Annotated in this window: 40 protein-coding genes and 1 tRNA gene (2 of these 41 running past the window's edge); 31 read left to right on the top strand and 10 right to left on the bottom strand. The window is 58.1% G+C overall.

Translation table 11 applies throughout. The features are described from left to right. From MDHKLMBL_RS15860 to MDHKLMBL_RS15820, 8 genes are all read left to right on the top strand, one after another. On the top strand, positions 1 to 2,692 hold the 3' end of the coding sequence (locus tag MDHKLMBL_RS15860) for a DUF6603 domain-containing protein (RefSeq protein ID WP_104271413.1). Its footprint begins 7,136 nt before the window's first position; the window shows 2,692 of its 9,828 coding nt (coding positions 7,137-9,828); its start codon lies off the left edge, out of view; its stop codon occupies positions 2,690 to 2,692. Between the two features lie 57 nt (positions 2,693 to 2,749). Beyond that, the gene (locus MDHKLMBL_RS15855; RefSeq protein WP_104271411.1) at positions 2,750 to 4,786 is read left to right on the top strand and encodes a hypothetical protein; all 2,037 of its coding nucleotides are present in this window, start codon (positions 2,750 to 2,752) and stop codon (positions 4,784 to 4,786) included. After that, a complete protein-coding gene (locus MDHKLMBL_RS15850; protein ID WP_039881919.1) occupies positions 4,783 to 5,745 on the top strand; it encodes a hypothetical protein in 963 nt (320 codons plus the stop codon). Before MDHKLMBL_RS15855 ends, MDHKLMBL_RS15850 begins: the two co-directional genes overlap by 4 nt. Before the next feature lie 9 nt (positions 5,746 to 5,754). Beyond that, entirely contained in the window at positions 5,755 to 9,549 is a 3,795-nt protein-coding gene (locus MDHKLMBL_RS15845; RefSeq protein ID WP_008172098.1) for a hypothetical protein, read from the top strand. After that, positions 9,546 to 13,391, top strand: coding sequence for a hypothetical protein (locus MDHKLMBL_RS15840; protein WP_146083423.1), 3,846 nt, complete (start codon positions 9,546 to 9,548; stop codon positions 13,389 to 13,391). Before MDHKLMBL_RS15845 ends, MDHKLMBL_RS15840 begins: the two co-directional genes overlap by 4 nt. A 14-nt stretch (positions 13,392 to 13,405) precedes the next feature. After that, positions 13,406 to 14,122: a sulfite exporter TauE/SafE family protein gene (locus MDHKLMBL_RS15835; protein WP_092031852.1), complete on the top strand. Its 717-nt coding sequence runs from the start codon at positions 13,406 to 13,408 to the stop codon at positions 14,120 to 14,122. A 311-nt stretch (positions 14,123 to 14,433) separates the two neighbouring features. After that, entirely contained in the window at positions 14,434 to 15,663 is a 1,230-nt protein-coding gene (locus MDHKLMBL_RS15825) for a hypothetical protein (protein ID WP_008172094.1), read from the top strand. Positions 15,664 to 15,846: 183 nt separating this feature from the next. Next, positions 15,847 to 16,119: a hypothetical protein gene (locus tag MDHKLMBL_RS15820; protein ID WP_199185522.1), complete on the top strand. Its 273-nt coding sequence runs from the start codon at positions 15,847 to 15,849 to the stop codon at positions 16,117 to 16,119. A gap of 80 nt (positions 16,120 to 16,199) precedes the next feature. Here MDHKLMBL_RS15820 and MDHKLMBL_RS15815 read toward each other — a convergent pair whose 3' ends face one another. After that, positions 16,200 to 17,240, bottom strand: coding sequence for a M14 family metallopeptidase (locus MDHKLMBL_RS15815; protein WP_241956259.1), 1,041 nt, complete (start codon positions 17,238 to 17,240; stop codon positions 16,200 to 16,202). Beyond that, positions 17,237 to 18,721 carry a glutamate-cysteine ligase family protein gene (locus MDHKLMBL_RS15810; RefSeq protein ID WP_008172091.1) on the bottom strand — a complete coding sequence of 495 codons (1,485 nt, stop codon included), beginning with the start codon at positions 18,719 to 18,721 and terminating at the stop codon, positions 17,237 to 17,239. The genes MDHKLMBL_RS15815 and MDHKLMBL_RS15810 overlap by 4 nt, the downstream gene beginning before the upstream one ends. Before the next feature lie 256 nt (positions 18,722 to 18,977). Between MDHKLMBL_RS15810 and cysP the strand changes: the two genes are divergently transcribed. From cysP to MDHKLMBL_RS15775, 7 genes are all read left to right on the top strand, one after another. Then, positions 18,978 to 20,012 (top strand): thiosulfate ABC transporter substrate-binding protein CysP, encoded by a 1,035-nt coding sequence (gene cysP / locus MDHKLMBL_RS15805; RefSeq protein WP_008172090.1) that lies wholly within the window; start codon positions 18,978 to 18,980, stop codon positions 20,010 to 20,012. A gap of 18 nt (positions 20,013 to 20,030) precedes the next feature. After that, entirely contained in the window at positions 20,031 to 20,903 is an 873-nt protein-coding gene (gene cysT, locus MDHKLMBL_RS15800) for a sulfate/thiosulfate ABC transporter permease CysT (RefSeq protein WP_008172088.1), read from the top strand. Positions 20,904 to 20,906: 3 nt separating this feature from the next. After that, positions 20,907 to 21,737 carry a sulfate ABC transporter permease subunit CysW gene (cysW, locus tag MDHKLMBL_RS15795; protein ID WP_008172086.1) on the top strand — a complete coding sequence of 277 codons (831 nt, stop codon included), beginning with the start codon at positions 20,907 to 20,909 and terminating at the stop codon, positions 21,735 to 21,737. Between the two features lie 9 nt (positions 21,738 to 21,746). Then, the gene (locus tag MDHKLMBL_RS15790) at positions 21,747 to 22,838 is read left to right on the top strand and encodes a sulfate/molybdate ABC transporter ATP-binding protein (RefSeq protein WP_008172084.1); all 1,092 of its coding nucleotides are present in this window, start codon (positions 21,747 to 21,749) and stop codon (positions 22,836 to 22,838) included. A gap of 132 nt (positions 22,839 to 22,970) precedes the next feature. After that, entirely contained in the window at positions 22,971 to 25,370 is a 2,400-nt protein-coding gene (locus tag MDHKLMBL_RS15785) for a Lon protease family protein (RefSeq protein ID WP_053114948.1), read from the top strand. Then, on the top strand, positions 25,363 to 26,229 hold the full coding sequence (locus MDHKLMBL_RS15780; protein ID WP_053114949.1) for a universal stress protein: 867 nt from the start codon (positions 25,363 to 25,365) through the stop codon (positions 26,227 to 26,229). Before MDHKLMBL_RS15785 ends, MDHKLMBL_RS15780 begins: the two co-directional genes overlap by 8 nt. Positions 26,230 to 26,264: 35 nt before the next feature. Further along, positions 26,265 to 26,984, top strand: coding sequence for a ZIP family metal transporter (locus MDHKLMBL_RS15775; RefSeq protein WP_062784806.1), 720 nt, complete (start codon positions 26,265 to 26,267; stop codon positions 26,982 to 26,984). A 15-nt stretch (positions 26,985 to 26,999) separates the two neighbouring features. On the opposite strand, the gene ftsH is transcribed toward MDHKLMBL_RS15775, so the two are convergent. From ftsH to ggt, 3 genes are read right to left on the bottom strand one after another with little or no spacing between them, the layout of a single operon-like run. After that, entirely contained in the window at positions 27,000 to 28,913 is a 1,914-nt protein-coding gene (gene ftsH, locus MDHKLMBL_RS15770; RefSeq protein WP_104271406.1) for an ATP-dependent zinc metalloprotease FtsH, read from the bottom strand. After that, positions 28,910 to 29,158, bottom strand: a complete 249-nt coding sequence (locus MDHKLMBL_RS15765) for a thiamine-binding protein (RefSeq protein WP_014576785.1) — start codon at positions 29,156 to 29,158, stop codon at positions 28,910 to 28,912. The genes ftsH and MDHKLMBL_RS15765 overlap by 4 nt, the downstream gene beginning before the upstream one ends. A gap of 40 nt (positions 29,159 to 29,198) precedes the next feature. Further along, a complete protein-coding gene (gene ggt / locus MDHKLMBL_RS15760; RefSeq protein WP_092031829.1) occupies positions 29,199 to 30,962 on the bottom strand; it encodes a gamma-glutamyltransferase in 1,764 nt (587 codons plus the stop codon). 143 nt (positions 30,963 to 31,105) lie between these two features. On the opposite strand from ggt, the gene purU reads away from it, so the two are divergent. The 12 genes from purU (at position 31,106) to pyrF (ending at position 45,561) form a co-directional block, all read left to right on the top strand. Continuing rightward, positions 31,106 to 31,960 (top strand): formyltetrahydrofolate deformylase, encoded by an 855-nt coding sequence (purU, locus tag MDHKLMBL_RS15755; protein ID WP_008172070.1) that lies wholly within the window; start codon positions 31,106 to 31,108, stop codon positions 31,958 to 31,960. A gap of 126 nt (positions 31,961 to 32,086) precedes the next feature. Further along, a complete protein-coding gene (gyrA, locus tag MDHKLMBL_RS15750) occupies positions 32,087 to 34,717 on the top strand; it encodes a DNA gyrase subunit A (RefSeq protein ID WP_104271404.1) in 2,631 nt (876 codons plus the stop codon). Between the two features lie 51 nt (positions 34,718 to 34,768). Further along, positions 34,769 to 35,851 carry a 3-phosphoserine/phosphohydroxythreonine transaminase gene (gene serC, locus MDHKLMBL_RS15745; RefSeq protein WP_104271402.1) on the top strand — a complete coding sequence of 361 codons (1,083 nt, stop codon included), beginning with the start codon at positions 34,769 to 34,771 and terminating at the stop codon, positions 35,849 to 35,851. 2 nt (positions 35,852 to 35,853) lie between these two features. Further along, the gene (gene pheA / locus MDHKLMBL_RS15740) at positions 35,854 to 36,951 is read left to right on the top strand and encodes a prephenate dehydratase (RefSeq protein ID WP_008172067.1); all 1,098 of its coding nucleotides are present in this window, start codon (positions 35,854 to 35,856) and stop codon (positions 36,949 to 36,951) included. 45 nt (positions 36,952 to 36,996) lie between these two features. After that, complete coding sequence (gene hisC, locus MDHKLMBL_RS15735; protein WP_104271400.1) at positions 36,997 to 38,121, top strand: histidinol-phosphate transaminase; 1,125 nt, start codon at positions 36,997 to 36,999, stop codon at positions 38,119 to 38,121. Position 38,122: 1 nt separating this feature from the next. Then, positions 38,123 to 40,351: a bifunctional prephenate dehydrogenase/3-phosphoshikimate 1-carboxyvinyltransferase gene (locus MDHKLMBL_RS15730; protein WP_104271398.1), complete on the top strand. Its 2,229-nt coding sequence runs from the start codon at positions 38,123 to 38,125 to the stop codon at positions 40,349 to 40,351. Then, entirely contained in the window at positions 40,351 to 41,031 is a 681-nt protein-coding gene (cmk, locus tag MDHKLMBL_RS15725) for a (d)CMP kinase (RefSeq protein WP_014576793.1), read from the top strand. The genes MDHKLMBL_RS15730 and cmk overlap by 1 nt, the downstream gene beginning before the upstream one ends. Positions 41,032 to 41,161: 130 nt before the next feature. Further along, complete coding sequence (rpsA, locus tag MDHKLMBL_RS15720) at positions 41,162 to 42,856, top strand: 30S ribosomal protein S1 (protein WP_014576794.1); 1,695 nt, start codon at positions 41,162 to 41,164, stop codon at positions 42,854 to 42,856. Positions 42,857 to 42,990: 134 nt separating this feature from the next. Further along, positions 42,991 to 43,287, top strand: coding sequence for an integration host factor subunit beta (locus MDHKLMBL_RS15715; protein WP_008172061.1), 297 nt, complete (start codon positions 42,991 to 42,993; stop codon positions 43,285 to 43,287). Between the two features lie 59 nt (positions 43,288 to 43,346). Beyond that, positions 43,347 to 43,649, top strand: coding sequence for a LapA family protein (locus tag MDHKLMBL_RS15710; protein ID WP_008172060.1), 303 nt, complete (start codon positions 43,347 to 43,349; stop codon positions 43,647 to 43,649). After that, positions 43,649 to 44,818, top strand: a complete 1,170-nt coding sequence (gene lapB, locus MDHKLMBL_RS15705) for a lipopolysaccharide assembly protein LapB (protein ID WP_008172059.1) — start codon at positions 43,649 to 43,651, stop codon at positions 44,816 to 44,818. Before MDHKLMBL_RS15710 ends, lapB begins: the two co-directional genes overlap by 1 nt. Positions 44,819 to 44,850: 32 nt before the next feature. Continuing rightward, complete coding sequence (pyrF, locus tag MDHKLMBL_RS15700) at positions 44,851 to 45,561, top strand: orotidine-5'-phosphate decarboxylase (RefSeq protein ID WP_053114953.1); 711 nt, start codon at positions 44,851 to 44,853, stop codon at positions 45,559 to 45,561. A gap of 498 nt (positions 45,562 to 46,059) precedes the next feature. On the opposite strand, the gene MDHKLMBL_RS15695 is transcribed toward pyrF, so the two are convergent. Further along, positions 46,060 to 46,135: transfer RNA gene (locus tag MDHKLMBL_RS15695), tRNA-Asn, on the bottom strand. Between the two features lie 70 nt (positions 46,136 to 46,205). Beyond that, positions 46,206 to 47,390, bottom strand: coding sequence for a pyridoxal phosphate-dependent aminotransferase (locus MDHKLMBL_RS15690; RefSeq protein WP_008172055.1), 1,185 nt, complete (start codon positions 47,388 to 47,390; stop codon positions 46,206 to 46,208). Positions 47,391 to 47,573: 183 nt separating this feature from the next. Here MDHKLMBL_RS15690 and uvrB point away from each other — a divergent pair, with 183 nt between their 5' ends. Further along, positions 47,574 to 49,634 carry an excinuclease ABC subunit UvrB gene (gene uvrB, locus MDHKLMBL_RS15685; protein WP_053114954.1) on the top strand — a complete coding sequence of 687 codons (2,061 nt, stop codon included), beginning with the start codon at positions 47,574 to 47,576 and terminating at the stop codon, positions 49,632 to 49,634. Here the strand turns inward: uvrB and rimI are convergent, their stop codons facing one another. Continuing rightward, positions 49,635 to 50,753 (bottom strand): ribosomal protein S18-alanine N-acetyltransferase, encoded by a 1,119-nt coding sequence (gene rimI / locus MDHKLMBL_RS15680; protein ID WP_053114955.1) that lies wholly within the window; start codon positions 50,751 to 50,753, stop codon positions 49,635 to 49,637. 201 nt (positions 50,754 to 50,954) lie between these two features. On the opposite strand from rimI, the gene MDHKLMBL_RS15675 reads away from it, so the two are divergent. After that, positions 50,955 to 52,454: a RimK family ATP-grasp domain-containing protein gene (locus MDHKLMBL_RS15675; protein ID WP_053114956.1), complete on the top strand. Its 1,500-nt coding sequence runs from the start codon at positions 50,955 to 50,957 to the stop codon at positions 52,452 to 52,454. Positions 52,455 to 52,473: 19 nt separating this feature from the next. Here the strand turns inward: MDHKLMBL_RS15675 and MDHKLMBL_RS15670 are convergent, their stop codons facing one another. Then, positions 52,474 to 53,634, bottom strand: a complete 1,161-nt coding sequence (locus MDHKLMBL_RS15670) for a cation diffusion facilitator family transporter (protein WP_008172046.1) — start codon at positions 53,632 to 53,634, stop codon at positions 52,474 to 52,476. A gap of 409 nt (positions 53,635 to 54,043) precedes the next feature. Here MDHKLMBL_RS15670 and MDHKLMBL_RS15665 point away from each other — a divergent pair, with 409 nt between their 5' ends. Beyond that, complete coding sequence (locus MDHKLMBL_RS15665; protein WP_104271396.1) at positions 54,044 to 55,063, top strand: quinone-dependent dihydroorotate dehydrogenase; 1,020 nt, start codon at positions 54,044 to 54,046, stop codon at positions 55,061 to 55,063. Positions 55,064 to 55,235: 172 nt separating this feature from the next. On the opposite strand, the gene rmf is transcribed toward MDHKLMBL_RS15665, so the two are convergent. Next, on the bottom strand, positions 55,236 to 55,448 hold the full coding sequence (gene rmf, locus MDHKLMBL_RS15660) for a ribosome modulation factor (RefSeq protein ID WP_008172042.1): 213 nt from the start codon (positions 55,446 to 55,448) through the stop codon (positions 55,236 to 55,238). Between the two features lie 319 nt (positions 55,449 to 55,767). Between rmf and rlmKL the strand changes: the two genes are divergently transcribed. Then, on the top strand, positions 55,768 to 57,671 hold the 5' portion of the coding sequence (rlmKL, locus tag MDHKLMBL_RS15655) for a bifunctional 23S rRNA (guanine(2069)-N(7))-methyltransferase RlmK/23S rRNA (guanine(2445)-N(2))-methyltransferase RlmL (protein WP_104271393.1). Its footprint extends 271 nt past the window's final position; the window shows 1,904 of its 2,175 coding nt (coding positions 1-1,904); it begins with the start codon at positions 55,768 to 55,770; its stop codon lies off the right edge, out of view.

Genomic DNA, 57,671 nt, shown 5'->3' with positions numbered 1-57,671 from the left:
TCGAATGGCTTTGCCCAGGCCCCAGGCCGCACTGGTATCCATTGAGCTGGGGTTGCTAGCCCGGTTCTCGTCCTCGGAGGGGCTGTTCCTGATTCAGGCGCAGCTTACCGACAATAGCTGGCTGTTGTACCCCGAAGTCCGACTGACGGGGGGCTTTGCTTTTGCTACCTGGTGGCTCGGCCCCAATGCGGGCCAGTTTGTTCTGACCTTGGGTGGCTATCATCCCAGCTTTCAGCGTGACGGGTATCCGATTGTTGCCAGGTTGGGCCTGCAATGGCGGGTGTCCAACGCCATTGTGATCAAGGGTGTCTCTTACTTTGCCCTCACATCAGAAGCCTTGATGGCAGGGGTGGAAGTGGAGGTCAGTGCCGACTTTGGCTTCGCCTGGGCCCGCATAGCCTTTGGTGCGAATGCCATTGTCTATTTCGATCCGTTCTACTTCATGGCGGACGCCTACGCCCGCATTTCCGCCGGTGTGAAGATAAAAACCTTCCTGGGTACCATTCGAATCAGCATCAGTCTTGGTGCTCGCATTGAGGTCGAGGGGCCTGATTTCCTGGGCAAGGCGACCATCGAAGTAGGTCCTTGCGACATCAAGGTGAAGTTCGGCAGTTCCCGCGAGATTCGCGGCATATTCGTGGGTTGGGATGAGTTCGTACCCAAGTATCTGGAAGAAACCTCGCCGGGCCGGGCGCGGACGCTCTCGGGGGCAGCGGGTAAGGGGGCATTGCCCGCGTCCACGGAGGGTGAAACCTCGGCACCCTCCAGTGACGGTAGTTATGAGCGGCCCTTCGAAGTCTTCGCAGAGTTCGAAGTGTCGGTTGTCGCAACCGGCCCGGTCACCCGGTTTGACTTCAACAACCCGGCCATCGACAAGGACATTACGCCCAAATTGCCGAGTGGCGCCGCGGTAGCGATGGGGCTGAGCCCAATGAACGCCGCCGGGTTGAAGGGTGAGTTGGAAATTCGCCTTGAGCGCAGGGTTGGAAACACATGGACGGATCGCACCTCGGACCTGCGCCCCTTGGTGGAGGGCATGAAGGACGAAAAGACTGCCGAGGAAGGTCCTACCTATGGCCTGGAAGCCTTCCCGATCGGTGTTTGGGGGCCGCCAGAAGATCCCGAGCAACCCTCCAGTCCCATTCCGAAAGGCGACGTTATTTTCGCTGGCAGCCGGTTAAAGATGGTTGCCGAGGCGGACATGAGTTCGCAAACCGGCCCGGAAATCGATTACTACCGGGTTGAAGCAGGCCGGCGCCCACTTCCGTTGTCTGCCGCCGGTACGTTGCGGGCCGACAACCTGAACCGGGCCACCGCTTTGGGAGTTGTTGCCGAGAGCGCGAGCATTGATGAAGCCTTTATTGAAGCCCGGAAGTATCTGTTTGCGGACGGCACCGGCGCGTTACCCGAGGGGCTTCTGGCCACAGGGCAGCGCAGTGCCAAAGCGCAGGCTATCTACGAGAGCTCCCGCACCGCGCCACCCATGTTTGGCACACTGATGGATGGCCTGGAGGCGTCGAATGCCAGCAACGGATCGACCGCCTTCATGTCTCTGGATGAGAGCCCCCGGGTCATCAAACCAACGAAGCCGTTCGTGACCGGATTCATGAGCAACGGGGCGGGCGTAGCCTTGCGGGATGCGACCACAACCGTTGCGGATAAACGCATCAAGCGCCGTCCGGCACCGTCCACCGAATCCGTTCGCGGCCGACTGGGCCGCAGTCTGCCGATCAAACTAAACACAACCCATGCTCCGTCCAGCTTCAACGATCTGACGGTCGTTGTTCGTGGCTCTGTACCTCGCACCAGCGTTACCAGCGCCAGCCAGACGTATCTCGGCGGCCGGGTTGGCTCGGGTGCGGGGGCCGCCTATGTGAAGGGCCTCGGAACAGGAGCTGGACCGGTCCCCCAGGCGCCCGGTAGCAAACTGCGCCCGGGAGATATAGTCACCATGCGATCTCCGGATGCCGCAATTGATGGGGAAGATACCCGGCCTGAACTCAAGATCACCGGCGCGGCACGAGTGGTCATGTTATTGGGCAATGGTGCTGTGGTTGCCGATGAGCAGGTTCAGGATCGTCAGATCGCCGTTCCGAAACACACTGCGACAATTGCCGTGCAGGCCAGTGGTGGAGGCGATGGTCGCGCCACTGGTCTGAGAATTGTGGGCTGGCACGATCAATCCAGACTGGTTCGCCTGACCGGTCGATCAGCGCTGGGGGCCGGATGCGTTCTGTCGCTGAACGGCACAGCCGGAAGAGCCTCCGTGGGGTGGCATCTGGCCCAGAATGTGGTGCGTGGTGCGGCTGCCGTGTCTACCCGGTTTGATCACACGGTTACCTGTGTTGGTGTGATTCTGAAAGCCGGTGAGGGTCGGTCTGCCAGTGATGTGGAAATAGAGCTGCACGGTGCACGGCACCTCAGGCAGCCGGTTCAGCCGGTGGTTGTTCAGGCAGGGGCGCGCTCGGTGCTGCTGTTTGAAATCAATTCCCTTGCCGGTTATTCCGGTGTTTCCGTTCGGGCCCTGCAGGGCGGCGCCCGTGAAATTGCGGGAATGATTGGGGCGGTCGCCTCGGCTGAGGCGATGGCCGAATTGATTGCGGAAAAGGGATTGCCCGCAACGGTTTCAAGGCTGCGCGCCGTTGGCGGCAGCAACTGTGAGATCGAATGGGTGCCGGCACAGGACGATTAACGCCGGGCAGATCCACGCAGAGACCGGCGAAAGAGGATAGCAAGAAGGAAGCAAGCGATGCCTGTTGGTGAAGGAAAATTCAAGCTCTACGCCAAACTGAATCCGCCTCTTGAGGCGGGACTGTGGCGTATAAGGGCCAACCAGAAATTCTCAGCGCAAACGCCGGAGGCCAGTCTGGATGCCAGTGCGCTGAAGGTGGACGAGGAGAATATCCACCTCAGGATTCGGTCGCCGCGCTACATTCTGCCGCCTGATCAGATTCTGTCGACCTATCCACCGGCCAATTCTTTTGGTAGCTATGGCAGCCGCCTGCCACAGGTGGTCATCAAAAGGCGGACTCTGCCATGGGAGCGCCGCCTTGACGGTGCACCCGCCAATACACCCTGGTTGGCACTTGTGCTCATCGCCGAAGGGGAAGCCAGGCTGGAAACCGGCGTTGATGTCGCGAATTGCGTAACCGAGGGCGTTGAACTCGACGGATTAAAAGAAGTCGCCAAGGGCAACTGTCTGGCCATCAGAAAATCAATCATCGATAAGGTTTTTCCCACCAAAAACGACGTGGACCTGCTGGCTCATGCCCGGGAAGTAGACATCCACGATACCGAACTGATGATGGGTGATGATGACGGGTTTCTTGCCGTTGTCATCAGCAACCGACTGCCTGTGCCGGGTAAGGACGAAGACGGCAATGATGCCCCGGTGAAGTATCTGGCCTGCCTGGTGAATCTTGAGGGCCAATACGATGTGCTGTTGGATCGGTCCCCGGATCCGGTGCCGTCGTTCGTTACACCTTTCATGGTCAAGAGTACCGTTCACCAGAGTATGGCCAGTTACGACGACCATCAGGTGATGGGCACGGCTCTGGCTCCACGGGCCGCGGGAATCAATGCCGGTGACCTTCAGAATCTGACTCAGCCGGTGCCTCTGGCGCCGGGCGTCAAAGGCTCCCGATCGACACAATTCAAGTCCGGTGCTGCGGCAACTGCCGGCGCGGTCCCATATTCCGGCTCCGGTACCTGGGCCATCAAAAAGTCCAAAGGCTCCACTTCGGCAGACATTGCTCTCAATATGGCCGAGCCCTTTCGGGTGATTCAAACCTTCGAGGTCCTGCCTTTGGACCCCGAATATCGGTTCCCGGTTTTACTGCACTGGAGTTTCACCACGACCGGCGACACCACCTTCCGATCATTGATGGAAAACCTGGACTCCCGTCTGCTTGGCGATGTTGGGCCAGGTCAGAAATCCGTGAGTGGCCGCCTGCCTCTGGAGGTTGCCGAAAGTGGGCATGTCGGTCTGGGCCACCAAACCCGTGAGGGTGACAAGGTACGGTCCTGGTACAGAGGACCGCTGGTGCCGCATCCCACCCGAAATTCCAGTGCTGATCGACTGAAGCTGGCACACAGTTCAGACCAGCTACGAGTGGTTATACCGGATGGCCGGGAAGATCTGTCACTGGCCACTGCCTTTGAAACGGGCCGTCTTCTCACACTGTCTCAACCGTCCATCATCGCTTCGTTGATGCGGTGGCGACAAAACGACTATCACGCTGCCCGACTGAAGTCCCTGCTCATAAAAAACAGAACTCTCTGGGAGGAGGTGCTCGGGGCAAGCATTGATCAAATCGACATCCGCCATCTGGGCCGGCTTTCAGGGCGTTTCTTTGCCGATGCTGTTGTGAGAACCCCTGAAAAGTTTCTGGGAAATCCAATGCCCCAAGTCGGACCGGGACGGCCTCTGGAATTCAATGGTCAGCCCACCACCGTGCTTGCTCGGGGGTTGGGGCTGCCGCCGGCCTTATTCGTCGGCGACCTGAACAAAGTTTTCGAGGGTTTGCGGGGTGTCCAAGTGCCCAAAGAAGACCTGCTTACACGTGAACTGGGCAAAGTCGATTTGCGGGACACCCTGGAGGCGGATCTGGACCGGCAGCGTGTCGATCTGGTGTCCAGCACGCTGTCGAATGAACTGATCAACGAACACCTGACCGGCCCTGCATTTCCGGTCACAGATCGCCTGATCAGAGAGGGCTTGAATGACAATCTGGATGTGATCCTGCGGGACCGCCCCAGAGATTTCACGGATGAGGACGAGTCATGATCAACAAAAACCAGGACATCCTCGAAAACCTCGGCCAGGAGCTGGAAAAAACCGCACGGGCTCCGCTCAGCGAATTCAGGATTGACCAAAACACCGCGATGCCCGCGGAGCTGAGGAACTGGTTAGTCAGCTTGCGGCTGCTCAACGGGGTTCCATTTGCCAATCTGGTGGCGGACTCCGAACTACTCCCGCAAGAATCGATTCGCTGGTTTTACATGGATCGGCGTTGGACGGATGCGTTGGTCCAGGGCGCGCTCAGCGTTGGCACGGTGAATAGTGACGACCGCATCCAACTGGATGCCCAATACAACGCCATCCGCGCCGAACTGGATACCGAAGAGCGCAACGTACGTCGTCGCACGCTCGCCCCACGTCTGACTGGGCAAACGGGTCCCATTACCGGATTTCTGCTTCGCTCCGCCGCCGTATCCGGGTGGCCGGGCATGCATGTTCGGGCTTTTGATGTAGACCCGGAGGAGGGCGACGAAGCCCGGTTCGAAGAGGACGATCCCCGACGAATCCGGCTGCTGCGTCTGGAAAGGTTGGCCCCCGCCGTTTTGCTCTGCCTGTTTGATGGTGTTCCCAAAGTTGTTCACCTGGAGGAACCGCGCCAGGGCGTCCAGTTTGGCTTCAAACACGAGGATAACGGTAACCAACGCTCAGCAACGCTGACTCCCCGCAGGAAGAGCGACTTCAGCTACCTCGACGTGGAGGACATAGATGTGCCGTTTCGCGTGGGGTCATCCGGTGTTGTTGATATTCGGCGGCTATCCGCGGCTCTGGCTGAGCATGATGAAACCGGCGCGGGCGATGGTCTGGATAGCGCGGAGTACGCCTTGCAGTTAATTCGATTCCCATGGCGGCAGGTGTTTGGGGAGGTTCAGGTTCCACCGATATCTGCCATGTTCCGGGCGACCGTGGCTTATGAGCCCATGGTTAACGCCACATTCAAGCTGTGAGGGGGCGCTATGTTCAAACACCTGTTGAAGAAAAAGACCCTCACGAAAGCGGTCTATGACGAACGATGGGCCTGGCTGGTTCGAGCGGATACTGACCTGGCCGCCGTCAATACCTGGGACCCGGATTTGCGGCGGAACAAACGCATCCTGGTTCCCATCGATGTTCAGGCCTATGTTGCAAAAGAATCCAACCCGGAGCCGTTGGTGTCCGTGACCGGTGGGCCTGGCGACCCTGCGCCTTTTGCTGAAGGGCAGGTGCCGGAAAATGGTGTTCACCTGCACTGGGCACTTCCCGATGCGCTCCTGAGGGGGGGCGAATCAGCTGCAGGCGGCGAGCTGGAAATGACAGAGCTTCCCAACCACTGGGTTGTGGTGCGAGCGCTTTTCCCCGTCGGGATTAAACGGCCCATGATAAGAGGCTGGGTGATCGATGCAAAAACCGCGAGCATTCGGCCTCTGGGCTCCTTTAACGGATCGAATTTCGGTACCTCGGAACAGCCTACCTATGAACCTCTGGACGGGACCGTAGGCGGATCGCCCCTCTGGACCGCGTCTTATCATGCCAGTGCCAATCGTTTCGCTTTCCATGATGCCCTGGAAGATCTGCCAGAACTTCGAAAGACCGCGAAAGACGGTTTTGAGAAAGATGCCGGTACCTACACCGTTGCGGGCTGGTATACGGACATGGACAAAGATCCGCTGGCGGTGGTTAGCAAAAAAGACTTGCTGGATGTGATGGCCGACCTTGGATGGTATCTGGATCCGGAAGCCGAGCCGCCCAGCAACGAACCGGATCTGGCCGTGTTGGAACGTCTGTTATCGAAAGGGGAGATGAAGCAGCCAGCTGAGGCAACTCCAACCAGTTTTGTGGCAAAAGGTCGCGTTGAATCTTTCACATACGCCGACATGACTCCGGAAATGGGCCTGCCGGTTGATAAAGCCTCCAAGTTGTTTATTGCCCAGAAATCTCCCACCTTCATGTCGCTTTTTCACGGCATGATTTCAGGCGTCCCCATCGGAGAGAACATGCCTGTCATTGACGAGCGCCCATCCTCAGAGGCGCTGTCGGTCGCGGCCGGGTTTGATACGGATGATCTGGTTACCGCGCTCGGCGCAGATGCCATTGGCGATAGCGTTTCCCAGAGGCGTGCCGCTGAAATGCTGGCCGCTGCCTTCACCAGCGATTTGATGGACCGTATGGGCACTCAGGACGGCCTGCGGGATATTGCCGAGCGAGAGCACGACGACATGTTCAGCTCTCGTCCGGGCAAACCCTTGCCTGCAGCCAAACTCGATCATCTGCGCGTTGAGGACTCCGCGTCGGTTAACGCAACTTCGGTCGGGCGAAAAGGGCGAGCCAGGATGAGCAAGGAGAGCACCGCCGAACGGGTGTCGCCGCTGCCTCGTTGGCGTGACAAAGTTGTCTTCAGCGAGGAAATGCAAGCGCCCAAAGCTCCACCAATCGAGCTCAAATCCGATGCGATTCGGGGTGCGCTCAAAGACCGGCGCACCGTTGAACGACCCGCACCCCGTCTTTTCATGCCCCAGCCCCCGTCGCTGGCCATAAAAGGTGCCAAGCCAAGCCTGCGCCATCATTATGACGGGCTCCACGATGATAATGGCCGTTTACGGTGCCGTTACCCCAATGAGGCGGTGAAAGGCATCAAAGGCGTGGTCAAGGCGAAAGACCTGGTGCCCACGCTGGGATCGGGCGCAATCCCGCCCGAAGTGTTGACCATCGTACGTGAAGCTCTGGTTCTGAATCCCTACTGCAGCCGCTGGCTGGCCAACGCTGCCACCGACAAGGACGAGGTTCGCCCGAAGTATCAGAGCCGCATTGAAGGAGAGATGCTCCGGCTCTACTCCGCAGATGGTCGCTACGACGGCAGCGGGGCGTACACCTTGTCTGGCAGCCTTGCGGATCCGCAAGCGCCGGGAAAGGAAACCTGGCAGCAATTCTCTTTCCGGGAGACGTCCCTGAAAAAGCAAATCACGGCTGAGCTGGCTGTTGCCTCTTACCTTGAGGGGCTGAGCCCGAGCCCACTGGGGGTTACCGCCTGGCGACAGCCCTGGGTGCCGCTTTGGCTGGAATGGCGGATTGAATTGGAGGGCTCGACTTCTTTGACTGATTGGCAGCTCGATGAACTGGACATGGTTCGAAAAACCGACGCCAATGATGTCCAGATGATTGAGATTGTTGGCCGTAGCCCGCTGCATCGGGGCCTGGGGACGGCTCTTCAGGCAGGTATCAGCCGCTGGATTGCGGCGGAGCAGGAGAGGGAGGCCACAGGCGATACGCTGACGGCATCCCAGGAAAACACATTGAATACCCTGGCGGATTTCATCAAACCCCAGGATCTGGCGTCGGCCTCTCTGGATGGGGTCAGGGAACAACTCCTGGGCCTGAACTATCTGGGCGGATTCTTCTCCACGCCTGGCGCCGATGACCGGCCAGAGGTTATTGCCGATCCTTTGACCTTGTTCGGGGGAACCATCTCCTTTAAGGCGCTTCGTTTGGTGGATGCATTTGGCCGTGTCCTTGACGTGCCTACCACGGACATTCAAACCACCACACCCCTGGAAATACCGGATGATACCTCTGCCATGAAGATGCCACTGCGCATCCAGGGGGGCGGGCGCTGGCTTTTTCGGTTGGTCGATCCGGCCTACCAGGGCGACCCGGCACTGGCTCCTGAAGCCTTTGTGAATCAATTGGAGCCAACCCTGGCGGTTAACCCTGTTGCCGGCTTTCTGTTACCTGACCACATTGATGAATCTCTCGAAGCTTTCGATAAGAGGGGTAATCCATTGGGCCAGATCAGTCATCATGAGCTGACCGGAGCGGTCCGCTGGGAGCCAGCTCCGGGGAGGCCCTTGCCCCCGGGCGCTGGGCCTATGGCCGATCTGCCGCCCGATGCAACGCCCGTGGGCAATCTTGTTTCCGGGGTGATCAGAACGGATGTGCAGCATCGGAAGGGGGAGCTACCGACTACCGAAAGCTCGCTGACAGGTTTGCTGAGGGCAATCGACACCACACTCTGGACAGTGGATACCTTCAGTACCTTGGGGTCATCATCGATTGCCGGCCTGGTGGGGCGTCCCATCGCTGTGGTCAAGGCGACACTGAGGTTGGATGTACCCGACGATCTTGACGATGTGCGAGTGGATTCAATTGAAACGGCGAATACCCGCAAGGCCGCGTTCGAGGCGCTCCGGGATCAGGCGTTTCCGGTACGGCTGGGCGATCTCCAGCGCAGCGACGATTCACTGCTCGGATATTTTATTGATGACAACTACGACCAGTTCCATCTCGTCGACAAGTCCATCGGTGCGCTGGCTAGGGAGAGCGGTCGTCGCCGAGGGCAGTTGGGTTTGCTGGGCAAGGTTCATGTTCCGGATGTCCAGCCACTGGACCATCCTTATCTGGTTGACGAGGATCTTTTCTACGTCCGGCCCGGTACCTGCCATACGCTGACGCTGTTGATGCTGCCTGCTGGCAAGGTTCACCTTACCTCCGGCGTTCTGCCGAGAAAGTCACTGGCTCTCAATGACGCCTGGATCAATGATGGCCTAAAGCGGGTTATCCCTTCTGTTCGGGTAGGTCCGGTGCTTGTTGATCCTGAGGAGATTCGGTTACCCAAGGTCAATCTTCTGGGCGAGAAGCAACAGTTCACCCGTCGGACCGGCCCCTTGACCTGGCGAGACGACCCCATCGTTGCCGCGACGCAGTCAGCACTTCTGCCAAGAACGCCTCACGAATTCCAGGAGGGCTGGATTCGGATCATTGAGGAGGATCAGTCATGAGTGATGTACCGGTTGATCCTACTCTCGCTCAGGAACGAGCGCTTGCACGGCGCCGCAAGAGGAAAGCCGAGAAGCGAAAAAACGCGGTCGCGAGGGATAGCTTCTTAACATCAATTTCGGGTTCACCCGACAAACAGGCGTTGGCGGCCTCCATGAAGGCGTTAATGGAGCGCGAGGGTATTGGTCCATTCGGCGAACCTCCGGCCCGAACGTCTGCCCGTTCTTCGGCTGGCCTGGGGCCCGCCCCCATGGCGTTTCCCGCCAACAATACCAATCGGTGGGTGCCGATCGGGCCCTCGGTGGTTCGTCAGGGGCAGGCTGAGGGTAGGCCGCGAGTGTCTGGCCGGGTTCGTGATCTGGCCGTAAGCCCTGATGGCCAACGCGCCTACGCAGGCACGGCCAAAGGTGGCGTCTGGTATACCGGCGACGGTGGCGCTACCTGGGAACCCCTGGGGGGCTGGGCCAACGAGCCCAGGCGGTTCGGTGGCAACACCAGCGCATTCGCCTGTGGGTGTTTACTGGTGAACTTCGGTGCCAACGCCGGTGCTGATTTTGTGATGGTGGGTACCGGTGAATTCGACGCGATGCAGGGTGTTGATGGCGCTGATGCAATTCGCGGGGTTGGCATTCTCGCCGCATCAGGACCCGCCGCCGGTGCGGTCAGTTCGGACCCCTGGGAAACTGCGACGGGCATTGCCGCTCTGGAGGGCGTGTCGATAACACGCATGGTACGCGTTCCCGGCTCCGCACCCGGAGCTGCCGGAGATCGTGTGATCGCAGCCACTTCAGGTGGTCGGGATCTTGGCTGGAACATCCAGGGCGGCGGACTTTATCTGGGCACTCGATCCATGGTTGGCGGTAACCTCTCGTTTACCTGGTCAGCCCTGCCGTTGCCTGCCCCCGCGCCATCGCCGCCCGCAAACGGGGCCGCCATGGCCCCGGTCAATCGTGCGCCGACCGATTTGTGTTATGTCGGAAATCGTCTGTTTGTGTGTTTTCGAAGCTCAGGCATTGCGTTCTCAGACGATCACGGCAACACCTTCAACTGGATTACGCAGAACTTTCTTCCGGCACCGACTGTCCCGGCCACGGGAAGGTTGGATGGAAGAATGAGCATGGCGGTGAATGATGACAACACCGCTTTGTATATTCTCGGTGAGGTGACCACTAATCCCGCCGGTGGGAATCCTGTGCCCCATATCTGGCAAATAGCAAATCCGGGTGATGCTGCGCCCATTGCCAACCCATTGAATAACATTCCATCCGCCGCCAATCTCTGGCCCGGGCAGCGTGACTATGATCAGGCCATCGTCGTTACGACCCGGAATACGGCTCTGGTTCCACCGCCGGTACGGACAGACCGGGTCTATATCGGCGGGTCGCTCATTCAGGTCAATAACTGGAACGCGTCCATTTGGGCTTTCGACGTGAATGGCAACAACCTCGTACCGTCTCCGGGCGTTTCCGATCAGCCAGTCGGCACGAACTCAGGAGCCACACAGCCTGGTCTGATCGGCGATGCAGTTCACCCGGACGTTCATTCTCTCAGGAAAGCCACCAATGCAGATGGATCCCGGCAAATCTGGGTGGGTTGCGATGGCGGCGTGTTCGTTTCCCTGCGCGATGGCCAAACCAATACCTTCAGCAGCCGAAACGTGGGCCTTGCGTCCATCGAATCTATCTTCAGTGCCAGTCATCCCACCTCCAGCCATTTTTCGATGCTCGGTTGTCAGGACAATGGCCGACAGGTCCGGGTGGGAAGCACCGTCTGGGAGATGAAGACGTCGATGCAGGGCGACGGTGGTGGGGTAACGTTTCACCCGGTTCAGTCCCACTACGTGATGGGGCAATTTGCCAATGCGGATTGGGCCTGTGACCCGGCGGGCCGATACCGAGCGCCGTGTAATCTGATCAACAACGATCCGGAGTCCAATGCCAGTAACTTCTATTCGGGTATCGATACTGTTCGACGTGCGGCAGGGAACCTGGGAAGGGTAGCGCTGGGGACCAACAGGGTTTGGGTGACCGACAATCTGGGTACCAGCAACCCGAACACGTGGAGAGTATTACCCATAACCGCCGCTGGCACCTTTGTGCAGTGGCGGGATGGCCGTCCGGGCAACCGAACCCCGAGCACTGCAGCCAACATGGCCTTTGGGGTACCGCCAGCAGGTTTTGGGCCGGTGGTCACGGTGAAATGGGTCGATGAGCGCACCCTGTTGGCCTTATTTAATCAGGGGGTTATCCGTTACAGCGAGGATCCCGGTAATGCGGGGCGTTGGACGTCAACCGCGTTGATCGGCCCGGGCGTTGCGGCGCCGGCTGCGCCACTGGTAACACCGCAGGCTACGTTTTTCACAGATATTGCTCCAGTTCCGGGAACCAGCGATTTCTATCTCGTGACAACCGGCCAGACCAATACCTGGACACCGGCGGTTCCAGCTACGCCAACATCCGCAGCGGTGGCGGCCGTTTCGCCAACCGCTGCTGCAGACTCCTGTTTTTATTACGATGACGCTGCTGGCGGTTGTCGGCTGACAGGCCTGGGTCAGGCCCTGCCACCCATGCCCCCTCTCGCAACCAGTCCGATCGACCCGGCGTATTCGGTTACGGTTGACCCGGCGAATCCCAATACCGTGTACGTTGGAACTTCGACTGCGGTGTGGACGGCAACCAGAATTGCGGGTAACGCCCACGGACCGTGGCAGCTGTTCGTGAACGGTCTGCCGGAAGCGGTCGTGCAGGACCTTCACATCTGGCAAGATCCGTCCGGCGCGGGCACGTCGCCGAGGTTGATGAGGGCCACCTTGCAGTCCCGAGGCGTTTGGGAGGTCAACCTCGCTGCAGCTGAGCCCGCCCGAACCTATGTGCGGGTGCACCCGAGGGATGACCGCCGCATGTTCCCGACCCCCATGCAAAATCCGCGTCGTCGTCCCGGGGCCACGGCGGAGCCCTTTTTCGCGAGCCCGGATATCGTTGTACGGCCAGAGGCACCGGTAGGGACAACGCCATCGTTCCGGGGAACCAACATCTGGAACGGCAATCTGCGCTACCAACTCTGGACGTTCCAGACCGCCTTCCGGTGGATTTACCCCAGCGTTATCCCAAATGGAGAGTGGAGTGACCAAATGGGTGATCTTGTTGAGCGCCACCGCCGCTTGAGAGGCATTGCAAACCCGGGCGCAAGACGAATAGATGCTGCCTTGTGGGCTGACGTCATGGCCAACGCACTTGACGAGAACGGCTCGCCGGGTGTCTACAGGGCACCCTGGCAAAATGCAGCCGTACCGGCGTTACCCGGTTCGGAGATTGACCTGATGGAAACAGTGGTACCCCGCCGAATCAGGAACTCAGTCTGGCAGGTATACCGCGAGCGAAGCACCGTTGATGTCTCGCTGCACCATCGAGACACCCGGCCAGTGGCTGCAAACGGAGCGTTTGTGGTGCTGTTATGGCGTTCCGCAGCCTCTCAAAACACGTTGCTGGGAACGGATTGCACAAACGTCGTGCCCTTTGTCCGCAGCCTGACCGGCGGAGCGCCGCAGCCAACACCTCCGGGATGGAACGTGGCGCTGGCGGCTGACGGCACGCCATTGAACCGTTTGTCGGTTGACCTGTCTGCTCGAATGCCACGAGCCGTGTCGATCAACGTGGACTTTTCCGGCGTTTCGACCGGTCATCGGATACTGCTCCTGGCTGTTGTCGGCTCAACAAACGATGTCTTTTCGGCAGTACCAACGGGTCCGGTTACCTCCGTGGAGAATCTGGTGCGCAACTGGCCCCATGCTGCGGCCCGGGTTGTCAGCGTCTGGCCTCGACCCGGCAATCAACTTTTCCCTTAAGCAAGGACGCACCGATGGAACTTGATGCGATATCTCTGATCCTTCTGGCGCTGGCCATCCCGGCGTCGTTTATTGTCTCCGCTGCAGCGGGCCTCGGCGGTTCCCTGATTCTGGTGCCCGCCATGATGATGGCCATCGGTACCAAAGAGGGGATCGCTGTGGCTGCTTTGTTGTTGGCCTGCAACAACGTTGCGAAGGTGGCGGTTTACCGGAAAACGCTGCCCTGGAGGGCCTCCGGCACCGTCATCATTGCAGTGATGCTAGGCACCGCACTGGGCGCGACTCTGATGCTTAAACTGCCAGAGCTATGGATTCGGTATGCCGTTGCGCTGGTGATTGTTGTCACCCTCGTGTGGGAGTTTTCGCCCTATCATCGCGCGAAAAAAGCTTGGGGGGTTGGGCTAGCGTTCTGTTCTGGCGCTACCTCAGGTATTTCAGGTACTTCGGGGCCGCTCAAGGGCGTTGCACTTCGCAGCCTGCAGCTTGAGCGTTTTTACTTTGTGGGCGCCGCCTCTCTGGTGTCCCTCGTCGGCGACACGACCAAGGCCGTGGTGTTCAGTCAGTCCGGCTTGCTGCAAACCGAGCATTTGGTTCTGGCAGGTATTCTGGTACCGGTAATGGCGGGTTGTACCTTGCTGGGAAGAACCATCAACAGGAAACTGGGAGAACGCTGGTATAGCGTTCTGTTCTGGACCGTAATGGGCGGCTATATCTTGCGACTGGTGACATAAATGGCGGACCCAAAAGAGAAGAAGGGAGTGGGAAAACACCATTCTTTGACTGACCAGGCGCCTGAAAAGCAAGCTGCAAGAGACGCAGCCGAAAAGGTGGCCTCCGGACAACCGGCTGAAAAACCTGATTTCGATCAGAAAGATCAAAACGTTTCGCCGCGTCGAAAGGCGCCGGGGCCCGGAAAAATCTCTCGTCCGTCATCGGAAAGCCAACCGGAGCCGGAAGCCGAGGGAGAACCGGATGAGCAAACATCGGCACCGCCTGAGGCCGTCATCGATGAGGGTTCAAAAGGCCGGAAAGGCAAAAAGCCATGACAGCTATCGTCGATACCAAGCGGTTGAACAGTGGCGACACCGGGGGACAGGCAGCTACAATCCTGGAACCTGCTCTTGCATGCTCCGGCAAACGCATTATCGTCACGGGCAACTGGTTCTGTTCCCGAACCACCGACGGTGGCGACAACTGGGTGTTTGTAGACCCCTACACGGAATTGCCTCCCGCAGGCGCTGGATTCTGTTGCGATCAGCTCATTCACTACTGCTCTGCCAGACGGCTCTGGATCTGGCTTCTGCAGTTTTCCAAGACCACCCAAGGAAACCTGATTCGTGTCGCTGTCAGTTCATCCGGCGCGCCTGGTACATGGACCTGGTGGGATACAACTCCGACGGACATTGACGAACAGTGGTCGGGGACCTGGCTGGATTACCCCGATCTGGCCGAATCAGATAACCACCTCTTGCTGTCGTTCAACGTTTTCAGCACAACCACAGACCGCTGGCAAAGAGCGGTGGTGTTACGACTGTCCCTGGATCAATTGAAGGCGCGTGAAGCGATCTCCCGGGAAGCCTGGTCAACGGAAGAATTCGGATCTCTCCGTTTTTGTCGTGGCATGGGAAGTACGGCGATCTTTGCCAGCCTGAGCTATTTTCAGCCATCTATCGAGGTGTTCCGATGGCCTGACGACGAAGAGGATGTCTCGCAAGTTTCCGTCGCTGTGAGGCATTGGCGCGACGGCCCTTACGCAAAACCTGATGATGCGACAAGTCAATGGATGAATCGCATGGATGATCGCGTTCTCGGAGCGTGGGAGTCAGGCGGTGTTCTTGGTTTCGTCTGGGTGGCCTCGGCGGATGTTCAGCACCCTTTTCCCTTCGTACGCGTGGTGAGAATCAGGAAGAGTTCGAATGAGCTGATTGATGAGCCCGATCTGTGGAATTCGGACCGGGCCTGGGCTTATCCGTCAGTTTGCCCGAACCAACGGGGCGATGTGGGCATAGTCGCGGTGTGCGGTGCCGGAGGCCGCCACCCAACGCTGGGGGTCGGGTGGCTGGATGACAGAGAGTCGAATGCTTTGCCAAACTGGCAGATGGCCCTGGGCGATGCCTCTAGCCACCAGCCCCACGCTCGAGCATGGGGAGACTACCTCGATATCCAGCCAGACCCACGCCGTAAAACCTACTGGATGGCGTCCGCCTTTACTCTTCAGGGAGGTGCGGGAAGGGCAAATATTGTTCCGCAGGTTCTTACATTCAAGCCATAAAACCATTGGCTGCCTGAACGTTATTTTTGTGGGAGGAGCAATGCCATGTATCGCTGCGAGTATTTTGCTATTCACGAGTTGGTGCCACCCAAGGTCTTCCAAGAATGGGGAGAGAAAGCCTGGGAACTGTTGGACGAACGGCTCCTTATAACCCTTGACCGTCTGAGGCGGAGATACGGCCCCATGACGGTTAACAACTACTACTGGGGCAAAGAAAGAGAGTGGAGCGGGCTGCGTACCAAAGACAGCCCATTTTACTCACGCTACAGCCAACATACTTTCGGTCGTGCGGCAGACTGTCTCTTTGCTGAACGAGCCGCTGAAGAAGTACGCCAGGACATTTTGAGCCATTCAACAGACCCTGATTTTGAGATGATTGGAAGCGTTGAGTTAAACGTATCGTGGCTTCACTTTGATGTTCGAAATTGTCACAGGATAAAGACGTATCAGCCATAGATAACGAACGGTTTGTGCTTAATGGGCGAGTCCATGCCATATTGGAGGGACGAAAGGGTCGCTTGCCTTATTGTTTCTTGTCAGAAAATGGGCTCACCAGTCGCCTTGACCGCGTAGAAGAGGCAATCACTCTTCGCAATCACCGGATTGGTGGTGATCATAAAGGCTTTGATGGCCTGCGCGGGGAAGATTTGCCCCTCTCTGACCTGAAAAACCTGCCCCATGTTCTCGGTCCGGTTATGGCCGATGGCGTTGAGTACACTGAGGCCTTTTTTTCCAATCCATCCCAGCGGCTCATTTGGCGATACGATCCCGAAATTTCGGTGTTCGATGTCTGGTGGCAAAGTGAGGTCAGCCCGGCCGGAGGGTTCAGTAAGATATTCTATGGTTGCTTCCGGAACCAGCTCCACCCGAATCGGATTTCTTAGTACCTCCACGTCCCACTCCGCCTTTTCGAGTGATAACACGTCTGGCCTTGAGGCATACCGCACGAGGCCCTCATACGCCAATTGATGGGCCTGATCATCTTGGGACCCACCACATTCGATGGTTACCGTTGGGACTTCCTGCTCGGAGTATTCCATCAGGGCGCCGAGGCGAAGATCTGTCATTATGAGGCGGTCTGTGAACAGAGAGGTCAACGCCTGGTGGGCCGCATCATTGGTGATGGTCACCGCGAAGGAGGGGCCCGTGCCTGAGGTGTTGTGTACGTCCAGCAGGCACTCTGGTTTCGCTTTGTGCAACTCTGCCAGCATGGCCTTTGCGATCGCACCTTCTTCTCCCTCAAACGGCTCTTTGAAACACCGGTTCAGATCACGTCCTTCCGACAACTGGCGCAGTGAGAGCATGGGTGGGATCTTCGCCGGGTAGACGCCTCCCAGCAGAAACAGCATGTTGACATCGGGGGTATGCTGCTCAAGTAGCCACCTGTGAAGGGCAAACAGACCTGAAGGCTCATTGCCGTGAAGCAGCGTTGCCATGGCTCGGGTCCGGGAGCGATCACGACCGGCAACACGAATAATCGTGGGCTTTTGTAGCTGGTCCAACCACTCAAGGGCGGAGCGGCCCAGGGTCCGGGGCGAGGGATCATTCAAATAATCAAGGACGTTCGAGTTACTCACGGCGACAATGTCCATTCATGGAGCGGCGTATTTGTCTTCTGGTTGGCCATGTACAGGGAGAGCATGGTCTGGAAGGCCTCGTCGGGGCTCAGGGATTTGAACAGGGATTCGGTGATTTGGCGTTGCCACCGGGCGCCCGACATGGCGGTTTCAATGCGGCCTTCGATAATTCCCAGCAAGCGGTGAATTTCTGACTCGTCCACGGCTGTTTGTGCCAGTGCGTCCCGGGCGCGGGGTAGCAGATCCCGGGCCACGTTTAACAGGGGCGTATCCTGCAACTGAACCTGATTCTTGTGTGGCCATATGATTTCTGCGCCAACGCCATATTTCGCGGCGCGGTAGAAGTTGTGTTCCGTGTAATGGAAGGGAAGTATCGACGTCAGATGATGAATATCATCAAGGACTGCCAGCGCAGCGCCAATTATGAACAGCCCGTTCGCACACATATCAGCAGCCGTAGGGCCTGCGGGCATTGAGCGAATCTCGATGCGCAGGTGGCCGCCTTCGGTATGGTCGTAGATGGCACGGTTCCAGGGCCAGGTGGTTCCCTGGTGCAGTCGCAGTTCAGCCAGTTTCGGCACATCACCGCGATCAATCACCGCCATCGGGTCTTCCTCCGACATCAGTGGAATGATGGGCGGATAGAGCGATGCCGAGGCGGCAAAGAGTTCCCAGGCGCTGCGTGTCCAGCCATTGCCGTAGTATACCCGTGGCGGATGGCGCCAGGTTTTATGGTTGGGCGATCGGCTGTCGATGGATTGCTTGAACAGGGCAATGCGGGTTTCGTCCCACAGGTGGTGGCCGAACAGGCTGGGTGAATTGCTGGCCAGAGCGAGGACAACCGGCGTGACCAGTTGGACCGCATTGAAGTAATCGGCAAAACGGTGTGCGGGCACCCGCCAGTGAAGCTGGAAGGACGTGTTTGCTCCTTCCATATAGACGTCGTCAGCTTCCAGATTGATAACGTCGTTACCACCAATATGGATGCTGAATGGCTCTCCCCGTTGCTGGATCAGCGCTTTGGATAACGCATGATAGCGGGGCTCGTCTGTCATTGCCTTCGCACCCATATCAGACTGGCGAAGCGTGGGCAGAATGCCGATCGGCACCAGTTCTCCATCCAGTGATGCGGCGTGCTGGTTGATCCGTTGGATCGCAGAGAGCAACTCCTGCTCTGTTCTGGCGAAGGGAGAGCCCTTGAAAGCCTGGGGGCTGAGATTGTATTCGAGATTGAAGCGGTTAAGCTCAACCGTCAGTTGAGGGTCCTGAACGCGGGCGGCGATTTCGGTGTTGATAGGTTGAACGCGCAGGGCCGGGTTTACGATGTAGAACTCTACCTCGGCTCCGATGGAGCTTGCGCCTTCGCCAAAGCCGGGCCTGTTCAGAAGACGAGTAAGTGCCTTGAGATCCGTCCTGACCTTGGCGGCAAAACGTTCAAACTCTTCCGGCGCAAACTCTGTTGTCTTGATCGACAGTCCCACGGCAACGTCTTCTCTAGCGCTGACTTACCTTGATAGTAGTGGAAGATGCGCTGTACACCACCTCAGCGACGCTAAATCATCGGTAGGGTTTTCAATGGTGATTTATATAGCTCAAAGTTATTAAAGGAGTTATAAATCATCTAGGTGGAGTATTGTTGTTCCTAGGTGACTACTTTATCTTTGCGTTCTAAGAAAACGCCGACCTATTCCTCTGGCGTATATAAAGATTCCGAGTTAACTGGGAGCTCTGCCGACTATGCCGAATTCGATTTTTTCCGGTTCCAAAGCCCGTAAGGGCCTGTGGTTCAGTGCGCTGGCACTGGCGTTCTCGCTAACAGGGCCGGCTTCTGCCCAGGAGCGTGAGCTTCTGAACTCATCCTACGACATTGCCCGCGAGCTGTTTGCCGAATACAACGTTCTTTTCCAGGACTATTGGAAAGAAAAAACCGGCGAAACCGTCGATATCCAGCAGTCACACGCTGGCTCTTCCAAGCAAGCGCGCGCCATCCTGCAGGGGCTGGGTGCGGATGTGGTTACCTACAACCAGGTCACCGACGTAAACATTCTGGCCGAGCGCGGCAACCTGATTCCCGAGGACTGGGCATCACGCCTGCCAAATAACAGCTCTCCGTACTATTCCACCATGGCGTTCCTGGTGCGCGAGGGTAACCCCAAGAATATCCAGAACTGGGATGATCTGATCCGCGAAGATGTCGAACTGATCATGCCGAACCCGAAAACCTCCGGTAACGGCCGCTACACCTACCTGGCGGCGCTGGGTTTTGCCCAGGACAAGTTCGGTGACGACCAGGAGAAGATTGATGCTTTCCTCAGCGACCTGCTGGGCCAGGTTAAGGTATTCGACTCCGGCGGTCGTGGTGCCACCACCACGTTTGTGGAACGGGGCCTGGGTGATGTGCTGCTGACCTTCGAATCCGAAGTGAACAACATTCCGGCCCTGAACCCGGACAAGAATTTCCAGGTTGTGGTCCCGAGAGTGAGTTTCCTGGCCGAGTTCCCGGTGACCTGGATCGACAAGAACATCGAGAAGAAGGGCACCGAAGAACTGGCTCAGGCCTACTTGAAGCATCTGTACTCCGAAGAAGCCCAGCGCATGCTGGCTGGATTCAACTACCGGGTGCACAACGAAACCGTGAAAGCGGAAGTGGCTGACAAGTTCCCCGAACTGAAGCTGATGCCGATTCAGGACATCGCCGGCAGCTGGGAAAATGCCATGGAGACCCACTTTGCCAGTGGCGGCAAACTGGACCAGTTGCAGCGTCGCCGCTAAGGGATGCGCAGCTGATTCATGGCCACCACTGACGTTTCGGAGCGCCCGTCAAAGCGGCTGAGCGCTCCCGCCACCAAACGCGTTTTGCCGGGGTTCGGACTGAGCCTCGGCATTTCGCTTTTCTTTATCAGCCTGGTGCTGCTTCTGCCCATCAGCGGCCTGTTTATCCGTGCCGCCGGCATGGGGTGGGAGCAGTTCTGGTTTGTGATCACCGATCCGCGGGTGGTTGCGTCCTATAAAGTCACCGCGCTGGCAGCCCTGGCAGCGTCTCTATTCAACTGCGTGTTCGGCCTGCTGATGGCCTGGGTGCTGGTGCGTTACGAGTTTCCCGGCAAGCGGCTGCTGGATGCGATCATGGATCTGCCTTTCGCGCTGCCAACCGCCGTGGCCGGCATCACACTAGCAACCTTGTTTGCCGAGAACGGCTGGTATGGGCAGTATCTCGCCGATCTGGGTATTGAAGTGGCATTCACACCGCTGGGTATTGTGGTGGCGATGGCCTTCACCAGTGTACCGTTTGTGGTGCGCACGGTTCAGCCGGTACTGGAGGAAATGGCGCCGGAGGATGAAGAAGCCGCCATGAGCCTGGGTGCTTCGGACATGACGGTCTTTCGGAAAATCCTGTTCCCGACACTCTGGCCGGCTGTGGTGACCGGTGGTGCGCTTTCGTTTGCCCGCAGCCTTGGGGAATACGGCGCGGTTATCTTTATTGCCGGCAACTCACCCTACATCAGTGAAGTGATCAGTCTGATGATCTTTGTTCGCCTGGAGGAATACGATTTTCCGGCGGCCAGCGCCATTGCCGCAGTGGTTATGACGGTATCGCTGTTGCTGCTCCTGGCGATCAACGTCTGGCAGGGGCGCTATCTCAAGCGCCTGCACGGAGGTTAGGGTATGGCTGTGCGTAAACATCGCCGCGTTGGCGACAACCCTCTGGTTCGTCGCACTCTGATCGGAATCGCCGTCGGCCTGACGGTGCTTCTGCTGTTTATGCCCCTGGTGCTGATTTTTGTGCAAGCGTTTGCCGAGGGTTGGGCCGGTTACGTCAGCAATATTCTCAACGAGTACACGCTCCATGCCATTGGCCTGACGCTCGTGGTTGCGCTGCTCACGGTCCCGTTAAATATGGTGTTCGGCGTGTTCCTGGCCTGGCTGGTGACCCGCTTCCGGTTCCCTGGTCGCAAGCTGCTGACCACATTGATTGATATCCCGTTCGCCGTTTCGCCTGTGGTTGCCGGCCTGCTTTTCCTGCTGCTCTACGGCAGCAATGGCTGGGTGGGGCAGTGGCTCGGTGAATACGACATTCAACTGATGTTCTCCTGGCCCGGCATTGTGATGGTTACCGTGTTTGTGACCTGTCCGTTTGTGGCCAGAGAACTGATCCCGCTGATGCAGCAACAGGGTCGGGAAGAGGAAGAGGCCGGCGTGGTGCTGGGCGCGTCCGGCTGGCAGCTGTTCCGGCGGGTGACCTTCCCGAATATCCGCTGGGCGCTCCTTTACGGCGTGATCCTCACCAACGCCCGGGCTGTAGGCGAGTTCGGTGCCGTGTCGGTGGTCTCGGGCAACATCCGGGGCGAGACCAATACGCTGCCGTTGCAGGTAGAGCTGCTTTACCAGGATTACAACACCGTGGGCGCTTTTGCAGCTTCTTCGCTGCTAGCAGGTATTGCGCTGATCACGCTTGTCGTCAAGGCCATCGTTGAATGGCGTCAGAGTCGTAACTAAGGGTTTCCAATGAGCATCGAGATACAGGGTATCAACAAGTTTTTCGACAAGTTCCAGGCCCTGCATGACATCAATCTGACCATTCCGGATGGCCAGCTCACGGCATTGCTGGGCCCTTCCGGTTCGGGCAAGACCACGCTGCTGCGGATCATTGCCGGCCTGGAAACTCCCGAAGAGGGCCGAATCCGGTTCAGCGGCAAGGATGTGACCGATCTGCATGTGCGGGACCGGCGTGTGGGGTTTGTGTTCCAGCACTATGCGTTGTTTCGTCACATGACAGTGGCCGAGAACGTGGCCTTTGGCCTCAATGTGCTTCCGCGCAAGGAGCGTCCCGGCAAGCCCGAGATCCGCAAGCGGGTAAAAGACCTGCTGGAAATGGTGCAGCTGGAACACCTGGCCGACCGCTACCCCGCGCAGCTTTCAGGTGGGCAGAAGCAACGCATCGCCCTGGCGCGGGCCATGGCCATGCGCCCGGAGATTCTTCTGCTGGATGAGCCCTTCGGAGCGCTTGATGCCAAGGTGCGAAAAGACCTTCGCCGCTGGCTGCGCAGCCTCCATGACGAGCTGCATTTCACCAGTGTTTTCGTGACCCACGATCAGGAGGAGGCCCTGGAGCTCTCCGACCAGGTGGTGGTGATGAGCAATGGCCGGATTGAACAGGTTGATACGCCCTTGGAGCTTTATGGCCGCCCGGACAGTCGCTTTGTGTTCGAATTTCTGGGCCAGGTGAATGTGTTGTCCGGCAAGGTCCGCGACGGCGTCATGAGCCAGGGCGACGCCTGGATTCGCTTGCCCGAAGGCTGTGAAAACGACGACGCCCAGCTCTATCTGCGGCCCCACGAGGTGCGGCTGACTCAGGCTGCCAGTGATCAGGCCCACCTGCCATTTCGCATAGAGGCCATCAACCTGATTGGTGCGGAAGTGCGGATCGAACTCAAGCCCGATGGGTGGGAGTGTGAAGAGTTGTGGGAGGTTGGCATCAGCCATACTGAGTTCAACGCCCGCCAGCCCCAGCGGGGCGACCGCTGCTTTGCGGTGCCGGATGTCGGGCATCTGTTCTGTGAACATGCGGTGGAGCCCAAGACCCTCGAGTGGCGTTAGGGCCCCCCGATTGTTGGAGCAGGGCCCCAGCCATAATCTATAGTTTCCTGATGAGGGGGCGTTGCCCCCGGATTACTCGTTCGACGTAATCGGCGTACTCCACCTTCGGGTGGAAACCATCAGGAGGATGTAATGCCACTACCCACCCCCTTAACCGGAGACCAGGTCTACCACGTTTGTCCGGAAAACAAGCTGGATTTCGTAACCACCGATGACCTGCAAGACCTGGATCAACCCTACGGTCAGGACCGGGTTTTGCGAGCGCTGGAATTTGGCGCCGGTATTCGGGCAGAGGGTTTTAATCTCTTTGTCCTCGGACCCTCCGGGGCAGGTAAACACGAACTTGTCGAACGCTTTCTTTCCCTGAATGCAGCCAGGCAACCGGTTCCTCCAGATTGGTGCCATGTCTATAACTTCCGCTTTTCAGATCGGCCGGGCGCAATCCAGCTGCCAGCGGGGCAGGGGCAGCAATTCAAGAAAGACATGAGTGAGCTGGCAGAAGAGCTTCGCACGGCCATTCCGGCGGCTTTTGAAAGCGAGGAATACCAGGCCCGCTTGCAGGAGCTGCAGGAAGAAATGGCCAAGCGGCAGCACCAGGGCCTGTTCGAGATCCAGGAAGAGGCCAACCGCAACAACATTGCCATGATCACAACGCCAGCCGGTTTTACCTTTGCCCCCATGCGCAAGGGTGAGGTGATCGATCCCGAGGAATACAAGAACTTTTCGGATGAAGAGAAACAACTGGTTGAATCCAAGGTTGAGGAGCTTCAGAAGAAGCTGCAGCAGACCATCCAGCAGATTCCCAGGATGCGGAAAGAAGTTCGGGAGCGCGTCCACGCTCTGAATGAAGAGATGGTCCAGCTGACACTCGGCGGCCCGATCGGGGAACTCAGGGGAAAGTGGTCCCACCTCCCGGATATTGTGGACTATCTGGATGCGGTCCGCGAAGACGTGGTGGAGCATGCCGAAGCCTTTCAGGACGGCGATAACGGGCCACCGGCAGGGCTGCTGGCCCGTTATAAGGTCAACTTGTTGGTGGATAATGCCGAAACCGTAGGCGCGCCGGTCATCTATGAGGATCTGCCCAATCATCAACACCTGGCGGGGCAAATCGAACATCGGGCCCGGCAAGGCAATCTCTATACCGACTTCACGCTGATTCGCGGTGGTTCCATGCACCGTGCCAACGGCGGCTATCTGATCATTGACGCCCGCCGGGTGCTAACCCAGCCGATGGCCTGGGAAAGCCTCAAGAGGATCCTGTCTTCAGGCGAAATCCGCATCGAGTCCCTGGAGCGGCTCTATGGATTGGTGAGTACCGTCAGCCTGCAGCCGGAGCCCATTCCGGTGTCGGTCAAGGTGGTTCTGCTCGGGGACCGGATGCTCTATTACCTGCTGTCCCACTATGATCCCGACTTTCTGGACCTGTTCAAAGTAGAAGCGGATTTCGAGGACGACCTGGACCGCAATGAAGAATGCTATGAACTCTACGCGCGCATGATCGCCACCATGGCCCGGGGCCTGAAAATGCGACCGCTGGAGCGAAGCGCCGTGGCCCGGCTGATTGAACATGCCAGCCGGTTGGCAGCAGACCAGCGCAAACTGACCGCCCACGACCGGGTGCTCCGCGACATTCTGAGCGAGGCAGACCACTGGGCGGGACAGGCCGGGGCCGATACGGTTGAAGCCAGCCATCTCCAGCAGGCCATTGATGAACGGGAATACCGGGCCAGCCGGGTCCGGGAACGAAGTCGCGAGCAAATCAGCCGGGGTGTGGTGATGATAGCCACTACTGGCGAGGAGGTAGCTCAGGTAAATGGTCTTTCGGTGCTCAGGCTTGGGGCGTCGATGTTCGGGCAGCCTACCCGGATTACCGCCACGGCCCGTCCCGGTAAGGGGCAGGTGGTGGATATCGAGCGGGAGGCCAAACTCGGCGGCCCCATTCACAGCAAGGCTGTGATGATTCTTTCCCGCTTCCTGGCGAGCCGGTACGCCGGCGACGGCGAACTTTCCCTGTCGGCGAGTCTTGCCTTCGAGCAATCCTACGGTGGGGTTGAGGGCGATTCCGCGTCGGTGGCAGAAACCTGTGTACTGCTTTCAGCCATTGCCCGGGTGCCAATCAAGCAATCCTTCGCGGTCACCGGTTCGATGAACCAGCATGGCGAGGTCCAGGCCGTAGGAGGTGTGAATGAGAAGATCGAGGGCTTTTTCGATGTCTGCAAGGAAGCCGGCGACGTTCGCGGGCAGGGCGTTTTGCTGCCCGCAAGCAATGTTGAGCACCTCATGCTGAGAGCCGATGTGAGGCAGGCGATCGCTGAAGACCGGTTCCGGATCTATCCGATTTCAAGCATCAATGAGGCAATTGAGCTGCTAACCGGTCTTGAGCCCGGAGAACCGGATAGTAATGGCGAGTTCCCCGAGAACAGCTTCAATCACCGGGTTGCCGAACGCCTGGAGAAGTTCGCGGAGGCCAGCAAGAAACGGGACGAGAACGGAGAAGCGAACAGCAGCGGAGGCAAGGATCGTGACTGATAGGCCAGCAGACCAGGCTGATCCCCGCACCACAACCGGTCGTGTACTGGTACTTCTCGATGGTTCCAGGATGAGTTACGCCGCCTTGCAGGCTGCGGTCGGGATTGCCGCGAATACCGGTGCCGATGTGCTCGGTGTGTTTGTTGAGGAGCTGAATCAGCTGCGAAGCGCCGGCTATGGTTTTGCCCGCGAAGTGGGCGGTTCGTCCGGTATCAGCCGCCCCCTGGCTGCTGGCGACGTTGAACAGCGCATGCAAAGGTTGGCGAGCGAGGCCCGCCGTGCTCTTGCAGGTGCCGTCGCGTCATACGGTGGCAGGCAATCCCTGAGTGTCGCCCGGGGCCATGTGATTGATGAGGTGCTGGCGCTCGCCGGCCCTCAGGATCTTCTGGTGCTGGGCCGCGTTGGTTGGTCCTCCGAGCCCGGTGCGCGCTTGGGCTCGACGGCAAAAGGGCTGGTTCGTCGTTCCCGGGGAAGGGTCTTGCTCTGGTGTGAAAGTCGGGCCGAACCTTTGGGCAGGGTTGTGGTGTTTCTCAATGACCATCATGGCGCTAACGGCCGCGCTGTCCAGGCAACCGCTGAGGTGGTTCGTCATTCCCACCGGCCCGTGACACTACTGTTGGGCGCTGACTCGACGGTCTCAGCCGACGATCTTAAAGGCGTCGCGCAGGACCTGGGTATTCAGGAATCGGAGCTTCGTGTAAGGTCTCTGCCATCAACGGATCCGGCTGTTGTGGCCGGAATTCTACGACAGGAAAGGGCGGTAGAGCTGGTGCTAAGCCGGGAATGCACACTGCTCCAGGAGCCCGGCGCAGAGCGATTGTTGGTGGCCCTGAACCTTCCCGTCACGGTCACGCCCTGAATCCCATCGGTTGCTCCATAGGTCTTGATTAGCTGATGTTTATAGATGTTCTCTCCATTGTTGGACTGACCGTCCTTGCCGGCGCCTGCATTCCACTGGGCGGACTGCTCGCCAGCTTTGAACGGATCCGACCCAATTGGCTGGAGCAGGAGTTTCGCCATTTCGTGATCGCGCTCGGTGGCGGCATCCTGCTTGGCGCGGTCGCTGTGGTTTTTATTCCGGAAGGCCGATCCAGCATGGGAGGATCCCTTCTTGCGATTCCGGCTATTCTTGCGGGCGGGCTCATATTCTTCCTGATAGAGCGGGTTCTCGGTTTGAAACGCCGTGAATCTCCGCAGCTCCTGGGTGTGATGCTGGATTTTATTCCGGAAGCTGCCGCGCTGGGCGGGCTCGCCGTGGTGAACACCGAGATTGCGCTGCTCATGGCGTTACTCATTGCCTTGCAGAACTTGCCGGAAGGGTTCAACGCCTATCGGGAGTTGCTTTACCTGAAAGGCCACAGCTCCCGAAAGACGCTGGTCTTTATGAGTAGCCTGGTGATCACAGGTCCGGTGGCCGGCCTGTTTGGCTATTTCTTCTTGTCGGAGCGCCCCGTATTACTGGGCTCACTGATGCTGATGGCTTCCGGGGGTATTCTGTACCTGATTTTCCAGGACATCGCTCCTCAGTCGAGGCTTGACCGGCATTGGGGGCCACCTCTGGGAGCGGTCCTTGGGTTCTGTATTACCCTGTTCAGTCATGACCTGGTGATCTAGGCCATGACTTGAGTATCAGGCAATCTTCCGTGCATCTTCCTTGCGCAGGATTTCCTCGACGTCCTCTGCTGACAGCGTTTCCTTTTTCAGCACGGCTTTGGCCAATGCGTCCAACTGGTTTCGGTGCTCGGTCAGGAAGTCGAGGGTTGCCTTCTCGAGGGCCAGGAGCTGGGACTGGATTTCCTCGTCAATCATTTCAGCCATCTTTTCGCTGAACTCCCTCGGCATGCCCATCTCCCGGCCCAGGAAAACATGTTCCTCGCCGATGTTCAGGCCCAGCGGGCCGATCTTTTCGCTCATGCCCCACTGGCCGATCATCTTGCGTATCAGCGCGGTGGCCTCCTTGAGGTCGTTCTGGGCGCCGGTACTGACTTCTCCGTAGATCAGCTTTTCCGAGCAGCGACCGCCAAGCATCACCTTGATGCGATCCTTCAGGTAGCTTTCGGTGTAGGTGTAGTGATCTTCCCGGGGGGTTTGTTCCGTCACTCCCATGGCCATGCCGTGAGGAATGATGGTCAACTTGGTAAGCGGGTCCGCGTTCGGCATATAGTAGGCCATGATGGCGTGGCCACACTCGTGGTAGGCAACGGCCTCACGCTCCTGCGGGTTCAGCTTGGTATCCCGTTCTTCACCGAGAATAATTCTGTCCCGGGCCAGATCAAAGCAATGGGCATTCACCTCATGCAGGCTTTCGCGGGCTGCGGTGAGCGCCGCTTCATTTACGAGGTTCTTGAGATCCGCCCCGGAAAAGCCGATGGTGCGTGCGGCCAGTTGATCCAGGTCGACATCATTCGCCAGGGGGACCTTTCGCACGTGAACGGCCAGGATCGCCGCGCGGGCCTCCTTGTGGGGGCGGTCGAGAGTGATCTTGCGGTCAAAACGGCCCGGGCGGAGCAGGGCACTGTCGAGTACGTCCGGCCGGTTGGTGGCAGCCAGTACCAGAACATTTTCGTGAGCCTCGAAACCGTCCATTTCCGTGAGGATCTGGTTCAGTGTCTGCTCTCGTTCATCATGGCCACCACCCAGGCCCGCACCACGTGATCGGCCAATGGCATCCAGTTCGTCGATGAAAATCAGCGCCGGCGCGTCTTTCCGGGCTTCCTTGAACATGTCCCGAACCCGCGCGGCGCCAACACCCACGAACATCTCGATGAATTCCGAGGCGCTGATGCTGTAGAAGGGCACTTCGGCTTCGCCGGCGATGGCCCGGGCCAGTAGTGTCTTGCCGGTGCCCGGCGGGCCGACCAGAAGCACGCCCTTGGGCATGACGGCACCCAGTGCCCGGTATTTTTCGGGAGATTTCAGGAAATCGATGATCTCGGCAATTTCCCGCTTGGCGGATTCAATGCCGGCCACGTCATCCAGGGTGGCGGTAGAGGTTTCCTTGTGGGCCCGCCGTGCCTTGGAGCGGCTAAAATCAAACGGGCCGCCACCCTGTGTCATTCGTTTCTGCGCCGCACCCCAGAACCAGAACATCAGCGCCAGCAGCAGGATCCAGGGCAGGAAGCCGCGAATCATTTCCTGCCACCAGGGCAGACCTGATGGCGTGGCCCGAATGGTGACACTGTGCTCTTCCAGAAGGTTGAGCAGCGATGGGTCTTCCATGGGCGGGCGGATGGTATGGAAACCGGGCGTGCTGGTGTGGGGTGGGCTGTCAGAGCTGAAATCGGCTGCACCGCTGTCGGTGAACAAGCCGGTAATGGCTTCTTCTTTCAACGTGACTTCTGCCACCTGATTGTTTACAACGGCCGTCTTGAATTCCGAGTAGGCCAGGTCCTGAAGCCGCGGTTGTCCGCCATCCTGCAGCCAGAGCACCATCAGGAAGATGGCAGCGCTCAGCCAAAGGAACGCATACTGGTTCGGAATGACCGGTTGCTGGTTCTGATCCGGTTTCTGTTGCTGGTTGTCTGGCCCACTCGGTGCTGTCATTTCGGTCTCCGGTCGCCCTCCATGATCTTCGCCACGAAGACAGATTTGCCGTAGGTCTCGAACGACCATTTCATGGTGTCCGAGAGCACGCCCATAACCTCATCATAGTCGCCGAAAATCTCGGTGCTCATTCGCCCCGGGTAGACTTCCAGTCCGGTCTGCTCCAGGCGCGCGATCAGGTCTTTGATTGGCTGCTTGTACTCCTCTTTCAGGGGATAGCAGCTCAGTTGTACAGAAAGATACATAAAGCCTCCATTCAGGTCAGTGACCCTGGTCAATTGCCCGTTAATAGCCCATGGCCGACGAAGTGCTCCTCCTCGGGTCAGCGCCACCATTGAGAACACCGTCTTCGTCAATCAGGATGCTCTGGATGGCGCCCATGGCTGATCCACCGGCCACCGTGTGCCCCCGCTCCTGCAGAAGCCGGATGGTGTCGGGGCTGATGCCCTGTTCGATCCGGATTTCATCCGGCAGCCACTGGTGGTGCATGCGCGGCGCGCTCACGGCGGTCTGGATATTCATTCCATGATCAATCACATTGAGGATCACCTGCAAGGTGGTGGTAATGATCCGGGAGCCTCCGGGGCTGCCGGTCACCAGAACGTTCTTGCCATCCTTCTTAACGATAGTGGGCGACATGGAGCTCAGCATGCGTTTGCCTGGCTCGACCTTGTTGGCTTCGCCGCCGATCAGGCCATAGGCGTTGGGTACACCGGGCTTGGCACTGAAGTCGTCCATTTCGTTGTTAAGCAGGAATCCAGCGCCTTCCACCGTAATGCCTGACCCGTAACTGAAATTGATGGTGTAGGTGTTGGACACGGCGTTGCCCCATTTATCCACAACGGAAAAATGGGTGGTTTCAGGGCTTTCCCAGGCAGCCGGCTGGCCGGGATCGATGTCGCTGGCCGGTCGTGCCCTGTCCGGATCAATGCCTTTGCGCAGTTCTTCTGCGTAGCCTTTGCTGGTTAACCCGGCCAGCGGCACCTCCACATAATCCGTGTCGCCAAGGTATTTTGAACGGTCGGCGTAGGCCAGTTTCATGGCTTCGGCCATGTGATGAATCGCATCAGCGGAGTTATGGCCAAACTCGGCCATCGGGAAGCCTTCCAGGATATTCAGGATCTGGACAATGTGCGTGCCACCGGAGGAGGGCGGCGACATCGAGAAAATATCGTACCCGCGATAGTTGCCGTGAACCGGCGCCCGGACAACCGGGCGATAGTCTTTCAGGTCCTGGTGCGTGATGAGGCCGCCATTCCGTTCCATTTCGCTGGCAATCAGATCGGCGGTTTCGCCTTCGTAAAAGCCTTTCACGCCGTTGTCGGCAATGCGCTGGAGTGTTGCCGCCAGTTCCGGCTGTCGAAAGCGTTCCCCGGGCTGCCAGGCGCTGCCGTCTTCCTTATAAAAGGTGTCACGGGTGGCGGGCCATCGCTCGAGTCTCTCCCGGGCCTGCTCCAGACCTTCAGTAAAACGCTGGGGCACTACGAAACCGTCTTGGGCCAATTTGATGGCCGGCGCCAGTGCCTGCTTGAGGGTAATGGTGCCGTGCCGCTCCAGCGCCAGTGCAAGGCCGGCAACCGTGCCCGGAACCCCTGCGGCCAGATGGGTAAAACGACTGCGGTTCCTGACCACCTCGCCGGATTCGTCCTGGAACATGGTTTCTGTGGCGGCAGCGGGCGCTTTTTCGCGATAATCAATGGCTTCCGGATCTGATCCGTCGCCCCTGGAAATCAGCATGAAACCGCCACCGCCAATGTTGCCGGAACGGGGCTGGGTGACAGCGAGTGCAAAACCGGCGGTAACGGCTGCATCGATTGCATTGCCGCCGTTTTTCAGCACTTCCAGAGCCACCTCGGTGGCCAGTGTATGGCTGGTGGCAACCATGCCCTGGGTTGCGGTAACCGGGTGAAACCGCTCACCCTCGAGAATGGCCTGTCCGAAGGCCGGCGCGGTGGTGATGAAAAAGGTCAAGGCGGCCGCAATCGAAAGGCGGCCTGAGCGCCCCGTGGCGAGGTTTTTGATTGTGCGTTGGTAGAGGCCTCTATCCATATCTCCATTCCTCGTTTCTGGCGTTCAGATAGGCTATGATAGCCGGTCATTTTCATAGGTGCGTACCGTTAACCTGCCGTTAATGTCGGCGGTGATTCCCCGACGCACCTGCTTTCCCGGATTTCAGTTAAGGAAAGGCTTTCATGGAGCATACCTATCGTCTTGTGATTTCCTGCCCCGACCGGGTGGGAATTGTCGCCAAGGTGAGTAATTTTCTGTCGACATACAATGGCTGGATTACCGAGGCGAGTCACCATTCCGACACGCAAACCGGCTGGTTTTTCATGCGGCACGAGATCAAGGCCACCTCGATTCCGTTCGGTCTGGACCAGTTCCGCGCCGCGTTTGAGCCGATTGCCCGCGAATTCAATATGAACTGGCACATTGCCGACTCGGCCCAGCCCAAGAAAGTCATCCTGATGTGCAGCAAGGAATCCCATTGTGTGGCTGATCTGCTGCACCGCTGGCACAGCAAGGAGATCAATGCCGAGATCGTGGCGGTCATCTCCAACCACGACGACCTGCGCCGGATGGTGGAGTGGCATGAGATTCCCTACCACCACGTGCCGGTAAGCAAGGAAAACAAAGAGGAAGCTTTCGCCCATATTGATGAGCTGTTCCAGAAATATGAGGCCGATGTGGTGGTGCTGGCGCGCTACATGCAGATCCTTCCTGGCGAGCTCTGCGAGAAATACTCCGGCAAGGTGATCAATATCCATCACAGCTTCCTGCCGTCTTTCGCCGGTGCACGCCCCTATCACCAGGCCTACAGCCGCGGTGTTAAGCTGATTGGTGCCACCTGCCACTACGTGACTCAGGACCTCGACGAGGGCCCGATCATCGAGCAGGACGTTATCCGGATCACCCACAGCGACTCTATCGAGGATATGGTTCGCCTGGGTAAGGATGTGGAAAAGAACGTGTTGGCCCGGGGCCTGCGCTCACACATTGAAGACCGGGTGATCACCTACGAAAACAAGACAGTGGTGTTTGATTAAGGCTGCCTCACAGTTGCCCCGGAAAGGGTGCGACTGTGGTAGACTTGGCGGCTTGTTGAAGAATAACTATGGGGCCCGGAAACGGCCCCGATACGACTTCCAGATAACGCAAAGGAACCTTTCTCGATGGGTGAGTTAGCCAAAGAGATCCTGCCGGTCAATATTGAAGACGAGTTAAAACAGTCCTACCTCGATTACGCCATGAGCGTGATCGTCGGGCGGGCGCTTCCGGATGTGAGGGATGGCCTCAAGCCGGTTCACCGCCGCGTTCTGTTCGCCATGTCCGAACTGAACAACGACTGGAACAAGGCCTATAAGAAGTCCGCCCGTGTGGTGGGTGATGTTATCGGTAAATACCACCCCCACGGTGACTCTGCGGTATACGACACCATCGTACGTATGGCCCAGCCGTTCTCCCTGCGGTATCCGCTGGTTGATGGCCAGGGTAACTTCGGTTCCATCGACGGTGACAACGCGGCTGCCATGCGTTACACCGAGATCCGCATGGAGAAGATCGCTCACTCCCTGCTGGCGGATCTGGACAAGGAAACCGTCGATTTCGTTGATAACTACGACGGCACCGAGCGGATTCCCGAGGTTCTGCCCACCCGGGTTCCCAATCTCCTGGTGAATGGTTCTTCCGGTATTGCCGTTGGTATGGCCACCAATATTCCGCCGCACAATCTGACGGAAGTCGTGAATGGCTGCCTGGCGCTGATTGATAACCCGGACCTGACCATCGATGAGCTGATGGAATTCATTCCGGGCCCGGATTTCCCGACCGAGGGCATTATCAATGGTCGTGCCGGCATTGTAGAGGCCTACCGCACCGGCCGCGGCCGCATCTATATCCGTGCCCGTCACGAGATCGAGCACGACAACAAGACCAACCGCGATGCCATCATCATCACCGAGCTGCCGTATCAGCTGAACAAGGCCCGCCTGATCGAGAAGATCGCGGAGCTGGTAAAAGAAAAGCGTCTTGAAGGTATCTCCGAACTGCGGGACGAATCCAATAAGGAAGGTATCCGGGTGGTGATCGAGCTGCGTCGGGGTGAGAACCCGGACGTTGTGGTCAACAACCTGTTTGCCCAGACCCAGCTTGAAACCGTATTCGGCATCAACATGGTTGGCCTGATCAATGGCGAGCCGAAAACCCTGAATCTGAAGCAGCTGCTGGATGCGTTCGTTCGTCACCGCCGTGAAGTGGTGACCCGCCGGACCATCTACGAACTGCGCAAAGCCCGTGAGCGTGGCCATATTCTGGAAGGTTTGACGGTTGCCCTGGCCAACATCGACGAGATTATCGAGCTGATCAAGGCCTCGCCGTCCGCCGCCGAAGCGAAGGAAAAACTGATTGCCAAGGGCTGGTCGCCGGGCGATGTCATGGCCATGCTGGAACGTGCCGGCCAGGACGCCTGCCGTCCGGACGACCTGCCAGAGATCTATGGTCTGCGTGAAGGTCTGTATCATCTGTCACCGGAACAGGCCCAGGCCATTCTGGACTTGCGTCTGCACCGCCTGACCGGTCTGGAAACCGAGAAGCTCCAGAACGAATACAAGGAAATTCTCGACAAGATTGCCGATCTGCTGGACATCCTGGGCGACCCCGAGCGGCTGCTCCAGGTGATCCGGGAAGAGCTGGAAGCGATCGTTACCGAGTTCGGTGACGAGCGTCGTACCGAAATTACCAGCTCCCGTCGCGACCTGACCATCGCCGACCTGATTGATGAAGAAGACCTGGTGGTGACCATTTCCCACAGTGGTTACGCCAAGACCCAGGCAGTGGAAGACTACCAGGCTCAGCGTCGTGGTGGTCGCGGCAAGGCAGCAACCTCCATGAAGGATGAAGACTTTGTAGAGAAGCTGCTGGTTGCGAACTCCCACGACACGATTCTGTGTTTCTCCAACCGTGGCAAGGTTTACTGGTTGCGGGTCTTCGAGATTCCGCGTGCCAGCCGCGCCTCCCGCGGTCGGCCCATGGTGAACATCCTGCCGCTGGACGAAGGCGAGCGTATTACCACCTTCCTGCCAGTTCGGGATTATCCGGAAGACCAGTTCGTGCTGATGGCCACCTCGGCCGGTGTGGTCAAGAAAACGCCGTTGCCGAACTTCTCGCGTCCGCGCAGCAGCGGCCTGATTGCCCTGTCGCTGGATGAGGGCGATACCCTGATCGGTGCAGCCATTACCAAAGGCGATGCCGAGGTCATGCTGTTCTCGACCGCTGGCAAGGCGGTGCGCTTCAACGAAGAAGCCGTTCGTCCCATGAGCCGGACAGCCCGTGGTGTTCGCGGTATCAAGATGCCGCAGGGTCACCATGTGGTGTCGCTGATCATACCGCAGGACGGCGGGGTTATCCTGACTGCCTCCGAAAACGGCTACGGCAAGCGTACCGCCATTGACGAGTTCCCGACCTACAGCCGCGGCAGCCAGGGCGTTATCGCCATGCAGTGCTCCGAGCGTAACGGTAACCTGGTGACAGCCCTCCAGCTGTTCGACGGTGACGAAATGATGCTGATCTCTGACAAGGGCACGCTCGTGCGTACCCGGACAGACGAAGTGTCGGTTCTTAGCCGGAACACCCAGGGCGTGCGCCTGATCAAGCTGAGCCAGGAAGACGAGCGGCTGGTTGGCGTTGAGCGGATTGCGGAAACCGACGACGAAGAGCTCGACAGTGAAGGCAATCCGATTGTTGCCGACGAGAGCCCGGAAGAAGGCCAAGAAGGCCAAGAAGGCGAGAGTGCCGGCGACGAATAAGCCGGCACTTGCCACGGACAGATTCAGCAAGACTTGAGAGAAAGCAGCAACATGAGCAGGGCGTATAACTTTTGTGCAGGTCCGGCCACCTTGCCGGAGAGCGTGCTTCGTCAGGCGCGGGATGAAATGCTCGACTGGCGCGGTACCGGCATGTCGGTGATGGAAATGAGCCATCGCAGCGACGAGTTTGTCCAGATTGCCGAAACTGCAGAAAAAGATCTGCGTGAACTGGCCGGCGTGTCGGACGACTACGCGGTTCTTTTCATGCAGGGTGGAGCGTCCAGCCAGTTTTCCACCATTCCTCTGAATCTGCTGGGCGAAAAAGGCTCTGCGGACTACGTGAACACTGGCATCTGGTCCAAGAAGGCCATTGCCGAGGCCAGTCGCTATGGCAAGGTGAATGTGGTTGCGAGTTCGGAAGACAGTGGCTTTACCACGATTCCGGATCAATCCTCCTGGCAGACCAGTGCCGACGCGGCGTATCTCCACTACACGCCCAACGAGACCATCGGTGGCCTGGAATTCGGTTTTATTCCGGATAGCCCGGGCACGCCGCTGGTGGCCGACATGTCCTCATCAATGCTGTCGAGGCCGGTGGACGTCTCCAGGTTCGGTGTGATCTATGCCGGTGCCCAGAAGAACATCGGTCCTTCGGGATTGGTGGTGGTCATTATCCGCAAGGATCTCCTGGGCAAGGCCCGCAAGGAGACCCCGACCATGATGAATTATCAGGTGATCGCAGATAACGGCTCCATGTACAACACGCCGGCGACCTACTCCTGGTACCTGGCCGGTCTGGTGTTCAAGTGGCTGAAAGAGCAGGGCGGTGTGAAGGCCATGGGTGAGATCAACCTGCGCAAGGCCCGCAAGCTCTACGATTTCATCGATACCAACGAGTTCTACGCCAACCCGATCGATCCGCGGTTCCGCTCGTGGATGAACGTGCCATTCACGCTGGCGGATGATGCCCTGAACGGTGAATTCCTGAAGGGTGCCAATGCCCGTGGCCTGCTGAACCTGGCCGGCCACCGGTCGGTTGGCGGAATGCGTGCGAGCATCTACAACGCGATGCCAGAAGCCGGTGTCGATGCACTGATCGACTACATGACCGAATTTGCGAAGGAGCGTGGCTGATCATGAGTGATGAGCAGGTTCGGCTCGGAGAGCTGCGGGACGAGATCGATCAACTTGATCAGAAGATCATGGAGCTGATCAGTGCCAGGGCCGCCTGTGCCCAGGAAGTGGCGCACGTTAAAATGACCGCCAATCCGGGGCAGGACGTCTTTTTCTATCGCCCCGAGCGGGAGGCCCAGGTGCTTCGCCGCATCAAGGAACAGAATCCGGGGCCGCTGTCGGGTGAGGAAATGGCCCGTCTGTTCCGGGAAATCATGTCGGCCTGCCTGGCGCTGGAAAAGCCCATGCACATTGCCTTCCTGGGTCCGATTGGCACCTTCACACAGGCGGCAGCGCTCAAGCATTTTGGTCACTCGGTGGTCAGCGTGCCTTTGCCGGCCATTGATGCGGTATTCCGGGAGGTCGAATCCGGCGCGGCCCATTACGGGGTGGTGCCGGTCGAAAACTCGACCGAGGGTATGATCAACCACACCCTGGATATGTTCATGTCCTCGCCGCTGAAGATCTGCGGCGAGGTTCAGCTGCGGATTCACCATCACCTGCTTGTGTCTCCGAAGCATGGCGACCAGGAAATCACACGGATTTATTCCCATCAGCAATCGTTTGCCCAATGCCGGCAATGGCTGGACACCCACCGCTACGGCATCGAGCGGGTTACCGTCTCCAGCAATGCGGAAGCGGCCCGGCGCGCAGCCGAGGAGCCCGGCACGGCGGCTATTGCCGGTGATATGGCGGCCGAGCTCTATGGCCTGCAGAAGCTGGCGAACAGTATTGAGGATCGCCCGGACAATACCACACGCTTCCTGATCATTGGCCGGGAGGAAGTGCCTGCCAGTGGCCACGACAAGTCGTCTATCCTGGTGTCCATGCGCAACAAACCGGGGGCCCTGTATCAGCTCCTCGAGCCGTTCCATCGTCACGGGCTCAGCCTGACCAGAATCGAAACGCGGCCCTCGCCAAGTGGCACCTGGGCCTATGTGTTCTACATCGATTTTGAGGGACATATGGAAGACGAACAGGTCCGGAAGGTTCTGGCAGAAGTGGATGAAGAGGCCGTTGAGCTCAAACGCCTGGGTTCCTACCCGATTGGCGTTCTGTAAGTATCTGCACCTGCGTTTCTGAGCAAAGAGTGTCGAGGACGATTTATGGCCATTGATTACCAGAGCCTGGCGGTTCGCGGCGTACAGGCCCTCTCACCGTATCAGCCGGGCAAGCCGATTGAAGAGCTGGCCCGTGAGCTTGGCCTCAATCCGGCAGAGATCATCAAGCTGGCGAGCAACGAAAACCCGCTGGGGCCGAGCGAAAAAGCGCTGTCGGCCGCGCGGCAGGCCCTCTCCGAGCTTTGTCTGTATCCCGATGGCAACGGATTCAACCTGAAGCAGGCGCTTTCGAAGCGTCTGAACGTCGGGATGGATCAGATTACCCTTGGTAACGGCTCCAACGATGTACTGGAAGTCATTACCCGTTGTTTCGCCGATGCAGATTCCGAAGTGGTTTTCTCCCAGTACGCGTTCGCTGTCTACCCCCTGGTGACACAGGCCATCGGTGCCAGGGGTGTGTCTGTGCCTGCCCGGGAATGGGGGCACGATCTGGACGCCATGGCCGTAGCGGTTACTGATCGCACTCGCCTCGTGTTTGTCGCCAACCCGAACAACCCGACGGGTACCGTTCACACGGCGGACGCCATCGAGGCGTTCCTGAAGAAAATCCCCGAGAACGTGCTTGTGGTTCTGGATGAGGCCTACTGTGAATACCTGACCGGTGATCAATACCCGGACGGTGTCGAGCTGTTGGCCCGTTTCCCGAATCTCATCGTTTGCCGCACGTTCTCCAAAGCCTGGGGGCTGGCGGCTCTGCGGGTAGGTTACAGTATCTCCTCGCCGGCCATCGCAGACATTCTTAACCGGGTGCGTCAGCCATTCAACGTGGATACGGTTGCCCTGTCTGCCGCCACTGCCGTTCTGGATGATGAGGATTACCTGCAGCGTTCCCGGGATGTGAACACAGCGGGCCTGCGTCAGTTGCAGGAGGCGTTTGACCGGATGGGGCTCGGTTACATTCCGTCGGCCGGGAACTTCGTTGCCGTGGAAGTGGGGGAGCAGGCCATGGGCGTATACCAGGCTCTGCTCGCACACGGTGTAATTGTCCGGCCCATCACGGGCTATGGCATGCCCCGTCATCTTCGGGTGTCCGTAGGGCTGCCGGAAGAAAATGAGCGCTTTATTGAAGCTCTGGCCCAGGCCCTGACTGCATCGGGGCTCAGCGACTGATATGACGTCTTCCGAGCCTCTGTTTAAACGGGTAGCGGTGATTGGCCTGGGGCTTATCGGTGGCTCCCTGGCCTGCGCGATCCGTCGCAATGGGCTTGCGGGTACGGTTGTTGGTGCGGACCATCGCTCTGAGGAACTGCAACTCGGCAAAGAGTTGGGTGTGATCGATCAGGCGGCTTCAACGGTGTCTGATGCTGTTCGTGGCGCGGACCTGGTTGTGCTTGCCGTTCCGGTGCGGGCAACACGCGCGGTTCTTGAGCAGATTCGCCCGGCTCTGGAGCCGGACGCGATACTCACCGATGTCGGGAGTACCAAATCCAGCTTCGTAACCGATGTTGAGGCCGTGTTCGGCGGCTTGTCGCCTCTGGTTATTCCCGGTCATCCCATTGCCGGTTCCGAGAAGAGTGGCATCCGGGCGGCCAATCCCGAGCTTTTCGCCAACCACAAGGTCATCCTTACGCCGCCGGACAATGTCAGTCAGCCCCACCTGGCTCGCCTGCAAGGGCTCTGGGAGGGCTGCGGTGCCACGGTGCTGACCATGTCGGTGGCGTATCACGATGAGGTGCTGGCAGCCACCAGCCACTTGCCTCACCTGATCGCGTTCTCCCTGGTAGATACCCTGGCGGGTGAAGATGAGAACATGGACATCTTCCGGTACGCCGCCGGTGGCTTCAGGGATTTCACCCGGATTGCGGCCAGCGATCCGGTGATGTGGCACGATATTTTTCTGTCGAACCGTGATGCGGTTCTTCGTGTCATTGACCACTTTACCCACGACCTCGAACAACTGCGCACTGCCATTGCCAATCAGGACAGCGCCACGTTGTTGCGGGTTTTCAGTCGCGCCAAGGCGGCGCGTGAACATTTTTCGAAGATGCTCTCAGGACAGGCTTACGTGACAAACAACAGTGAAAAGCAGGTAACGTTCCGTCTTCAGCCCGGTGGCGCGATCACCGGTGATATCCGGGTGCCCGGCGACAAGTCAATGTCGCACCGGTCCATCATGCTGGGTGCTCTGGCAGATGGCGTAACCGAAGTGAAAGGGTTTCTGGAGGGTGAAGACAGCCTGGCGACGCTCCAGGCATTCCGGGATATGGGCGTTACCATTGAAGGCCCGGACGACGGCTTTGTTCGCATCCATGGTGTTGGCATGCACGGGCTTCAGGCCCCCCGCGGGCCTCTGTATCTGGGTAACTCGGGAACCGCCATGCGGCTGTTCGCCGGTTTGCTGGCGGCCCAGCCCTTTGATTCCGAGCTGACCGGCGATGCGAGTCTCTCCGGTCGCCCGATGGGGCGGGTTGCCGATCCGCTCAGGGCGATGGGCGCCGTTATCGATACCGCAGAAGGGGGGCGCCCGCCACTGAAAATCCGTGGTGGCCAGAAGCTGTCCGGTATTCACTATGAAATGCCGGTGGCCAGTGCCCAGGTGAAATCGTGTCTTCTGCTGGCCGGGCTTTATGCCGAGGGCAGTACATCGGTGACCGAGCCGGCGCCTACTCGCGATCATACCGAGCGCATGCTGGCGGGCTTTGGCTACCACGTCCACCGGGACGGCGCGACCGCCAGTGTTAGTGGCGGCGGCAAATTGACGGCGACCAATATTGACGTCCCTGCCGATATTTCTTCGTCTGCATTTTTCCTGGTCGCGGCCAGTATCGCCCCGGGCTCCGATCTGATCCTTCGCCACGTTGGAATGAACCCGACCAGGGTTGGTGTGATCAACATCCTGAATCAGATGGGCGCCAATATCGAGATTCTGGACGAGCGCGAAATCGGTGGTGAGCCGGTTGCTGACCTTCGGGTCCGCTCCGCGGAGCTCCAGGGCATCGACATCCCTGAGGATCAGGTGCCCCTGGCCATCGACGAATTCCCGGTGCTGTTCATTGCCGCGGCCTGCGCCAATGGCCGTACGGTGCTGCGGGGCGCAGAGGAACTTCGGGTCAAGGAAAGCGACCGGATCCAGGTGATGGCAGATGGCCTTGCTGCACTGGGAGTCGAGACCACCGTCACGCCTGACGGCATTATTATCGATGGCGGTCAGACCATCGGTGGCGGTACCGTGAACAGTCATGGCGACCATCGCATCGCGATGTCCTTTGCGGTCGCTTCCCTGCGCGCTGCGGGTGACATTACGGTGAACGACTGTGCGAACGTGGCTACGTCTTTCCCCGGTTTTGTGGAACTTGCGCACGGAACGGGGATCAATATCTCAGCCGAGGGGGCTGAATAATGGTTGTTAGCAGTGCGCCGGTGATTACCGTTGATGGTCCCGGAGGTTCCGGCAAAGGCACCATCACCCAGATGCTGGCCCGAAAGCTCGGGTGGCATCTTCTTGATAGTGGTGCCCTTTACCGGCTGACGGCGCTGGCCGCGGTCCGCCAGGGTGTGTCTCTGGATGACGAGAACGGCCTGGTAAAAGTCGCCGCCGGTTTGGATGTGGCCTTTGAGCCCACTCCGGAAGGTGAGCCGGTAAAAGTGATTCTTGCCGGCCAGGATGTAACAGCAGATATACGTACAGAATCGGCTGGCGACAACGCCTCGAAGGTGGCGGTCATGCAGCCGGTCCGGGATGCGCTATTGCAACGCCAGCGGGACTTCCGGCAGGCGCCGGGCCTGGTGGCCGACGGCCGTGATATGGGAACGGTGGTTTTTCCGGATGCACCGGTAAAAATCTTCCTGACGGCAAGCGCCGAGGAGAGGGCCCAGCGGCGCTATAGCCAGTTGAAGGACGCGGGTGTCGATGTTAACATTGACGCCCTTTTAGAGGAGATACGGGTTCGTGATGAACGGGATATGAACCGTTCCGCAGCCCCTCTCAAGCCCGCAGATGATGCGCAAGTCATTGATTCTACGGGGTTGAGTATAGAAGAGGTGTTAGACAGGTGTATGGCCGCAGCAGGTCAGGCCTGACTACACCTTTTTGTCGTTGAAATGCCGGATGTAGCGTTATCTGCCAGCCACAGGCTTAATCCGGAACTTGTTAACAGACCGTGTTGCTGGTGGCACGGAGTACACTTGCGTTGATCATATAGGACTCATAATGAGCGAGAGCTTTGCGGATCTTTTTGAAGAAAGCCTAAAAGAAATTGACATGCAACCGGGTTCCATCGTCCAGGGAACCGTTGTAGACGTCGATAACGACTGGGTCACCGTTAACGCCGGACTGAAGTCCGAAGGCGTTATCCCCGCCTCCCAGTTCCTTAACGAAAAAGGCGAGTTGGAAATTGCTATCGGCGACGTTGTCGATGTAGCTCTCGACGCTGTTGAAGACGGCTTCGGTGAGACCCGTCTGTCCCGTGAAAAGGCCAAGCGTGCAGAAGCCTGGAAGGTACTCGAGAAGTCCTTCGAAGCTGAGGAAGTGGTTAAAGGTATCATCAACGGTAAGGTCAAGGGTGGCTTCACCGTCGATCTGGCCGGCATCCGTGCCTTCCTGCCTGGCTCGCTGGTTGATGTTCGTCCGGTTCGCGACACCGCGCACCTGGAGAACAAAGAACTCGAATTCAAGGTTATCAAGCTCGACCAGAAGCGTAACAACGTGGTTGTTTCCCGCCGCGCCGTTCTGGAAGCTGAAAACAGTGCTGAGCGTGAAGCTCTGCTCGAAACCCTGACCGAGGGTATGGAAATCAAGGGTATCGTCAAGAACCTGACCGACTACGGCGCGTTCGTGGATCTGGGTGGTGTTGACGGCCTGCTGCACATTACCGATATGGCTTGGAAGCGCATCAAGCATCCGAGCGAAATCGTTAATGTTGGCGACGAAATCAGCGTTAAGGTTCTGAAGTTTGACCGTGAGCGTAACCGTGTTTCCCTCGGCCTGAAGCAGCTGGGCGAAGATCCCTGGGTTGATATCAAGGGTCGTTACCCGGAAGGTTCCAAGGTCAAGGCACGCGTTACCAACCTGACCGACTACGGCTGCTTTGCTGAGCTGGAAGAAGGTGTTGAAGGTCTGGTTCACGTTTCCGAAATGGACTGGACCAACAAGAACATCCATCCGTCCAAGGTTGTCCAGGTTGGCGACGAAGTGGACGTGATGATTCTGGATATCGACGAAGAGCGTCGTCGGATCTCCCTGGGTATCAAGCAGTGCGTATCCAACCCGTGGGAAGATTTCTCCAGCAACTTCAACAAGGGCGACCGCATCTCCGGCAAGATCAAGTCAATCACTGACTTCGGTATCTTCATCGGACTGGATGGCGGCATCGACGGTCTGGTTCACCTGTCTGACATCAGCTGGAACGAGACTGGCGAAGAAGCGGTTCGTGAATACAAGAAGGGTGACGAAGTTGAAACCGTTATCCTGTCTGTTGATCCGGAGCGTGAGCGTATCTCCCTGGGTATCAAGCAGCTCGAGAGCGATCCGTTCGCCGAGTTTGTACAGCTGAACGACAAGGGCTCTATTGTTAAGGGCACCGTGTCTGCAGTTGATGCCAAGGCAGCTACCATTGCTCTGAACGACGAAGTTGAAGCGGTACTGAAAGCCTCTGAAATCAGCCGTGACCGTGTTGAAGATGCACGCAACGCGCTGAAGGAAGGCGAAGAAGTTGAAGCGAAGATCATCAGCATCGACCGCAAGAACCGCATCATCAACCTGTCTGTGAAGTCCAAAGATGTTGAGGACGACAAGCAGGCACTGGAAAACGTGCGGACCAAAACTGCGGAAACTTCCTCTGGTGCGACCACCATCGGTGATCTCATCAAGGAGCAGATGCAGCAGCAAAACGCCAACAAGGACTAATCTTCCGGTTGGTACGAAAAAAACGGGCTCTAAGAGCCCGTTTTTTTTGTGTTTTTTTCTGGTTTGGCTAAACTAGGTAGTCATGGGAATCCGGTAACCGACGGCCGAATAAAAATGAAAGAGGGAAACGCCTCATGACGAAGTCCGAACTGGTCGAGCTGATTGCTTCCAAGCAAACTCAGCTCTCCGTTAAAGATGTCGAACTGGCTGTAAAAACCATCATCGAGCACATGTCCCAGTCGCTTGCCGATGGTCAGAGAATAGAAATCCGGGGATTTGGCAGTTTTTCCCTTCATCACCGGGCCGCGCGTACCGGGCGCAATCCGAAAACCGGTGAGGCTGTTCAGTTGCCAGCCAAATATGTGCCGCACTTCAAACCCGGCAAGGAATTGAGAGAGCAGGTCAACGACAGCTTGAAGAAAGGCTTTTAACAGCTGCTCAGGGAACGCGTATAATTCGGGCATAAAAGCCCTTTGGGAGTGCTATTGCTATGGCAGGATTGCAGAAGATCCTCATTATTCTGTTGGTTTTGGTCCTGGTTCTGCTGGCATTGGTATTCTCGCTCAACAATCAAATGGCAGTCTCCCTTAACTTCCTGCTGTTTGAAACCCAACCTCATGGTGTCGCTGTCTGGATTATCATGGCATTTGTTGTCGGTGCCCTTGTTGGCGTGCTGATGACCATGCTGGCCACCGTTCGCAACTCGGTGTCCCGGCGAACCCTTCAGAAACGACTTGATCGCGCCGAGCAGGCATTGGAGAAATCCAGGGCCCAGAACGACCGGACTCTTTAATGGATATCGTATTACAGTGGCTGCTGCTGACAGTTGCAGTCGCCGTTGGCTGGCTTGTGGGCCGGCTGGGAAGCGGTGACAGGCGATCCGGCAAAACGATTTCCGATGAGGAATCGGTGAAGGACCGTCTCCAGTTCCTGTTCACGAACTACTCCGACCAGGCGGTTGAGAATTTCGTCCAGTCCCTTGCGGTCAACAAGGATACTGTCAGTCTCCACCTCTCCATTGGCAGCCATTTCCGCAACAAGGGCGAAACCGATCGCGCCATACTGATCCACCAGAACCTACTGGCCAGGCCCGAATTACCCCCGAGATTCTCCCCGCAGGTGACTCTCGAGCTTGCCCGCGATTACCTGAACGCGGGGCTGCTTGACCGCGCCGAGGCATTGCTGCACCAGTTGATGGGCGACAAGGATTACGGACGGCACTCCTCCCAGCAGCTCATCGACCTCTACCAACAGGAAAAGGAATGGGCAAAGGCTGCCGAAGTGGCCCGAACGCTGACACGTGGGGACGCCGACCCGGCAATGTTCAAGGTGCTGGCCTACCTGACATGCGAGCTGTCGGAAGAGTCCCTGAAACAGGACGACCGTTGGGCTGCCCAGAAACTGGCCAAGGAGGCGCTTGAGTACGATCGCTCCTGCGTGCGAGCCAATCTGATTATGATGAAGCTGCTGGTTCGTCAGGGCAGCTATCGCGAGGCAGGCAGCCAGTGCCTGAAAGTATTCGAACAGAACCCCGAGTTTGGGCCGGAAGCCATCGACCGGCTCATGAAGCTTGAGCACGAGCACGGCGACATTGGCCGGTTGGCGAAAAAACTGCGCAAGCTTTACGAAAACTACCCGAGCACCAGTTTGTTGCTGGCTCTGGTGGAGTCTGTCGAGCGCGCCTCGGGGCGACCGGCTGCTATCGACTTGCTCAGGCAGGAACTGGAAACCCGCCCGAGTGTCCGTGGCTTGCTCAGGCTGGTGGAAATGGCCGGCTATGAGAAGGGCATGACCACTGATGAGGGCAGGCTGGTGAGCCGTATTGGCCACCTGATTCTCGCCAATCGTCCCGTCTACCGCTGTGTCAGCTGTGGTTTCTCTGGCCGTCAGCTGCACTGGCTTTGCCCAAGCTGCAAGCAATGGGAAACCGTGCGCCCGATCCAGGGTGTTGAAGCCGAATAAACCTTTACTGAATTTCTGCAGGACAAGTGAACGTGCAAACCGCTAACGATCCCAAGATCATCGTCGCCCTCGATTTTCCCTCCCAGAATCCTGCCCTTGAGCTGGTCGACAAACTGGACCCGGGTAAATGCCGCCTGAAAGTGGGTAAGGAACTGTTCACCCGTTCCGGCCCGCAATTGGTGGAAGGGCTTCAGAAGCGTGGATTCGACGTATTCCTGGACCTGAAATTCCATGACATCCCGAACACCACCTCAGCTGCAGTTGCTGCCGCTGCCGATCTCGGTGTATGGATGGTCAATGTGCATGCCTCTGGTGGCGAGAAAATGATGACCGCCTGTCGGGAACGTCTGGAAAGCTTTGGCGCGGATCGCCCGCTGTTGATCGCCGTCACGGTCCTCACCAGTATGAACGCCGACGACCTCGTCGGCATCGGCATCACCGATTCCCCGGAAGCACAGGTGTCCCGACTGGCAACCCTCACCAAAAATTGCGGCCTCGACGGCGTCGTCTGCTCCGCCCAGGAGGCACCGAAGCTTAAAGTCGAGCAGGGCGCCGACTTCAAACTGATCACACCGGGTATCCGCCCCCTGACGGCCGATAAAGGCGACCAGCAGCGCATCATGACGCCCACAGATGCCCTCAAAGCCGGTTCCGATTACCTCGTGATCGGCCGTCCGATTACTCAGGCGTCTGACCCGCTGGCTTCCTTGGAGGCTATTCACTCTGAGGTTATTGGCGCCTAGTTTCTAGGTTCTTGTCTGATTTGGGCTCCTAGCTTGCATGGTTTGGAGTCTGGTGGTGTGGGGCCTCCCTCCCAAAAACCGCTACGAGCACATCCATGTGCGCTTGGCTGTGGCCATCCTTGGCCACAGACATTTTTGGGAGGGAGGCCCCACACCACCTCTTCTAACTTCCTCAGATATATCTTGCATCAGAGTTCGGTGGGCTACTGCAATCTGCTGACTATCTGCTTTCTGTGAGAGTTTTGTCTGTTTTGCGGATACGTACACCGTCGAACGGTGTGGCTGTCATGGCTTTCCAAAACTGTAGAGGGCCATGGACGGCCCGAAACAAGCGCACACGGACGTGCTTGTAGCGTGTTTTGGAAAGCCATGACAGCCGCACCAGTCCCGCCAACGAGCAGGCTAGGGCAGGAGTAAACCTCAAAAACAAAAGATAGAATCAAAAGCGGGGCAATAAAAAACCCGCTAACTCAAAGAATTAGCGGGCTTTTAGAATAGTGGCTCCCCGAGCTGGGCTCGAACCAGCGACAAACGGATTAACAGTCCGTTGCTCTACCAACTGAGCTATCGGGGAACGTCGTCGTGTGACGAGGCGCGTATATTAAGTTGGCAATACCGCCCCGTCAACCCCTGGCCAGAACTTTTTAGCCAAGCGCTTTCTGAAGGCGTTCGACAGCCTTTTCCAGGTTTTCCATGCTGGTCGCAAAGCTCAGGCGCATGTGGCCAGGGCAACCGAAGGCGGAACCCGGGACCAGTGCCACGCCGGCGTCGGTCAGCAGTTTCTCGGCGAATTCAACGTCGGTGCTGACGCTGGAATCCGCATCGATGGCGCCCTGGAAGCTGGGGAACACATAGAAGGTACCGTCGCCGTTCAGGCATTCAACGCCTGGCAGCTTGTTCAGTGCTTCTACCAGCCAGTCGTGGCGTTCCTTGAAGGCCTTGACCATCTCGCCCACGCAGCCCTGATCGCCATCCAGCGCAGCCTGTGCCGCTGCCTGGGAGATGGAGGCCGGGTTGGAGGTGCTCTGGGACTGGATCTTCTTCATTGCACCGATGATTTTCGCCGGGCCCGCGGCGTAGCCGATACGCCAGCCAGTCATGGAGTAGGCCTTGGATACGCCATTCAGGACGAAGGTGCGGTCATACAACTCAGGCGTGGCGTTCAGGATGTTGCAGAACGCTTTGCCGGTCCAGAGGATCGGCTCATACATATCGTCGGTGGCGATCATGATGTTCGGGTGCTTCTTCAGCACCTCGCCGATGGCCTGCAGCTCTTCGAGGGTGTAGGCCATGCCGCTCGGGTTCGAGGGGCTATTGATCACGAACAGGCGGGTACGCTCGGTAATCGCGTTTTCCAGCTGCTCCGGAGTGATCTTGAAGCGGGTTTCAGCACCGGTTTCGATAATCACGGGTTTGCCTTCAGCCACCAGCACCATATCCGGGTAGGAAACCCAGTACGGGGCAGGGATGATGGCTTCGTCACCCGGGTTCAGTGTGGCAAGTGCGAGGTTGAAAAAGCTCTGTTTGCCACCACTGCTTACCAGTATCTGGTTGGCTTCGTAATCCAGGCCGTTGTCCCGTTTGAACTTCGCAATAATCGCTTTTTTCAGGGCTGGCGTACCATCCACGGCAGTGTATTTTGTCTGGCCGTTATTGATGGCTTCAATGGCTGCCTGTTTGATGTGATCAGGTGTGTCGAAGTCCGGCTCGCCGGCACCCAGGCCGATAATGTCCTGGCCTGCTGCGCGGAGTTCCGCGGCCTTGTTGGTGACTGCGAGGGTGGGAGAGGGCTTGATAGCCTGTACTCGGCTGGAAAGTTGAAGGTCCAAACTTGCGCTCCTTAAAGCTGCGTCTGATAGGGCTGCGACCGCCGGGTGCCAGAGCTGCTGGCTGATTTACGCCCAGCCGTCGATCGCACTGATGGTATCATGAAGCCAGTGTATCGCTAAATTTCTCGAATGGCAGGGGCTGTTTCGCCCGTGCGTCGGTTTTACCGGAGGTTTCCGCCAGTTATGGCCAGTAATCAGGCAAACGTTTCCGCCAGAGAGGGTGTGTTCCAGGTTGATTCGCCGTTCCAGCCAGCGGGCGATCAGCCCAAGGCAATCGAAGGGCTGGTGGATGGTATCCAATCCGGTCTGGCACACCAGACGTTGCTGGGGGTAACCGGCTCCGGTAAAACCTTCACCATCGCCAATGTCATCCAGCAGGTCCAGCGGCCCACCATCATCATGGCCCATAACAAGACCCTGGCCGCCCAGCTCTATGGTGAGTTCAAGGAGTTCTTTCCCGACAATGCGGTGGAGTATTTCGTTTCCTACTACGACTACTATCAGCCAGAAGCTTACGTGCCCTCGTCGGACACGTTTATCGAGAAAGACGCTTCTATCAACGAGCACATTGAGCAGATGCGTCTATCTGCTACCAAGGCATTGCTGGAAAGACCGGATGCCATCATTGTGGCGACGGTGTCGTCTATCTACGGCCTCGGTGACCCCCAGTCTTACCTGAAGATGATGCTGCATCTGGACCGGGGCGATCAGATCGATCAGCGATACATCCTCCGGCGCCTGGCCGAACTTCAGTACACCAGGAACGATATCGAGTTCCACCGGGCCAATTATCGGGTTCGGGGCGATGTGATCGATGTATTCCCGGCGGAATCCGAGAAGGAAGCTATCCGCATCGAGCTCTTCGATGACGAGGTTGAGAATCTCAGCTATTTCGACCCGTTGACCGGTGAGGTCCTGCGCCGAGTGCCACGGGTCACCATCTACCCGAAATCGCATTATGTGACGCCCCGGCAGACGGTGTTGGATGCGGTCGAGCATATCAAGGTTGAGCTGGATGAGCGGCTGCAGCAGCTGCGGGACAACAACCGCCTGGTGGAAGCACAACGCCTGGAAGAGCGCACCCGGTACGACATCGAAATGATGCTGGAACTGGGCTATTGCAACGGCATCGAGAACTACTCGCGCTATCTCTCGGGTCGCCGCCCAGGTGAGGCACCGCCGACACTGTTTGATTACCTGCCGCCCAATGCCTTGCTGGTGGTGGATGAATCTCACGTGACCATTCCCCAGATCGGCGCCATGTACAAGGGCGACCGGTCCCGGAAGGAAACCCTTGTTGAGTACGGTTTCCGCCTCCCATCGGCGCTGGATAACCGACCCATGAAGTTTGAAGAGTGGGAGCGAATTGCGCCCCAGATGATCTTCGTATCCGCAACCCCGTCCACTTACGAGGCCGAGCATGCGGGTCAGGTGGTGGAACAGGTGGTGCGCCCCACCGGCCTGCTGGACCCGGAAATCGAGGTGCGTCCCGCGTCTACCCAGGTGGACGATCTGCTCTCGGAAATCCACACGCGGGTGAAGGTAAAGGAACGGGTTCTGGTGACCACGCTGACCAAGCGTATGGCCGAGGATCTGACCGACTTCCTGATGGAACACGACATCAAGGTTCGCTATCTGCACTCGGACATCGATACCGTCGAGCGGGTGGAGATCATCCGGGACCTCCGGCGGGGGGAATTCGATGTGCTGGTGGGCATCAACCTGCTGCGGGAAGGTCTGGACATGCCCGAGGTTTCGCTGGTGGCCATCCTGGATGCAGATAAGGAAGGTTTCCTGCGCTCCGAGCGCTCACTGATCCAGACCATGGGTCGTGCGGCGCGGAATGTTCACGGCAAGGCCATTCTCTACGGTGACCGGATTACAGGCTCCATGCAGCGGGCTATTGATGAGACAGAGCGTCGCCGGGCCAAGCAGGAAGCTCACAATCTGGAGCAGGGCATTACCCCGCAGGGCCTGAACAAGAAAATTGCCGACATCATGGAAGGTGCCGGAGGCGGCGGCCGTGGCCGTCGCAAGGCCGAGCGCCCGGGGCAGAAAGCAGCCGAAGAGGCGGAACAGTATCGGGCCAAGGCTGGCAATCGATCGCCGGAGGAGGTCCTCAAGGAGGTGTCCCGGCTTGAGGATGAAATGTACAAGGCCGCTTCCGAACTGGATTTCGAGACGGCTGCGCGTCTGCGGGATGATATCGCCGAGCTGAAAGAGGCGGCACTGCGGACCGGCTGATCAGGCCGGTCGCTTGGGCCCTACGATGATCGCAGCCTGCAATGGCTGGTTCCTGCCGTACCGTGAAATCTGGCTGAACACCCGGCGGTCGACTGGCAGGTACTGCTTGTCGGCCACGGTTTCGCCGAGTTCTGTATCAATTTCCGGGTCGTGCAGGTACACGAACTGGTCGTCAATCGCGCAGACGGTGACCCAATGGGGAACGCGGCTGCGATTCAGTTGCCAGGTGCTGATCAGGATGACCGGAATTCTGCCTTCGTGAAGGGCTTCTTCCATCGCTTCGAGGGTCAGCGGGTCATGGTGTAGCTGAATGCCTGTCTTGCCGATGTCGTGTAAAAAGCCCTCGTGTACCAGCTCTAGTACCCGCTTCTTGTCCTCGCTTCTGACGGTGTCCTTGAAAAGGGCTCCTTCCATGCTGATCCAGGCGCTGGCTTCAAAACCCCGATTCCACGCTGCGAGCGCCAGTCCATGAGGGCCGCAGCCGCCGTGGCCGGCGAGCATAAATATGGTGGTCGCTTCTCGCCAAAGCCTGAGTTCTTCCAGGGTTGTGAGTGGTTGCTGTTCATCCAGAGCGGCCATCGCCATGATCAGCGCCGCCGGCCCGCAGGAGAAATCCGTGGTCTGCGGATAGTAGGGAACGGCCGGAAATTCTCTTGAAGGCTCGTAGAACAGAATCCGTCGCTCGAAGCGAAGGGCGTCTCCGTGGTCTTCGTAATAGTCCCGGTAGGTGCCGAACTGGCGATAGCCCAGGCGCTTGTAGAGGTTGATGGCGCCTCTGTTATCCTCGCGGACTTCCAGGCGCATGATGATACGGCCAGCGTCCACCGCCTCAGATTCTGCTTCCCGTACCAGTTTTTCGCCCACGCCCTGGCCACGCACAGCCGGAGACACCGCAATGGAGTAGATTCGGGCGAGCCGGGTGGCAGCGCTCATCAGAATCAGGCAGTAGCCCACCAGCTCGCCATCGGCCTCGGCCACAATCAAGCGGTCTCTGGGCATCTCCAGAAAGCGGCGGAAGCTACGCCTGGAAAGCCGGTCTTCGGCGAAGCACCGGTTTTCGAGCAAGACCAGGGCGTCGAGATCCTTGCTGGAGGCTTGTCGGAGCTGGAAATCAGGCATTGAGAGACGGCCTTGAAAAACGCGAGGAGGGCATGCTGTTGGGCTTCCCGTACTCCGCTATTATGTGTGAGAGTCAGGGTAACGCAAAGACCACAAGGATGCGTAAAAGCACGCATTATGCGCCGATTGTGCAGCGATTGTGACCGGCGTATTGTGGCCTCAATTACTACAGGCAAGACCTTTCAGGGAGGAATGCCTTCAATGTCCCGATTGCTTATCGTAGTGGACCGCGCCAAAGACTGGGCGCCTTATTACCCCAGTGAGGACGTGCTGACGTTTGATCAGTACCTCCAGTTCTCAGCTCCGCCCGCCAGCCGGGTGAGGGTCATCAACCTGTGTCAGAGCGCCCGTTACCTGAGCAAGGGGTATTATTGTTCACTCCTGGCGGAAGCCCGTGGTCACCATGTCGTACCCTCGGTGATGACGCTCAATGATCTCGGCCGCAAAGGACTGTTTTCACTTGAGCTGGAAGAGCTTGATGAAAGCGTCATCAACTGGCTGGAAGCAGCGGGTTCCGCTATTGACCCTGCCAGTGATGAGCGCGCGGCCACCCATGAAGTGCGCATTCGGACCTACTTTGGCCAGGCCGAGCACCCGGATCTGAAGCCGGTCGCCCGGGCGCTGTTCGAGCGGTTCCCTTGTCCGATTCTTGAAATTGTTTTCAAGCGCCGCAAGCAGTGGCAGATCGAGTCCATGAAGCCGGCGGCTCCGGCGGATCTGGGCGAGCAGGAGCAGGACGTGTTCGCGGCGGCCCTGGATCGTTTCAGCAGCATGGTCTGGCGTAAGCCACGGACCCGACGCCGTTACCGCTATGATCTGGCGGTGCTGGTCAATCCCGATGAGGAGATGCCGCCGAGTGACAAGGTTGCCCTGAAGCGTTTCGAGAAAGCCGGTCGCAAGCTGGGTATCAACGTTGAGCAGATTACCCGGCGGGATTATATGCGCCTGCCGGAATACGATGGGTTGTTCATTCGTGAGACCACTGCCATTGATCATCACACCTACCGGTTTGCCCGCAAGGCGGCCGCTGAGGGCATGGTGGTCATTGATGATCCGGTGTCGATCCTCAAGTGCACCAACAAGGTGTTCCTTGCAGATCTCCTGAAGAACAACAAGGTTCCCACGCCCAAGACACTCATCCTGTCGAAAGATCAGAAGAACGCTGTCGAGCAGGTCATCAGTGAGCTGGGTTTTCCGGTAGTTATCAAGATCCCGGATGGTGCGTTTTCCCGAGGCGTAACCAAGGCCGAAGACGAGAAGACCCTCCGTGCCGGGCTGAGAGACCTGTTCAAGCAGTCCGCCCTGGTGCTGGCTCAGGAATACCTTTACACCGATTACGACTGGCGTATTGGTGTGCTCGGTGGGCGGGCCATCTACGCCTGCAAGTACATGATGGTGAAAGGCCACTGGCAGATCTATCAGCACAGCGAATCCGAGAGTGAGAGCGGTGGCTTTGAGACCATGCCCACGTATGAGGTGCCAAGGAATGTCATTCAGGCGGCCCTGAATGCCACCAGACTGATCGGCAACGGGCTGTACGGTGTGGATATCAAACAGTCAGGCAACCGGGTTGCCGTCATCGAAGTCAACGACAACCCGAGCATTGATGCGGGCGTGGAAGACCGCTTCCTGGGGGGCGAGCTCTACACCCTGATCATGCAGGAATTTCTTTCAAGGATGGAAGAGAACAGGCGTCGCTAGGTTATATGGCCGGCGGCTTTCAGGGGCCGGCCACCCATACCCGGACACTCCCAAACCAGGGGTAATCACCGAGCTCTTCCCTGATGTTTGAGGATGAGAAGACGGTTTCACCCTCGGGGCTGTCCAGGAACAGCTCCAGATGCACCTTGTTTTTCAGATAGTGCAGCCGGAGCCGGCTGTGTTGCGGCAACTCTCCCAGGTGTCGGGCCAGGATGGCCCGGATGTCTTCACGGGAGGGCAGGCGCTCGGAGGTCAGCGGCTGATCTTCGTCGTTTTCGGCGTCGATGTGGAAGTTGATGTCCCGGATGTTGTCCAGGGCATCCCGCATTCCCGAGACAACCTGCATGCCGATCTGATGCCCTTCCGATACGCTGATTTCCGGACGAACCACCAGGTGAATATCCAGCAGAATGTCGTGCCCCATACGACGGCTGCGAAGCTCATGCACGTTGCGCACTCCGTCCGTGTCCCGGGCGATACTCTTGAGCATCTCCGTGTCCTCCTGGGAGAGGCCGGTATCCACGAGTTCCTTGACGCTGTCCCAGGTAAACTTCCAGCCAATGTGGATAATGATGCCTGCGATCACCACCGCCGCGAACACATCAAGCCAGACCATGCCGAGCATGGCGCCGGCCGTGGACACCAGAACCACGACTGAGGAGAACGCATCGGTTCGGCTGTGCCAGGCGTTGGCGATAATCAGATCCGAGCGGATCTTCAGGCCGACGTGGCGTGTGTATCGGAAAATCCATTCCTTGCCCGCAACAGACGCTGCAGCTGCCACCAGAACCGGCCAGCCAGGCACAGTATCCACGCCACCCTCTATCAGGCGTAGGGTATTTTCCCAGGCCAGGGCGGCGCCAACGGCAATCAGGATGCTGCCCAGAACCAGAGTGCCGAAGGTTTCGATTCGCTGATGGCCGTAAGGATGGTCGTCATCCGGCTCCTGGCGGGATACCTTCATGACGCCAAGAACAACCAGATCAGAGGCAACATCCGTAAAGGAGTGAATGCCATCCACCAGCAGGGCTTGGGAGTTAAAAAGAGCACCACCAATGACTTTTATGACCCCGAGTACGGCATCGAGAATCATTCCGATAATGGTCACGCGCGAGGCCGCCTTCATTTCGCCCGCGAGGTTTTCCCGGTGCTGTTGGGCGGGGGAAATCGGCTCTTGCATTGATGCACTCCAGATCAGAAGACAGGTGCCAGTATAACGTTATTCTCACGGGCTTTGGCAGGGGTGGCTAAAAGAGGGGATTTCAAGTGATTTATGCACATCATTGCAGAACGATGACTGGGTAACATTTTGTTTAGTATTTGTCGACAGCCATGAGAAAAATATATAAACCATTGAAAATAAAAACAAAAATAACTGATCAAAAAATGATCAATTTGTAGATTGGCGCAGTTATCAAGGGATGGCAACCGTTGCCCCGCGATTTTCAACAGGTTTATCCACAGATTCCGTGGAAAAGGTCATGAGAGTGCCATGATACAGTCATTTACAGCTGATTTGGTTCTATCCCGGGATGCTGTGGAAAACTTCCGGTATACTCCGCCCACTTGGATCAGGGGAGTTTTTTCAGATGTACGGCGTTATCCGCAATCTGCTTTTCCGCCTTCCAGCGGAGCAAGCTCACAATGTTGCATTGAATGGTCTCGATCTTGCGCACCGATTAGGCGTTTTGAGCGCTTTTTCACCAAAGATAGATTCATTGCCAGTGAATGTTATGGGGCTGGATTTTCCGAACCCCGTCGGGCTTGCCGCAGGTCTGGATAAGAACGCCGATCACCTCGATGCGCTTGGCGCCCTGGGCTTCGGTTTTATTGAAGTTGGTACCGTGACGCCTCTGGCGCAGCCCGGCAATCCCAAACCACGGATGTTTCGGCTGCAAGAGCATCAGGCCATCATTAACCGGATGGGTTTCAACAACCAGGGGCTGGACCACTTGCTGGCCCGTGTGGATCAGCGCCGCTACAAGGGCGTGCTTGGAATCAATGTTGGCAAGAACAAGGACACGCCCAACGAGCAGTCCGAGTCCGATTACCGGAAGGGGATATCGGCAGTTTACAGTCGGGCCGATTACATAACGGTGAATGTGTCCTCGCCCAACACGCCCGGTCTTCGGGATTTGCAGTTTGGAGACTCTCTGAAGGGCCTGCTGGAGGCCATCAAGGACGAACAGCTCCAGTGTGAGAAGGAGCATGGCCGGTACGTGCCTGTGGCTGTGAAGATCGCCCCGGACATGGACGATGACGGTATCCGGTTCGTGGCATCCGCCCTGCGTGAGACGGGCCTTGATGGCGTGATTGCCACCAATACAACGATCAGTCGGGATGCCGTGGCAGGTCATGCCCATGCCGATGAGGCTGGTGGCCTCAGCGGCGCACCGGTGCGGGAGGCTTCTCTCAGGGTCATCCGGGGGCTTTACGCGGAACTGGGGGAATCACTACCGATTATTGGTGTCGGCGGCATTATGGACGGTGAAAGTGCAGCCGAGAAAGTCCGGGCCGGTGCCAAGCTGGTCCAGATCTACACCGGTTTTATTTACCGGGGGCCTGAACTTATTAAAGAGGCTGTTGAGGCTATCCGGCAGGTCAAGTGATTTACCGCGCCCCATAACGAAGGTGGGCCCGCTTAGCGGGCCCGAGCGGGGAATGAACCCCGTGGCGCTTCATCGCATGGTACGGGGCGGGAGGCCCCGTTTGGTTTGCTCTGAGTACTGCGTCAAATTGTGTGTAAAAAGATCAGATTAAGAATCGGGGTTAGTTGAGGCGTCACGCTGTCGTAACGTTAGCCAGTTTATGGATGCCGGATACGCCGGTCATGCCCTCCCATTGATCTGTGCGGCCTTCTCGCCACCCGTTCAGCCATTCCTGGCGAACTTCCGCCTGTTCAATCGGGCAGCTGTCTTTGGATTTTCCGGACACGCCAGCGAGATAACCCCGCTTGAATGCACGAGCGTACATGTCTCTTTTCTGTCTTTTCATGCCGTTCCTCACTGATGGATTAACAGAACAAGCGTGTACACATCTGCAGTGGCTGCGACCAGTGTTATCCGCTCCGGGATAACCCACTATTGTCAGCTCAAGCCAGAGCAGTCAGGATCCTGTTAACGGAAGGTTTGCACCCTTCCGGAACGACGCGTCACTTACAAGGTAAGTCGAACCTTTAGCCGATGTACACTAATTATTTCATCTATGTGACGCTTTTTTTATAGTTATATGAACTAAAAATTTTACTGCGATTTTCGGAATAGCCCTTATTTCGGAAACTTACCTCAAGCCGTCCAGGAACCAGGAGTTGAACTTGTCCAAATCTGTATTTTTCGTAACCTGCCCGAAGGGGGTGGAATACCTACTGGCGGACGAGCTCAGCACCTTTGGTCTGGATACCGTACGCAATGCCCCGGCCGGGGTCTGGGTGGAGGGTTCTCTGGAGGGTGGTTATCGCGCCTGTCTATGGTCGCGTCTCGCCAACCGGGTGATCCTTCACATTGATGAAGTGGACGCCAACAGCGGCGATCAGCTCTATGATGGCGTTGTTCACATGGACTGGCAGCAGCACATTCCTGTGCATGGCAGTTTCCGCGTTACGTTCCTCGGTCAGAACGAGGCCATCCGCAATACGCAATATGGCGCTCAAAGGGTCAAGGACGGCATTGTGGACCGGTTTCAGGCCAATGGCGGACCGCGGCCTTCAGTGGATGCCAAGAACCCGGATGTCATTGTCTCCGCGCGACTCAATCGTGGCCGCTTGTCCCTGGGCATTGATCTGAGCGGGCACAGTCTGCACATGCGCGGCTATCGTACCGATCAGGGCCTGGCACCCCTGAAGGAAAACCTGGCCGCGGCATTGCTGATGCGAGCGGGCTGGTCGGAGATTGCCGCCGCCGGCGGCGATTTCGTGGACCCGATGTGCGGTTCAGGCACCCTTGTGGCTGAAGCTGCCATGATGGCGCTGGATATGGCGCCCGGCCGCAAGCAGGAACGGTTCGGTTTCGAGAAGTGGCCGGGCCATCAGCCGGAGCTCTGGTTATCGCTGCGCCAGGAGGCGGAGCGTCGCGCCCACGAGGGCAAGCAAGGGCGGATCCCGAGAATGGCGGGCTTTGACCAGGACAGCCGGGTCATCGGGACCGCCTGGAAAAACATCCAGAGGGCAGGTCTGGAGAATGTTGTGCACGTTGAGGCTCGCGCAGTCGATGCCCTGGCACTGGAAGGCGACTGGTCTGATCAGGGGCTGGTCCTCACCAATCCCCCGTACGGTGAGCGGTTGAGTGAGCGCAGGGAGCTGGGCGGCTTGTACCAGGCCCTGGGCGACGCGGTTAAACGCTGCGTTCCAGGCTGGCGCCTCGGTGTATTTACCGGAGCCCCGGAATTCGGCAAGTCCATCGGATTGAGAAGTTACAAACAATACCGGCTTTTCAACGGCAAGCTGCCCGCCCAGTTGCTGCTGTTCGAGATAAATGAAGTGAGCGCCGTGACACCGAGGACCCCGGATATTCCCGGTGAGGTCACCCCTCGGATTGCCAATGAGGAACGCGCGGCCATGTTGCGCAATCGCCTCAAGAAGAACCTGAAGACCATTGGGCAGTGGGCAAGAAAGCAGGGCATTGGTTGCTACCGCCTCTACGATGCCGATATGCCGGAGTTTGCGTTGGCGATCGATATCTATGAGGGGCGGGTGCACGTGCAGGAGTATGCGGCCCCGAAATCGGTGGATGAGCGTGCTGCTCGAGAACGCCTGGCGGAGGCCCTTGCAGTCATTCCCGAAGCACTGGGAGTGGAGCCGGAGGATATGGTGTGCAAGCAGCGCCAGCGGCAAACCGGCACCAATCAGTACGAGAAGCAGGCAGTCAGTGGCGAGTTTTTCAGGGTTCACGAACACGGCTGCGTGTTGAAGGTGAACCTCAAGGATTATCTGGACACGGGTCTGTTTCTGGATCATCGACCGGTGCGGCACTGGATTCAGCAGCACTCGGCAAACCAGCGATTCCTGAACCTGTTCTGTTATACCGGCGCGGCCACTGTTCACGCTGTTGTTGGAGGCGCCAGCCGCTCGCTCAGTCTGGATATGTCAAAGACGTATGTCGGCTGGGCCGAGGAGAATCTTGCGCTGAACGGAGCCGACCCCAAGAAGCATCGGGTAGAGCAGGCAGACTGCCTGGCCTGGCTGGCAGACCGGAAAACGGCGGACCAACGGTTTGACCTGAT

It is taken from the genome of Marinobacter flavimaris (assembly GCF_002933295.1).
In the GTDB taxonomy this organism is placed as follows: Bacteria; Pseudomonadota; Gammaproteobacteria; order Pseudomonadales; family Oleiphilaceae; genus Marinobacter; species Marinobacter flavimaris.
Note: the sequence above shows the minus strand (reverse complement) of the source record. Positions and strands in the feature narration are given on the sequence as shown.

Coding starts and splice junctions, on each gene's coding strand:
- MDHKLMBL_RS15710 (WP_008172060.1), top strand. CDS start 43,347: ATGGCAGGATTGCAGAAGATCCTCATTATTCTGTTGGTTTTGGTCCTG.
- rimI (WP_053114955.1), bottom strand. CDS start 50,753: ATGCCTGATTTCCAGCTCCGACAAGCCTCCAGCAAGGATCTCGACGCC.
- MDHKLMBL_RS15675 (WP_053114956.1), top strand. CDS start 50,955: ATGTCCCGATTGCTTATCGTAGTGGACCGCGCCAAAGACTGGGCGCCT.
- MDHKLMBL_RS15730 (WP_104271398.1), top strand. CDS start 38,123: ATGACGTCTTCCGAGCCTCTGTTTAAACGGGTAGCGGTGATTGGCCTG.
- MDHKLMBL_RS15825 (WP_008172094.1), top strand. CDS start 14,434: ATGACAGCTATCGTCGATACCAAGCGGTTGAACAGTGGCGACACCGGG.
- cmk (WP_014576793.1), top strand. CDS start 40,351: ATGGTTGTTAGCAGTGCGCCGGTGATTACCGTTGATGGTCCCGGAGGT.
- MDHKLMBL_RS15785 (WP_053114948.1), top strand. CDS start 22,971: ATGCCACTACCCACCCCCTTAACCGGAGACCAGGTCTACCACGTTTGT.
- hisC (WP_104271400.1), top strand. CDS start 36,997: ATGGCCATTGATTACCAGAGCCTGGCGGTTCGCGGCGTACAGGCCCTC.
- MDHKLMBL_RS15835 (WP_092031852.1), top strand. CDS start 13,406: ATGGAACTTGATGCGATATCTCTGATCCTTCTGGCGCTGGCCATCCCG.
- MDHKLMBL_RS15670 (WP_008172046.1), bottom strand. CDS start 53,634: ATGCAAGAGCCGATTTCCCCCGCCCAACAGCACCGGGAAAACCTCGCG.
- ggt (WP_092031829.1), bottom strand. CDS start 30,962: ATGGATAGAGGCCTCTACCAACGCACAATCAAAAACCTCGCCACGGGG.
- MDHKLMBL_RS15775 (WP_062784806.1), top strand. CDS start 26,265: ATGTTTATAGATGTTCTCTCCATTGTTGGACTGACCGTCCTTGCCGGC.
- purU (WP_008172070.1), top strand. CDS start 31,106: ATGGAGCATACCTATCGTCTTGTGATTTCCTGCCCCGACCGGGTGGGA.
- uvrB (WP_053114954.1), top strand. CDS start 47,574: ATGGCCAGTAATCAGGCAAACGTTTCCGCCAGAGAGGGTGTGTTCCAG.
- MDHKLMBL_RS15790 (WP_008172084.1), top strand. CDS start 21,747: ATGAGCATCGAGATACAGGGTATCAACAAGTTTTTCGACAAGTTCCAG.
- cysW (WP_008172086.1), top strand. CDS start 20,907: ATGGCTGTGCGTAAACATCGCCGCGTTGGCGACAACCCTCTGGTTCGT.
- rmf (WP_008172042.1), bottom strand. CDS start 55,448: ATGAAAAGACAGAAAAGAGACATGTACGCTCGTGCATTCAAGCGGGGT.
- MDHKLMBL_RS15765 (WP_014576785.1), bottom strand. CDS start 29,158: ATGTATCTTTCTGTACAACTGAGCTGCTATCCCCTGAAAGAGGAGTAC.
- MDHKLMBL_RS15665 (WP_104271396.1), top strand. CDS start 54,044: ATGTACGGCGTTATCCGCAATCTGCTTTTCCGCCTTCCAGCGGAGCAA.
- MDHKLMBL_RS15850 (WP_039881919.1), top strand. CDS start 4,783: ATGATCAACAAAAACCAGGACATCCTCGAAAACCTCGGCCAGGAGCTG.
- lapB (WP_008172059.1), top strand. CDS start 43,649: ATGGATATCGTATTACAGTGGCTGCTGCTGACAGTTGCAGTCGCCGTT.
- MDHKLMBL_RS15840 (WP_146083423.1), top strand. CDS start 9,546: ATGAGTGATGTACCGGTTGATCCTACTCTCGCTCAGGAACGAGCGCTT.
- cysT (WP_008172088.1), top strand. CDS start 20,031: ATGGCCACCACTGACGTTTCGGAGCGCCCGTCAAAGCGGCTGAGCGCT.
- cysP (WP_008172090.1), top strand. CDS start 18,978: ATGCCGAATTCGATTTTTTCCGGTTCCAAAGCCCGTAAGGGCCTGTGG.
- MDHKLMBL_RS15820 (WP_199185522.1), top strand. CDS start 15,847: ATGACGGTTAACAACTACTACTGGGGCAAAGAAAGAGAGTGGAGCGGG.
- MDHKLMBL_RS15715 (WP_008172061.1), top strand. CDS start 42,991: ATGACGAAGTCCGAACTGGTCGAGCTGATTGCTTCCAAGCAAACTCAG.
- serC (WP_104271402.1), top strand. CDS start 34,769: ATGAGCAGGGCGTATAACTTTTGTGCAGGTCCGGCCACCTTGCCGGAG.
- gyrA (WP_104271404.1), top strand. CDS start 32,087: ATGGGTGAGTTAGCCAAAGAGATCCTGCCGGTCAATATTGAAGACGAG.
- rpsA (WP_014576794.1), top strand. CDS start 41,162: ATGAGCGAGAGCTTTGCGGATCTTTTTGAAGAAAGCCTAAAAGAAATT.
- MDHKLMBL_RS15845 (WP_008172098.1), top strand. CDS start 5,755: ATGTTCAAACACCTGTTGAAGAAAAAGACCCTCACGAAAGCGGTCTAT.
- ftsH (WP_104271406.1), bottom strand. CDS start 28,913: ATGACAGCACCGAGTGGGCCAGACAACCAGCAACAGAAACCGGATCAG.
- MDHKLMBL_RS15855 (WP_104271411.1), top strand. CDS start 2,750: ATGCCTGTTGGTGAAGGAAAATTCAAGCTCTACGCCAAACTGAATCCG.
- pheA (WP_008172067.1), top strand. CDS start 35,854: ATGAGTGATGAGCAGGTTCGGCTCGGAGAGCTGCGGGACGAGATCGAT.